Annotated in this window: 52 protein-coding genes (2 of these 52 cut by a window edge); 26 read left to right on the top strand and 26 right to left on the bottom strand. The window is 62.7% G+C overall.

The genetic code is table 11. From position 1 onward, the window contains the following. Window positions 1-356, top strand: partial view of a DUF1801 domain-containing protein gene (locus NKJ11_RS17665; RefSeq protein ID WP_128303955.1) — the 3' portion only. It extends 46 nt beyond the left edge of the window; the window shows 356 of its 402 coding nt (coding positions 47-402); its start codon lies beyond the left edge, outside the window; the stop codon is at window positions 354-356. A gap of 2 nt (window positions 357-358) precedes the next feature. On the opposite strand, the gene NKJ11_RS17670 is transcribed toward NKJ11_RS17665, so the two are convergent. Continuing rightward, entirely contained in the window at window positions 359-1537 is a 1179-nt protein-coding gene (locus tag NKJ11_RS17670; RefSeq protein ID WP_352609538.1) for a BaiN/RdsA family NAD(P)/FAD-dependent oxidoreductase, read from the bottom strand. 82 nt (window positions 1538-1619) lie between these two features. Further along, complete coding sequence (locus NKJ11_RS17675; protein ID WP_352609536.1) at window positions 1620-2207, bottom strand: TetR/AcrR family transcriptional regulator; 588 nt, start codon at window positions 2205-2207, stop codon at window positions 1620-1622. Between the two features lie 139 nt (window positions 2208-2346). Here NKJ11_RS17675 and NKJ11_RS17680 point away from each other — a divergent pair, with 139 nt between their 5' ends. Further along, window positions 2347-2904, top strand: coding sequence for a DUF308 domain-containing protein (locus NKJ11_RS17680; protein ID WP_352609534.1), 558 nt, complete (start codon window positions 2347-2349; stop codon window positions 2902-2904). A gap of 139 nt (window positions 2905-3043) precedes the next feature. On the opposite strand, the gene NKJ11_RS17685 is transcribed toward NKJ11_RS17680, so the two are convergent. The 5 genes from NKJ11_RS17685 to NKJ11_RS17705 all read right to left on the bottom strand — a co-directional run bounded on the left by NKJ11_RS17685 (window position 3044) and on the right by NKJ11_RS17705 (window position 8314). Further along, window positions 3044-3781, bottom strand: coding sequence for a dienelactone hydrolase family protein (locus NKJ11_RS17685; protein WP_352793853.1), 738 nt, complete (start codon window positions 3779-3781; stop codon window positions 3044-3046). Between the two features lie 104 nt (window positions 3782-3885). After that, a complete protein-coding gene (locus NKJ11_RS17690; RefSeq protein WP_352793854.1) occupies window positions 3886-5181 on the bottom strand; it encodes a CynX/NimT family MFS transporter in 1296 nt (431 codons plus the stop codon). Further along, the gene (locus NKJ11_RS17695; RefSeq protein WP_352793855.1) at window positions 5178-5855 is read right to left on the bottom strand and encodes a FadR/GntR family transcriptional regulator; all 678 of its coding nucleotides are present in this window, start codon (window positions 5853-5855) and stop codon (window positions 5178-5180) included. The genes NKJ11_RS17690 and NKJ11_RS17695 overlap by 4 nt, the downstream gene beginning before the upstream one ends. A 99-nt stretch (window positions 5856-5954) precedes the next feature. Beyond that, window positions 5955-6650 (bottom strand): hypothetical protein, encoded by a 696-nt coding sequence (locus tag NKJ11_RS17700; RefSeq protein WP_352552483.1) that lies wholly within the window; start codon window positions 6648-6650, stop codon window positions 5955-5957. Window positions 6651-6739: 89 nt separating this feature from the next. Beyond that, on the bottom strand, window positions 6740-8314 hold the full coding sequence (locus NKJ11_RS17705; protein ID WP_023812310.1) for a trimethylamine methyltransferase family protein: 1575 nt from the start codon (window positions 8312-8314) through the stop codon (window positions 6740-6742). Window positions 8315-8590: 276 nt separating this feature from the next. On the opposite strand from NKJ11_RS17705, the gene NKJ11_RS17710 reads away from it, so the two are divergent. Beyond that, on the top strand, window positions 8591-9289 hold the full coding sequence (locus NKJ11_RS17710; protein WP_023812311.1) for a cobalamin B12-binding domain-containing protein: 699 nt from the start codon (window positions 8591-8593) through the stop codon (window positions 9287-9289). 85 nt (window positions 9290-9374) lie between these two features. Here NKJ11_RS17710 and NKJ11_RS17715 read toward each other — a convergent pair whose 3' ends face one another. Beyond that, window positions 9375-9515 carry an entericidin A/B family lipoprotein gene (locus NKJ11_RS17715; RefSeq protein WP_023812312.1) on the bottom strand — a complete coding sequence of 47 codons (141 nt, stop codon included), beginning with the start codon at window positions 9513-9515 and terminating at the stop codon, window positions 9375-9377. Between the two features lie 64 nt (window positions 9516-9579). Here NKJ11_RS17715 and NKJ11_RS17720 point away from each other — a divergent pair, with 64 nt between their 5' ends. From NKJ11_RS17720 to NKJ11_RS17765, 10 genes are all read left to right on the top strand, one after another. Then, a complete protein-coding gene (locus NKJ11_RS17720; RefSeq protein WP_352439868.1) occupies window positions 9580-10209 on the top strand; it encodes a DUF1638 domain-containing protein in 630 nt (209 codons plus the stop codon). A 113-nt stretch (window positions 10210-10322) separates the two neighbouring features. Further along, complete coding sequence (locus tag NKJ11_RS17725) at window positions 10323-10898, top strand: DUF4893 domain-containing protein (RefSeq protein WP_352439867.1); 576 nt, start codon at window positions 10323-10325, stop codon at window positions 10896-10898. A 93-nt stretch (window positions 10899-10991) separates the two neighbouring features. Continuing rightward, window positions 10992-11774 (top strand): formyl transferase, encoded by a 783-nt coding sequence (locus NKJ11_RS17730; protein ID WP_352439866.1) that lies wholly within the window; start codon window positions 10992-10994, stop codon window positions 11772-11774. Between the two features lie 203 nt (window positions 11775-11977). Next, the gene (locus NKJ11_RS17735) at window positions 11978-12280 is read left to right on the top strand and encodes a virulence factor (RefSeq protein WP_027034742.1); all 303 of its coding nucleotides are present in this window, start codon (window positions 11978-11980) and stop codon (window positions 12278-12280) included. Further along, complete coding sequence (locus NKJ11_RS17740) at window positions 12273-12911, top strand: methylenetetrahydrofolate reductase C-terminal domain-containing protein (protein ID WP_352439865.1); 639 nt, start codon at window positions 12273-12275, stop codon at window positions 12909-12911. The genes NKJ11_RS17735 and NKJ11_RS17740 overlap by 8 nt, the downstream gene beginning before the upstream one ends. Next, window positions 12908-13999, top strand: a complete 1092-nt coding sequence (locus NKJ11_RS17745) for a methylenetetrahydrofolate reductase (protein WP_352793856.1) — start codon at window positions 12908-12910, stop codon at window positions 13997-13999. The genes NKJ11_RS17740 and NKJ11_RS17745 overlap by 4 nt, the downstream gene beginning before the upstream one ends. Window positions 14000-14140: 141 nt before the next feature. After that, window positions 14141-15115, top strand: coding sequence for a methyltetrahydrofolate cobalamin methyltransferase (locus tag NKJ11_RS17750; protein ID WP_128304384.1), 975 nt, complete (start codon window positions 14141-14143; stop codon window positions 15113-15115). Next, window positions 15066-17216: an ASKHA domain-containing protein gene (locus tag NKJ11_RS17755; RefSeq protein WP_128304385.1), complete on the top strand. Its 2151-nt coding sequence runs from the start codon at window positions 15066-15068 to the stop codon at window positions 17214-17216. The genes NKJ11_RS17750 and NKJ11_RS17755 overlap by 50 nt, the downstream gene beginning before the upstream one ends. A gap of 188 nt (window positions 17217-17404) precedes the next feature. Next, entirely contained in the window at window positions 17405-17584 is a 180-nt protein-coding gene (locus NKJ11_RS17760; protein ID WP_348629751.1) for a hypothetical protein, read from the top strand. A gap of 233 nt (window positions 17585-17817) precedes the next feature. Continuing rightward, a complete protein-coding gene (locus NKJ11_RS17765) occupies window positions 17818-18765 on the top strand; it encodes an alpha/beta hydrolase (protein WP_128304386.1) in 948 nt (315 codons plus the stop codon). 27 nt (window positions 18766-18792) lie between these two features. Here the strand turns inward: NKJ11_RS17765 and NKJ11_RS17770 are convergent, their stop codons facing one another. Continuing rightward, the gene (locus tag NKJ11_RS17770; protein WP_127291815.1) at window positions 18793-19692 is read right to left on the bottom strand and encodes a LysR substrate-binding domain-containing protein; all 900 of its coding nucleotides are present in this window, start codon (window positions 19690-19692) and stop codon (window positions 18793-18795) included. Between the two features lie 218 nt (window positions 19693-19910). Between NKJ11_RS17770 and NKJ11_RS17775 the strand changes: the two genes are divergently transcribed. The 3 genes from NKJ11_RS17775 (at window position 19911) to NKJ11_RS17785 (ending at window position 21860) form a co-directional block, all read left to right on the top strand. Then, window positions 19911-20096, top strand: a complete 186-nt coding sequence (locus tag NKJ11_RS17775) for a hypothetical protein (RefSeq protein WP_013531162.1) — start codon at window positions 19911-19913, stop codon at window positions 20094-20096. A gap of 345 nt (window positions 20097-20441) precedes the next feature. Further along, on the top strand, window positions 20442-20576 hold the full coding sequence (locus tag NKJ11_RS17780) for a hypothetical protein (RefSeq protein ID WP_023812324.1): 135 nt from the start codon (window positions 20442-20444) through the stop codon (window positions 20574-20576). A 345-nt stretch (window positions 20577-20921) separates the two neighbouring features. Continuing rightward, the gene (locus NKJ11_RS17785; RefSeq protein WP_348625597.1) at window positions 20922-21860 is read left to right on the top strand and encodes a GlxA family transcriptional regulator; all 939 of its coding nucleotides are present in this window, start codon (window positions 20922-20924) and stop codon (window positions 21858-21860) included. A 76-nt stretch (window positions 21861-21936) separates the two neighbouring features. Here NKJ11_RS17785 and NKJ11_RS17790 read toward each other — a convergent pair whose 3' ends face one another. The 12 genes from NKJ11_RS17790 to NKJ11_RS17845 all read right to left on the bottom strand — a co-directional run bounded on the left by NKJ11_RS17790 (window position 21937) and on the right by NKJ11_RS17845 (window position 37115). Then, window positions 21937-22278: a peptidase inhibitor family I36 protein gene (locus tag NKJ11_RS17790; RefSeq protein ID WP_023812325.1), complete on the bottom strand. Its 342-nt coding sequence runs from the start codon at window positions 22276-22278 to the stop codon at window positions 21937-21939. Window positions 22279-22444: 166 nt separating this feature from the next. Next, window positions 22445-23293 carry a DUF1194 domain-containing protein gene (locus NKJ11_RS17795; protein ID WP_352439861.1) on the bottom strand — a complete coding sequence of 283 codons (849 nt, stop codon included), beginning with the start codon at window positions 23291-23293 and terminating at the stop codon, window positions 22445-22447. A gap of 84 nt (window positions 23294-23377) precedes the next feature. Then, window positions 23378-25939 carry a GcvT family protein gene (locus NKJ11_RS17800; RefSeq protein ID WP_352793857.1) on the bottom strand — a complete coding sequence of 854 codons (2562 nt, stop codon included), beginning with the start codon at window positions 25937-25939 and terminating at the stop codon, window positions 23378-23380. A gap of 158 nt (window positions 25940-26097) precedes the next feature. Beyond that, window positions 26098-26856, bottom strand: a complete 759-nt coding sequence (locus tag NKJ11_RS17805) for an FkbM family methyltransferase (protein ID WP_352793859.1) — start codon at window positions 26854-26856, stop codon at window positions 26098-26100. Beyond that, the gene (locus NKJ11_RS17810) at window positions 26853-28082 is read right to left on the bottom strand and encodes a hypothetical protein (RefSeq protein WP_352793861.1); all 1230 of its coding nucleotides are present in this window, start codon (window positions 28080-28082) and stop codon (window positions 26853-26855) included. Before NKJ11_RS17810 ends, NKJ11_RS17805 begins: the two co-directional genes overlap by 4 nt. A 24-nt stretch (window positions 28083-28106) precedes the next feature. After that, a complete protein-coding gene (locus NKJ11_RS17815; protein ID WP_352793862.1) occupies window positions 28107-29579 on the bottom strand; it encodes an aspartate aminotransferase family protein in 1473 nt (490 codons plus the stop codon). 62 nt (window positions 29580-29641) lie between these two features. After that, window positions 29642-30649 carry an NAD-dependent epimerase/dehydratase family protein gene (locus tag NKJ11_RS17820; protein ID WP_352793863.1) on the bottom strand — a complete coding sequence of 336 codons (1008 nt, stop codon included), beginning with the start codon at window positions 30647-30649 and terminating at the stop codon, window positions 29642-29644. Then, a complete protein-coding gene (locus NKJ11_RS17825) occupies window positions 30646-31095 on the bottom strand; it encodes an EamA family transporter (RefSeq protein ID WP_352793864.1) in 450 nt (149 codons plus the stop codon). The genes NKJ11_RS17820 and NKJ11_RS17825 overlap by 4 nt, the downstream gene beginning before the upstream one ends. A gap of 124 nt (window positions 31096-31219) precedes the next feature. Further along, a complete protein-coding gene (locus NKJ11_RS17830) occupies window positions 31220-32572 on the bottom strand; it encodes an FAD-binding oxidoreductase (protein WP_352793866.1) in 1353 nt (450 codons plus the stop codon). Between the two features lie 2 nt (window positions 32573-32574). Next, entirely contained in the window at window positions 32575-34008 is a 1434-nt protein-coding gene (locus NKJ11_RS17835; protein WP_352793867.1) for a UbiA family prenyltransferase, read from the bottom strand. 202 nt (window positions 34009-34210) lie between these two features. Further along, complete coding sequence (locus NKJ11_RS17840; protein WP_023812335.1) at window positions 34211-34474, bottom strand: hypothetical protein; 264 nt, start codon at window positions 34472-34474, stop codon at window positions 34211-34213. A 154-nt stretch (window positions 34475-34628) separates the two neighbouring features. Then, complete coding sequence (locus tag NKJ11_RS17845) at window positions 34629-37115, bottom strand: mechanosensitive ion channel domain-containing protein (RefSeq protein WP_352793868.1); 2487 nt, start codon at window positions 37113-37115, stop codon at window positions 34629-34631. A 256-nt stretch (window positions 37116-37371) separates the two neighbouring features. Here NKJ11_RS17845 and NKJ11_RS17850 point away from each other — a divergent pair, with 256 nt between their 5' ends. From NKJ11_RS17850 to NKJ11_RS17870, 5 genes are all read left to right on the top strand, one after another. Then, window positions 37372-38631, top strand: a complete 1260-nt coding sequence (locus tag NKJ11_RS17850; protein WP_023812337.1) for a sarcosine oxidase subunit beta — start codon at window positions 37372-37374, stop codon at window positions 38629-38631. 17 nt (window positions 38632-38648) lie between these two features. After that, window positions 38649-38963, top strand: a complete 315-nt coding sequence (locus NKJ11_RS17855; RefSeq protein WP_352793869.1) for a sarcosine oxidase subunit delta — start codon at window positions 38649-38651, stop codon at window positions 38961-38963. Beyond that, entirely contained in the window at window positions 38960-41953 is a 2994-nt protein-coding gene (locus NKJ11_RS17860; protein WP_352793871.1) for a sarcosine oxidase subunit alpha, read from the top strand. Before NKJ11_RS17855 ends, NKJ11_RS17860 begins: the two co-directional genes overlap by 4 nt. Next, window positions 41946-42548 carry a sarcosine oxidase subunit gamma gene (locus tag NKJ11_RS17865; RefSeq protein WP_352609505.1) on the top strand — a complete coding sequence of 201 codons (603 nt, stop codon included), beginning with the start codon at window positions 41946-41948 and terminating at the stop codon, window positions 42546-42548. Before NKJ11_RS17860 ends, NKJ11_RS17865 begins: the two co-directional genes overlap by 8 nt. Before the next feature lie 176 nt (window positions 42549-42724). Continuing rightward, complete coding sequence (locus tag NKJ11_RS17870; protein WP_352439855.1) at window positions 42725-44167, top strand: MFS transporter; 1443 nt, start codon at window positions 42725-42727, stop codon at window positions 44165-44167. Window positions 44168-44178: 11 nt separating this feature from the next. On the opposite strand, the gene NKJ11_RS17875 is transcribed toward NKJ11_RS17870, so the two are convergent. Beyond that, on the bottom strand, window positions 44179-44883 hold the full coding sequence (locus NKJ11_RS17875) for a nitroreductase (RefSeq protein ID WP_352609502.1): 705 nt from the start codon (window positions 44881-44883) through the stop codon (window positions 44179-44181). Between the two features lie 180 nt (window positions 44884-45063). Between NKJ11_RS17875 and NKJ11_RS17880 the strand changes: the two genes are divergently transcribed. The 5 genes from NKJ11_RS17880 to NKJ11_RS17900 are packed head-to-tail and all read left to right on the top strand — an operon-like array spanning window position 45064 to window position 52648. Then, window positions 45064-45651 carry a helix-turn-helix domain-containing protein gene (locus tag NKJ11_RS17880; RefSeq protein ID WP_502895795.1) on the top strand — a complete coding sequence of 196 codons (588 nt, stop codon included), beginning with the start codon at window positions 45064-45066 and terminating at the stop codon, window positions 45649-45651. Window positions 45652-45671: 20 nt separating this feature from the next. After that, a complete protein-coding gene (locus tag NKJ11_RS17885; RefSeq protein ID WP_352629334.1) occupies window positions 45672-48125 on the top strand; it encodes a GcvT family protein in 2454 nt (817 codons plus the stop codon). Then, window positions 48122-49027: a homocysteine S-methyltransferase family protein gene (locus NKJ11_RS17890; RefSeq protein WP_352609498.1), complete on the top strand. Its 906-nt coding sequence runs from the start codon at window positions 48122-48124 to the stop codon at window positions 49025-49027. Before NKJ11_RS17885 ends, NKJ11_RS17890 begins: the two co-directional genes overlap by 4 nt. Continuing rightward, window positions 49020-50201, top strand: coding sequence for a pyridoxal phosphate-dependent aminotransferase (locus tag NKJ11_RS17895; RefSeq protein WP_352793872.1), 1182 nt, complete (start codon window positions 49020-49022; stop codon window positions 50199-50201). The genes NKJ11_RS17890 and NKJ11_RS17895 overlap by 8 nt, the downstream gene beginning before the upstream one ends. Beyond that, window positions 50198-52648, top strand: coding sequence for a GcvT family protein (locus NKJ11_RS17900; protein WP_352439851.1), 2451 nt, complete (start codon window positions 50198-50200; stop codon window positions 52646-52648). Before NKJ11_RS17895 ends, NKJ11_RS17900 begins: the two co-directional genes overlap by 4 nt. 101 nt (window positions 52649-52749) lie before the next feature. On the opposite strand, the gene NKJ11_RS17905 is transcribed toward NKJ11_RS17900, so the two are convergent. The 4 genes from NKJ11_RS17905 to NKJ11_RS17920 all read right to left on the bottom strand — a co-directional run. After that, window positions 52750-53337 (bottom strand): NAD(P)H-dependent oxidoreductase, encoded by a 588-nt coding sequence (locus NKJ11_RS17905; protein WP_352439850.1) that lies wholly within the window; start codon window positions 53335-53337, stop codon window positions 52750-52752. Then, window positions 53337-53918 (bottom strand): NAD(P)H-dependent oxidoreductase, encoded by a 582-nt coding sequence (locus tag NKJ11_RS17910; RefSeq protein WP_352439849.1) that lies wholly within the window; start codon window positions 53916-53918, stop codon window positions 53337-53339. The genes NKJ11_RS17905 and NKJ11_RS17910 overlap by 1 nt, the downstream gene beginning before the upstream one ends. A 205-nt stretch (window positions 53919-54123) precedes the next feature. Then, window positions 54124-55527, bottom strand: a complete 1404-nt coding sequence (locus tag NKJ11_RS17915; RefSeq protein ID WP_031213523.1) for an FAD-binding oxidoreductase — start codon at window positions 55525-55527, stop codon at window positions 54124-54126. Continuing rightward, a protein-coding gene (locus tag NKJ11_RS17920; protein ID WP_352439848.1) for a cytosine deaminase crosses the window boundary here: on the bottom strand, window positions 55527-56531 show its 3' portion. It continues 294 nt past the right edge of the window; the window shows 1005 of its 1299 coding nt (coding positions 295-1299); its start codon lies off the right edge, out of view — the gene reads right to left on this strand; the stop codon is at window positions 55527-55529. Before NKJ11_RS17920 ends, NKJ11_RS17915 begins: the two co-directional genes overlap by 1 nt.

Consider the following 56531-nt stretch of genomic DNA (forward strand, 5'->3'; position numbering starts at 1 on the left):
ACTGGCGCGGCGAGACGCTCGCCCGCATCCGCAAGACCATCCTTGCAGCCGACCCGGACATCGTAGAGGAGTGGAAGTGGATGGGCAGCCCGGTATGGTGTCTCGACGGCAACATCGTGGTCGGCAACGCCCACAAGGACAAGGTGAAGCTGACCTTTTCCCATGGCGCCAGCCTGCCGGACCCCGACAAGCTGTTCAACAACGGTTTCGGCGGCAAGGTGTGGCGGGCAATCGATATCCTTGAGGGCGATAGGCTCGATGAGCGTGCTTTGAAAGACCTCGTCCGCGCAGCGATCGATTACAACCAGGCCAAAAAGAAGAAGAAGGCGACTGCTGGGACGAAGCCACGGACGTAAGTCTAGGCCGCCTGCCCCGCCGCCCAGCCCGATGACCATGCCCACTGGAAATTATAGCCGCCCAGCCAACCCGTGACATCGACGACTTCGCCGATGAAAAACAGGCCCGGCACGGATTTCGCCTGCATCGTCTTCTGGTCCAGCCCGTTGGTGTCGACTCCGCCCAGCGTCACTTCGGCGGTGCGGTAGCCCTCCGAGCCGGCAGGCTTGATGCGCCAGTCATTGACTGCGGCAGTTATGGTTTTCATCTGGGCGTAGGAAAGATCGGCAAGGTTGCCGTCGATCCCGGTGCGCTCGGCGATCGACTGCGCAAGCCGCTTCGGCAGATGATTTGCCAGCACCGTCTGTACCGCTTGCCGCCCATTGCTTCGCTTGGCCACCCGAATGAGGTCCGCCACGTCAACTCCCGGCAGCATGGCGATGCGGATTTCATCGCCCTCGCGCCAATAGGAAGAGATCTGCAGGATGGACGGTCCGCTGACGCCGCGATGCGTAAACAGCATCGCTTCGGAAAACCGCGTCTTGCCGCAGGCGACTTCCGCGTCGACGGCGTTGCCGGCCAGCGGCGCCAGCCGTTCGAGCGTGTTTGCGTCGAAGGTCAGCGGAACCAGCGCCGGCCGCGTTTCGACAACAGCAAGGCCGAACCGCTCGGCAAGCTCATAGCCGAAGCCGGTCGCCCCCATCTTGGGGATCGACTTGCCGCCGCAGGCCACGACCAGCGACTGGCAAGTGACCAAGCCTGTGGAGAGGGTGAGCGCAAACCCCTCCACGGTTTTGCGGACATCCTCAACGCTGGCCGAGAGCGCCAGCTCCACGCCCCTGCCCTGCATTTCCGAGACCAGCATGTCGATGATCTGGCGTGCGGAGCCATCGCAGAACAGCTGCCCAAGTGTCTTCTCGTGATAGGCAATGCGGTGGCGTTCGACGAGGGCGATGAAATCGCGCTGCGTGTAGCGGCTGAGCGCCGAAATGCAGAAATGCGGATTGCCCGACAGAAAATTCTTCGGGCTGGCATGGATGTTGGTGAAATTGCACCGGCCGCCGCCGGAGATGCGGATCTTTTCGCCAGGCATTGCCGCATGATCGAGGATCAGCACCGAACGGCCGCGCTTGGCCGCCTCCACGGCGCACATCATTCCAGCGGCACCCGCGCCGATGATCACGACATCATAGGATTGCATCAGGCTATTCGTTCCCGCTCGACCCACTCACATGGGGCCGCGCCACTTGCGCTGCCTGGTACCACTTTGGCCCGATAGTTTTCTAGCAATTCCGTCCCAGCAGCCTGGTGATCTGGAGGGTGACGATTGTGGTGAACAGCCCGGGATCACTGAAAGCCCTCGCGGACAGCATTGCCCCATGAACCGATGCCATCAGCATCTGGGCCTCCTCCTCCGGCCGGTTGTTCAAGCGGAACAAGTCCTGCTCCATTCCAGCCCGCAGCACCGACGTAAGCCATCCCGCGAGATTTTGGAAATGGGCACGAACGCGTGATGCGACCTCTTCCGGCAGCATCTGCATCTCGCCGGCGAGCATCGCGCAGACGCAGAAGGACGGCGAGGCATCGCGAATGCATGTCCGCCAATAGTTCAGATAGGACTGAAGTTGTTCAGCAGGGCTTGAGAGTTCTCCTCGGAGAGATTCCAAGCCCGCTTCGGCCTGCCGCCTGTAACGATCCACCAGCACCGAAACCAGCTCGGCCTTCGTCGGAAAGTGATGGTGGATGCTCGCCTTCCGGATGCCGATGGCAGCCGAGATATCAGCATAGCTGAACCCGTTGTAGCCTCCCGCGACGATGAGGGATTGCGCGACATCGAGAATCTTTTCTGAGGTCGAAGCCATTGATTTCATATCGCTGCCTACCTTCTGGTAGGCGAACTGTCAAGGTTATGCATCGTTCCCGATTCTCACAGGGAGGTGTCCGGACATCGGGTTGACTTAGAGGTTTTGGCTACCTACTAATAGGTAGATAGCAATAAGGAATCTGCCGATGCAAAACCAATCTTTCATCCAGTCCGGATGGCTACGATCCTATTATTTCGCACGCGCCATATTTTCTATCGCCTGGGTTGCTGCCGCCATCCTATTCAACGGGCAACCCGGTCCCACCGCGCTTCTGCTCGTGATCTACCCCGCATGGGACGCGCTCGCCAATCTGGTTGACGCCAGGGTAAATGGCGGCCTGAAAGCCAACTCGTCCCAGGCATTGAATGTCGTGGTCAGCACGATAACGGCGCTCGCCGTCATCGTGGCGGTCAGCAACAGCATGTATGCCGTTCTGGCCGTGTTTGGGGTTTGGGCGATCCTGTCGGGTCTGCTGCAGCTCAACACGGGAGCAAGGCGTTGGCGCTACCAAGGCGCGCAGTGGCCGATGATCCTCAGTGGCGTGCAATCGGCCCTCGCCGGCGGCTTCATGATCAGCCGATCCCTCGGCACGGCTGCGCCGACGATTCTGGACATCGCCCCTTATGCCGGGTTCGGCGCGTTTTACTTTCTGCTTTCCGCAATTTGGCTTGTCGTCGCAGCCTATCGCAAGGCAAACGCCTAGGCGCAGCCCGATCCGGCGGCGGCAAGGTGAACGATCATCTGCCGCCGTCGAAAGGGCAAGCATCGCTCACTCTTTGCCGCATGGGCTGCCGTTCTGGTTCAAAGACGCGTAGCGTCCTGCTCAGGGTCGACCGCTGACCTTAGATCAGCGTCTCGGCGAACAACGTCGTCAGCCGCTTCCAGTGGCGTTCGGCGCCGGCGGCATTGAAAACGCTATGATCGGGTACGCACCAGCCATGCGCCATCCCGGCATAGTTCTCGATGACATGATCGACTTCAGCGACCCGCAGCGCTTCGGCCAGCCGCGCCGACTGTTCCGGCGGGAAACTCCTGTCGACGCCGGATGTGCCGACATAGACGCGCCCCCTGATGGAGGCTGCCTTGCGATGCGGGCTGTCGGCGGCGTCGCTGGCCAGATTGCCGCCATGGAAGCTTGCGGCCGCTTTTATCCGTTCGGGATAGGTTGCAGCCGCATTCAATGATCGACCGCCGCCCATGCAATAGCCGACGGTGCCGATCGGCCCGGTAATGCCCTCGGCAGCAAGCGCATCGAGGAACGCATCGCTGTCGCTGATGGTCATGTCCTGTGTCGTGCCGGTGACCAGCGCCATCAGCGGGATTTTGGTCTTTTCCTCGGCGAAGGCGGTCTTGGCGTCGAACGGCCCGTAGGGCGCATTGCGGTAGAACAGGTCGGGCACCAGCACCGCATAGCCTTCATTCGCCAGCCGCTCGGCCATACTGTCGAGTGCCGGCCGCGGACCGAAGGCGTCCTGATAGAGAATGACGCCGGCCTTGGCAGGAGATGCGTTTGCCGAGCGGAAAAGCCCGGCATTGGCAACACCATCCCTGGTCTTGATCTGAAGGTCGTGTTTCGTCATCGCCCGCTCCGTTCGACTGATGCGCGATACATAGCCGCGCAAGCCTATACGGCAAGGCGTTCCCTGAACCCGGCAGTCAACATTTCGTGCAGGATTGCGTGACGCTATTGCTCGCCTTCTCGCACGGTCCGGGCGCCGACATGCAGCGCCCGGCCGGCACCGAGCCCCATGATGGCTACGCCAAGCCCGAGCGCGACGAACAGGAACGCCGTCCCCGAAAAACTGCCGGTCCAATCGCGGATCAGGCCCACCAGCAGCGGGCCGAATGCCGCCAGTACATAGCCGACGCCTTGCGCCATGCCTGAAAGATGCGCGGCGACATGCGAATCCGGCGAACGCAGCACGATCAAGCTCATGGCAGCCGCGATAAGGCCCCCCTGCCCAATGCCTTGCAGGACCGCCCAGAACAGCACCGTCGAGGTCGGCGCAAAGAGAATGCCGAGCAGCGCGATCACCGCTATGGCAACGAGCGCCACATTGATGCCGCGCTGGTCCTTCAGCCGCACCGCAAAGGATGGCACGGCGAGGCACGTGATGACCTGCGCCATCACCGACACCGAAACCATCGCGCCGGCGGTGGCCGCGTCAAAGCCGCGCTCGCGCAGGATCGGCGCCAGCCAGCCGAAGATGCAATAGGCAAGCGCCGACTGCAGCCCCATGAACAGCGTCACCTGCCAAGCCAGGCGATCGCGCCAAAGCCCGACGACGTGAAAGCCGCGATGACTGACCTGCCGACGGCTGCCCAGCGCCTGCGGAATCCAGATCAAAAGGACGACCAATGTAGGCACCGCCCAGGCAGCGAGTGCCCCGGACCATGAACCGGTGACAAAATGCTCGATCGGCAGCGTGAAGCCGGCGGCAGCGGCCGAACCAGCGCAAAGAGCCATGGTGTAGAGCCCCGTCATGACGGCGGCCCTGTCGGCAAAATCGCGTTTCACCAGGCCCGGCAGCAGCACATTGCCGATGGCAATGGCGCCGCCGGCAAGGAAGGTCGCGACAAACAGCAAGGGGACTGATTCGAACCAGCGCAGACCGGTTCCCAGCACCAGCAATGCGAGTGCGCCGAGCAGTGTGCGTTCAGCCCCATAGCGTTGGGCGAGTTTTGGTGCAAAGGGCGCAAACAGACCCAGGCACAAAACGGGAAGCGTCGTCAGCAGGCTGGCGCCGGTCGTCGAAAGCCCGGTTGCCTGCATCACCTCGGGCAACAGCACCGAAAGGCTGGAAAACAGCGGCCGCAGGCTGAAGGCGATCAGCACAAGGCTTGCGCCAAGCACGATGCGCGCCGCACGGCTGCGCAGTTCAGGCGGCTGCGGCATGGGCAGGCTGTCGGCCTCGGCATCGATGAGTTCCAGACCCTCGACCTCGGCCTTCGGATCAGGCTGACGAAAACTCTGGTTCATTGCGAAAGCAGTCTTTCAAGTTGGGCAAGCACCGGCGCCATGAAGGCTCGGACGGCGGCAACGGCGCGCTCGGGATCGCTCGCGGCAATGGCGTCGACGATTGCCGCATGCGCCTGGTGGTCCGGTTCGGGCAGATCGCCGTCGATGGTGGCATGGATGGTCTCGGTGATGGCGGCGGTGAAGAAGTCATAGAGCTCCATCATCGCGCTGTTGCCGGACGCCGCGACGACGGATTTGTGGAAAGCGAGATCGCGCCGGATGAAGGCATCGCTTCCGCCGTCGGCGACGGTGCCGCGTTCGGCAAGCAATTGCCGCATCCGCTCGAGGTCGGCTGGCGTGTGACGCAAGGCGGCGAGCCTCGCGGCCTCGAGGTCAAGCGCCGCCCGCGCCTCCCACTGATCGCGCAAGCCGCTGCGTTTGATCCGGTCAAGCGCGGCAGAAGTATCGACGGCGGAGCGCACATAGGTGCCCGAGCCCTGGCGCGTATTCAGCAACCCCTGCGAGACCAGCACCCGCACCGCCTCGCGGACGGTGCCCCGACTGACTGACAGAAGGTCGGTCAGAGCTGCCTCGTTGGGGATACGCTCGCCGACACCCCAGCGGCCGCTGACGATTTCAGCCCGCAGGCTCTCGGTGGCGCTGTCGGTGAGATTGGTTCGGAGAGCAGGTTGCATCGGCCTATTCATCAAGTCATCAGATGACTTGATGAATAGGCTTGCTTCTAACTGCCGTCAAGATGCTTGAAGCGAAGAGCACCACGCAATGGGAATGGATCAGTTGGTGGCTCGTGCGAAGCTCGCCATGTGGAAGGCCTGAACCTCCGGCGGATAGCGATACTCCGTGCCATAGGGGCACGCATTGCGATCAAGGCAGCCGCCGCTGCGGCAAGGCGAGCCGCCGGCTCCACGCACATGCGTCAGGCAGGATTGATAAGCAAATCCTTGCGCGGAATAGGCGTCGGCCGGACAAGATTTCAGGCAAGGTTTCTCGACGCAGCTATCGCAAAGGTGAGGCGCCGTTTCGCCGGCTTGAATCGGAAGCTCGTCCTCGAACAGCAGCGCACCGCGATAGGCATGCCATAGCCCGTATTGCGGATGCATGAGGATGCCGAGCGGCGACGGCTTCAGTCCCTCCGCCCGCATCGCCCATTGCTGAAACGGCAGATAAGGTCTGTCGGAAGGGGAAACGGCTCGCGCCCCGAATGCCTCGGCCACGGCTCCGATCACTTCGCGCGACCACGTGTCGAGCGGATTGGCGATGGTCTGCGATTGCTTGTCGATCCAGCGCAGGAAATGCGGCCAAGGCGCTGCACCCGCCTGCCCGACCAGCAGGACGGATTTGACGGGAGCACCTGAGAGGTCGGCAAACGGGGTTTCGCTCGCTCCGCACTTGAAGCCGCCGCGCAGGATGAGGCCATGGGCCGAAAGCACGGTCGCGATGTCCTCAACCCGGCGCCCCGCGGCAATCATTCCTTCTTGACCGGATCGGAGAACGCGCTCCGCCAGACTTCCTTGTGGATGATGTTGGCGACTTTAGCCCCGCCTGACTCGGGCTCCTTTCAAGTGAAGGCGTCGGGCATCGACCCCTTCTTCTTGGCGATGAAGTCCTGCAACGCTTCGTCGATGCTCGGATCGAGATACGGCGCCTCGTAGCTTTCCAGCCAGCGGCGGGCAAGTTCGTTGGCACGCTGCGGCGCGGTCTTCTCGCCTTCGGCCAGCCACTGCTCGTAGGAATTGTTGTCGGCGATGTTGGAGCGGTAGAAGGCGGTCTGGAAATTGGCCTGGGTGTGGTCGCAGCCGAGATAGTGGCTGCCCGGGCCGACCTGGCGGATGGCGTCCATCGCCTGGCCGTTTTCCGACAGGTCGACGCCCTCGGAAAACTTCTGCGTCATGCCGAGCTGATCGATGTCCATCATGAACTTCTCATAACAGGACGCGAGCCCGCCCTCGAGCCAGCCGGCAGAGTGCAGCACGAAGTTGGTGCCGGCCAGGATGGTCGAGTTCAGCGTGTTGGCGCTTTCATAGGCCGCCTGAGCATCCGGAACCTTGGACGCGCAGAGCGAGCCGCCGGTGCGGAACGGCAGGCCCAGCCGACGCGCCAGCTGTGCGGCGCCATAAGACACCAGCGACGGCTCCGGCGTGCCGAAGGTCGGCGCTCCCGACTGCATCGAAATCGACGAGGCGAAGGTGCCGAACAGCACCGGCGCGCCGGGACGGATCAACTGCGTGAACGAGGCGCCGGCCAGCACTTCGGCCAGGACCTGCGTTAGCGTGCCGGCCACCGTCACCGGGCTCATCGCGCCCGCAAGGATGAACGGCGTGACGATGCAGGCCTGGTTGTGGCGCGCATAGACTTTCAGCGCGCCGAGCATGGTCTCGTCGAACACCATCGGCGAGTTGGCGTTGATCAGGCTGGTCAGCACCGTGTTGTTCTCGACGAAATCGTCGCCGAAGACGATCTTGGCCATGGCGACGGTGTCTTCGGCGCGTTCCGGCGCGGTCACCGAGCCCATGAACGGCTTGTCGGAATATTTGATGTGGCTGTAGATCATGTCGAGGTGGCGCTTGTTGACCGGCACGTCGACGGGCTCACACACCGTGCCGCCCGAATGGTGGATCGACGGCGCCATATAGGCGAGCTTCACGAAATTCTGGAAATCCTCGATCGTCGCATAACGCCTGACGCCATCGAGGTCACGCACGAAGGGCGGACCGTAGACCGGCGCAAAGACGGTGGCATTGCCGCCGATCTGCACCGAACGCTCGGAATTGCGCGCATGCTGGGTGTAGACGGACGGCGCGGTCTTGAGCAGCGAACGGCACAGCCCCTTCGGAAAGTGCACGCGCTCGCCCTTGACGTCGGCGCCGGCCTCTTTCCACAGTTGCAGCGCTTCCGCGTCATCACGGAAGATGATGCCGATCTCCTCGAGCACCGTGTCGGTGTTCTTCTCGATCAGCGCCAGGCCTTCCTCGTCCAGCACCTCGTAAACGTTGATCTTGCGCTTGATGTAGGTGAGCTGCGTACCCGGGCCACCGCCCGAACGTGCTGCCCGCCGGGCTGCAGCCCCGCCACTGGCGCCACGCCCACGTCGCGCGTTTGACGCTTCCTGATCGACTGCCGCGTGTTCGCTCATGGTGGTTCTTCCCCGAATCTGTTCTTGTCTGGAATCCATAGCGGCTGCATCTCGCCGCTTCTTGCCAGATCGTAGCCATGCACCCTATTCGAAACGGCCCGCCAGCGCCAACGCCTGTCGCAAAATCGACAAGAATTCCAAGAGAGTTACGGTCGCTTTCCTTTTGCGGGAAGTCGCAAATCAGCTATGGATACCTGCCCCCAGCGGGTTAGGTATGAACGCGAATATTTTGTGCCTTGCGACGCACGTCGCGATGCCGGCAGGAGCTCGATACAAATGGCCGACGACGAGATCATCCTTTCCGAACTTTCCGACGACGAGTTGGTGCAGCAGATGCACGACGATCTCTATGACGGGCTGAAGGAAGAGATCGAGGAAGGCACCAACATCCTGCTCGAGCGCGGCTGGGTGCCCTACAAGGTGCTGACCGAGGCGCTGGTCGAAGGCATGCGCATCGTCGGCGAGGATTTTCGCGACGGCATCCTGTTCGTGCCCGAAGTGCTGTTGTCGGCCAATGCGATGAAGGCCGGCATGTTCATCCTGCGTCCGCTGCTCGCCGCCACCGGCGCGCCGAAGCAGGGCAAGATGGTCATCGGCACCGTCAAGGGCGACATCCACGACATCGGCAAGAACCTCGTCGGCATGATGATGGAAGGTGCTGGCTTCGACGTCATCGATCTCGGCATCAACAATGCGGTCGAGAAATATCTCGATGCGATCGAACAGCACCAGCCCGACATCATCGGCATGTCGGCCCTGCTGACCACGACCATGCCCTATATGAAGGTCGTCATCGACACGATGAAGGAAAAGGGCATCCGCGACGACTATGTCGTGCTGGTCGGCGGCGCGCCGCTGAACGAGGAATTCGGCAAGGCCGTCGGCGCCGATGCCTATTGCCGAGACGCGGCGGTGGCGGTCGAGACCGCCAAGGACTACATGAAGCGCAAGCACAATGTGCGCGCTTCGGCCTGATTGGCCAATTCGGCCGGAGAACAGGAAAAGCCGCGCCTTGCAGCGCGGCTTTTTTGTTCCCAGATGAAGAAAGGCCGGGTGCGGATCAGGGATTGTTGACGGTGTCCTCGACCGCATTGGCGGTTGATTTGACGTCCTTGCCGACGCCTCGGACGGTGTTCGCACAAGCCGTGAGGGCCAGGGCGCAGGTCAAGATGGCAATTGGCGTGATGCGTAGCAGTTTCATGGACGGTGTCTCCCTCAATAGATAAATTAGCGCTACAGCAACGAAGGCCGGCTCGACGGGTTCCATGGCCAAGACGCAAAAAACGAAACCGAATCAAGACGACAGGCTGCTCGTTATCGCCTGTGGGATGATTGCGCGCGAAATTCTGGCCGTCAAGGAACAGCTCGGACTGGATCACCTCGACCTGACCTGCCTGCCGGCGGAATTCCATTTCTACCCGGACCGCATCGCTCCGGCCATGGACAAGGCAATCGAAAAGGCCAAGGCCGAAGGCTACAGCAACATCTTCGTCGGCTATGCCGATTGCGGCACCGGCGGCCTGCTCGACAGGGTCTGCGAGAAGCATGGCGTCGAGCGCATGGCCGGCCCGCATTGCTTCGCCTTCTACCAGGGCATGGAGGCCTACGCGAAGGTCGCAGACGACGACATGATGTCGTTCTACATGACCGACTTCCTCTGCCGGCAGTTCGACGCCTTCTTCATGAAGCCGCTCGGCCTCGACAAGCACCCGGAACTGATCAAGGACTATTTCGGCAACTACGAGAAGCTGATCTATCTGGCCCAGACCAATGATCCGGAACTCGACAAGGTCGCCGAAAAGGCCGCCAAAATGCTCGGTCTCGTTTATGAACGCCGCGCCACTGGCTATGGCGACCTGACGGTCGGAATGGCGCAGGCGGCTGCACACGCCTGAAGCAATTCTTGACCCGCTATGCTCCAACCCTGGATGACAGGCCATCGAGAACGGGTAAGTTGTGCGCCACAAGGCAACAGGCCCTCCAGCCATTCGAACGTGGAAACGCACCGATGACACCTCGCCTCTTGATAGCCGCACTCGGTCTCCTCTGTTTCGCCCTGCCCGCTCATGCCGATGGCGAGATACAGAAACTCATCACCCCAGCCGACAAGGCACGGCTCGACAAATATGGCGAGACCCGCAAGGTGGCACTCGCCGAGGCGAAAGCGGGCGACCCCGCCGAGGTCAAGCAACTCGACGCCTTGCTGGCAAAACCGCTGGTGGCCTTCTCCGACAAGGACCTGACCGGCAGCTGGCGGTGCCGCACCATCAAGGCCGGCGGATCTCTGCCGCTCGTCATCTATGGCTGGTTCAAATGCAAGGTGACTGATGACGGTTCCGGCTGGCGGCTGGAAAAGATCAGCGGCTCGCAACGCACCAAGGGCCGTTTCTTCGACGATGGCGAGAAACGCGCGATCTATCTCGGCTCCTTCTATGTCAACGACGATCCGGCAAAGCCCTATGGCAGCGGCCCGCAAACCGACCAGGTCGGCTATGCCTTCCGTAACAGCGCCAAGGAATGGCGCATCGAATTCCCGGCGCCCTACTATGAATCGAAGCTCGATATCATCGAATTCAAGCGCTGACCGGGCATCGAAGAGCTGATCACCAAGGATTAACCCGGACGCCCTAGCATCCGCCCATTGTCGAGAACGGGTTGCTTGGAGGGGGCAAGATCCATGGCAGCATCAGAATCCAGTACGCGTCCGATCTTGGTCGTCACCGGCGGCGGCCAGCATGTCTGGGCTATGATCAATGCAATCGCCGATCGCGTCGGTCCTGTCAGCGTTGTCCTCGAAACACCTGAATCCAAAAAGCAATTGCTGCGTGGCCGGGCTCGCCGCCAGGGCTGGATCTCCGCCATGGGCCAGCTTGGCACGATGGTGCTGAGCAGGTTGGGCAAGCGATTCCTGGCCGGCCATAGCGCGCGATTGATTGCCGAGGAGAAGCTGGAGGTTGAGCCGCGACCAGGCCAGGAGATCATCCAAGTAGCCTCGGCCAATGGGCTTGAGTGCCTGCAGGCGATCCAGAAGATCCGGCCAGGCGTTGTGCTGCTCAACGGTTGCCGACTAATCTCGGCTGAGATGCTGAGCAAAATGCCCTGCCCGGTGCTCAACTACCATGCGGGCATCACGCCGAAATATCGCGGCATGAATGGCGGCTATTGGGCTCTGGTATCAGGCGATGCGCAGAATTTCGGCACGACTGTCCACCTCGTCGACGCTGGCGTCGACACTGGTGGCGTGCTGAAGCAGGCGCGCGGCAGATCGAAAAAAGGCGACACCATCTCAAGTCACGCGCTACGCCAGACGGCGTTCTCGCGCGACATCTGCGTCGAGGCCGTCAGCGATGCACTGGCTGGAAAACTCACGACGATCAATCCCGGCCTGCCTTCGAAGCTGTGGTATCATCCGACGATCTGGTTCTACGTCTGGACCGGCCTCAGAACCGGCATCTGGTAGCGAGTTCCTCGCCCGTATCCGCATGCCGCACGCTGGCTCTTCCGGCGCGTCGAACCTGCCGCCAGCACACGCCGCAAACGAATAAACCCACCTTTCATTTTACGACATCCAAATGCGTCGCTTTTGAATGCGCGCGCGTCGTCCCATAACAAGCGGCCCCACTGCGCTTCCGGCAATGCTCGCAGATCGAGGAGTGAGAATTCATGGCCGATCTGATCGTCGTCTACTGGCGCGACATCCCTGCCCAGATCATCGTCAAGAAGGGCAGGCAGAACGCCAAGCGTGAACTGCCGCTGCGCTTCACCGAGGCGATCGACATGTGCGCCATGCGCACCGGCGCCGGCGGCACCGACGACTATCTGGCCGAATGGCGCAAGGCCGATCCAATTCCGGTCGGCGACGACCTCGAAGCCGAAGTCGAGAAGGCATTCAACGATATCGACACGAAATACGACCGCGAGCGGCTGGTCGCCCTGGTCAAGGCAGGCGGCAAAGAAAATGTCTGAAACCATTCCTGCCAAGGATGGCCAAAGGGTTGTCCAGCCGGTTACCCAAGCCACTCTGGTCAAGAAGGCAGCGCCGAAATCCGACTACAAGCCGGCCGACGTATCGCCGCAGCGGCGCGTGCAGCGCTCCTTCGCGGTCCGGCTGTGGTCGATCAGGCACTCGCGCCTGCTCGAATGGTTCTACGGCAAGTTCGCCGACATGTTCCTGACGCTCCATCCCCTGTGGAAAGGCATCGGCTACGGCCGCGTCGAAGGGCCGATCAAATTCGTCGAGAAGCGCGTCAAGGGCTTCATGTTCGACTGTCGCATGTGCGGCCAGTGCATCTTGTCGTCGACCGGCATGTCGTGCCCGATGAACTGCCCCAAGCAACTGCGCAACGGCCCTTGCGGCGGCGTCCGCGCCAACGGCAATTGCGAGGTCGAGCCCGATATGCCCTGCGTCTGGGTCAAGGCCTGGGAAGGCTCGCAGAACATGGTGCATGGCGACAGGATCCTGACCGTGCAGAAGCCCGTCGACCAGTCGTTGCGCGAAACCTCGGCCTGGCTGCGGGTGACCGCGCAGGCGGCCACCGCGCGCGAAGCAGCCGCCGCCGCCAAGAATGGGGCGGCAAACACCGGGGCATCGGCATGATCGGACGCCAGCTTGACGAGAACCCGGCCGGCATCCACCTGCCGCTCGACCCCCTGCCCGGCCACACCTCGCGCGGCCGGCTGGAGCGCGTGCTTCGGCGCGGCGAGTTCGCGGTGACGACGGAGCTCAATCCGCCTGACAGCGCCGATCCGGAAGACGTCTACAACAGGGCAAAAATCTTCGATGGCTGGGTCGACGCCATCAACGCCGTCGACGCATCCGGCGCCAACTGCCACATGTCCTCGGTCGGCATCTGCGCACTTCTGACCCGCATGGGCTATGCGCCGATCATGCAGATCGCCTGCCGCGACAAGAACCGCATCGCCATCCAGGGCGACGTACTGGGCGGTGCCGCGATGGGCGTCGCCAACATGCTGTGCCTCACCGGCGACGGCGTGCAGGCCGGCGACCAGCCCGGCGCCAAGCCGGTGTTCGACCTCGATTGCATGTCATTGCTCGAGACCTGCCGCATCATGCGGGACAACGGCAAGTTCTTGTCCGGCCGCAAGCTGACGACGCCGCCGCAGCTTTTCCTCGGTGCTGCGATCAATCCGTTCGCGCCACCGATCGATTTCCGCCCGCATCGGCTGGGCAAAAAGATCGCCGCCGGCGCGCAATTCGTGCAGAGCCAATATTGCTTCGACGTGCCGATGTTCCGCACTTACATGCAGAAGGTGCGCGACCTCGGTTACACCGAAAAATGCTTCATCCTGGTTGGCGTCGGCCCGCTCGCCTCGGCCAAGACGGCCAAATGGATCCGCTCGAACGTGCCGGGCATCCATATTCCCGATTCAGTCATCAAGCGGCTGGAAGGCGCCCAGGACCAGAAGAAGGAAGGCAAGCAGCTCTGCATCGACATCATCAATGAGGTGAAGGAAATATCAGGCGTTTCCGGCGTTCACGTAATGGCCTACCGGCAGGAGGAATATGTCGCCGAGATCGTCGATGAATCGGGCGTTCTGAGGGGCCGCCAGCCGTGGAAACGTGAGATCCGTCGCGACGACCAGATGGTCGCCGACCGGCTCGACAGCATCTTGCACGACGACATTACCGAAACGCAGGTGGACATGGTGAAGACCGCGCACTGATGTATGTCGCCCAAAAGTGGGAACCGGTTTTGGGACAACGACATACTTTAACTCAAGGCGAAGCGCGGACGGCCACCCATTCGCTTGAACGAAAACAGACAACGATATAAAGAAATCTTTATATCACGGCGGAGAGAATTCATGACCCGTACCATCGTCGCTTCGGCGACACGAGAAATCATCATCGGCTTCGACCAGCCGTTCTGCGTGATCGGTGAACGCATCAACCCGACCGGCCGCAAGAAGCTGGCCGCCGAGATGATCGCGGGCAATTTCGAGACCGTCATCAGGGACGCATTGGAGCAGGCAGCGTGCGGCGCCACCATGCTCGACGTCAACGCCGGTGTCACCTCGGTTAACCCGAACGAGACCGAACCCGGCCTCTTGGTGCAGACGCTGGAGATCGTGCAAGGGCTGGTCGACCTGCCGCTGTCGATCGACAGTTCCGTCACCGCAGCGATCGAAGCCGCACTCAAAGTTGCCAAGGGCCGTCCGCTGGTCAACTCCGTCACCGGCGAGGAAGAAAAGCTCGAAGCCATCCTGCCGCTGGTGAAGAAGTACAATGTGCCTGTCGTCGCCATCTCCAACGACGAGACCGGCATTTCGATGGACCCGGATGTCCGTTTCGCCGTCGCCAAGAAGATCGTGCAGCGTTGCGCCGATTTCGGCATTCCGGCGCATGACGTCGTCGTCGACCCGCTGGTCATGCCGATCGGCGCGCTCGGCGACGCCGGCCGCCAGGTGTTCGCGCTGCTGCGTCGCCTGCGCGAGGAGCTCAAGGTCAACACCACCTGCGGCCTGTCCAACATCTCCTTCGGCCTGCCGCATCGCCACGGCATCAACGCCGCTTTCATCCCGATGGTGATCGGCGCCGGCATGACATCAGCCATCATGAACCCGGTACGCCCGCAGGAAATGGAAGCCGTGCGCGGCGCCAATGTGCTGAACGGCACCGACGAGAACTGCACCAACTGGATCAGAACCTACAAGGATTACAAGCCGGCCGAAGGCGGCCAGGCGGTCGCCACCCCGACGCAGGTCAATGCGCCGGGCGACGGCGCCGGCAATGGCGGCCGCCGCCGTGGCGGCCGTGAAGCCCGGATGGGCCGAGGATAAGCGCGCAATCGTGAACTCACCTGCAAACATCACCGATCCGCTCGTGCTTTTCATGCCGTCCGGCAAGCGCGGGCGGTTTCCTGTCGGCACACCGGTGCTTGATGCCGCGCGCCAGCTTGGTGTCTATGTCGAAAGTGTGTGCGGCGGACGCGCCACCTGCGGGCGCTGCCAGATCGAAGTGCAGGAAGGCAATTTCGCCAAGCACAAGATCACCTCTTCCAACGACCACATCACGCCCAAGGGCGCCAAGGAAGAGCGCTATGAGCGCGTCCGCGGCCTGCCCGAACGGCGCCGCCTCTCCTGCTCGGCGCAAATCCTCGGCGACCTCGTCATCGACGTGCCGCAGGACACCGTGATCAACGCGCAGACCATCCGCAAGGATGCCGACACCAGGGTCATCGCCCGCGATTCGGCGATCCGCATGTGCTATGTCGAGATCGAAGAGCCCGACATGCACAAGCCGCTTGGCGACCTCGACCGCCTGAAGATCGCGCTGATGCACGACTGGGGCCTGAAAAGCCTCGATTTCGATTTTCATCTGCTGCCGCAGGTGCAAGGTATCCTGCGCAAGGGCAACTGGACCGCGACCGCCGCCATCTACAAGGATGCCGACTCAGAGACAGCGCGCGTCGTGGCGCTGTGGCCCGGCCTCAAGAACGAAGCCTATGGGCTGGCTTGCGACATCGGCTCGACCACCATCGCCATGCATCTGGTATCGCTGCTATCGGGCCGCGTCGCCGCCTCGTCGGGCACCTCGAACCCGCAGATCCGCTTCGGCGAGGACCTGATGAGCCGCGTCTCCTATGTGATGATGAATCCTGACGGGCGCGAAGGCATGACGGTCGCCGTGCGCGAGGCGATCTCGGGTCTCGTCGACAAGGTCTGTGCCGAAGGCAATGTCCAGCGCAACGACATCCTGGACAGCGTCTTCGTCGGCAATCCGATCATGCACCATCTGTTCCTCGGCATCGATCCGACCGAGCTTGGCGGCGCGCCCTTTGCGCTGGCCGTTTCGGGCGCCGTGCATATCAAGGCATCCGACATCGGCCTGAAGCTTAACCAGGGCGCCAGGCTCTATATGCTGCCTTGCATCGCCGGCCATGTCGGCGCGGACGCGGCGGCGGTGACGCTGTCGGAAGGCCCGCACCGCCAGGACGAAATGATGCTGATTGTCGACGTCGGCACCAATGCCGAGATCGTGCTCGGCAATCGCTCGCGCGTGGTTGCCGCCTCCTCGCCCACCGGCCCGGCCTTCGAGGGTGCTGAAATCTCCGGCGGCCAGCGCGCCGCACCGGGCGCGATCGAGCGCGTGCGCATCGACCCAGACACGCTGGAGCCGAAATACCGCGTCATCGGCTCGGAACTGTGGTCCGACGAACCGGGCTTCCTGGAAAGCGTCCAGGCAACCGGCGTCACCGGCATCTGCGGTTCCGGCATCATCGAAGTGGTGGCGGAGATGTATCTCGCCGGCATCATTTCCGAGGACGGCGTCATCGACGGCGGGCTTTCGGCCCGTTCGCCGCGCGTCACCGCCAACGGCCGCACCTTCTCCTATGTGCTGAAGGAAGGCTCCGCCGCATTGACGGAAGATGGGCCGAAGATCACCATCACCCAGACCGATGTGCGCGCCATTCAGCTTGCCAAGGCAGCGCTTTATGCCGGGACCAAGCTGTTGATGGAAAAGCAGAACACCGAGCATGTCGACCGCATCCATTTCGCCGGCGCCTTCGGCTCCTTCATCGATCCGAAATACGCCATGGTGCTCGGGCTGATCCCGGATTGCGACCTCGACAAGGTCTCGGCCGTCGGCAACGCCGCAGGTGCCGGCGCCCGCATGGCGCTGCTCAATCGCGGCTACCGCCGCGAGATCGAGGACACGGTCAGCAAGATCGAGAAGATCGAGACGGCGCTGGAACCGAAATTCCAGGAGCATTTCGTCTACGCCATGGCGCTGCCCAACAAGGTCGATCCGTTCCCAAAACTGTCGGCAGCGGTGAAACTGCCGCCGCGCAAGACGGTCAGCGAGGACGGTGTTGCCGGCGACGCTGCTCCGCGACGGCGTTCGCGCGAAGGCCACGCCGCCAGGCGTGGACGGGAATAAGCGGCCGCGCCCACCGCCTTTCCAAACTCATTTGCATGCAAATGTTTCCGGATCGCTTGATCCGGAAACCAAAACGCTGTTTTCGTGAAATTCGCCAGATACATGGCAGGCGCATTCAACCGGCATCGAATGGCAGGCTGGAGATATCTTTCAGCCGTCGCAACGCTCCAGAGGAGACAACGATGTCAATGCTCGAAAGCCTCGGCCGCTATGGCACGGCCATCAAGAATGCTCACGACCGCAGCAAGGCGCGGCGCTTGTTGAACAGTCTGCCGCCTGAGATTCAGAAGGACATCGGCTGGCCGGTGTCGCCGCGATCCAGCGAAAAGGCAGCACTCATCAACACCATCTGGAGCGCCGCGCGCTGATGACCTTCGCCGACAAATGCAAATTGCTCGGCATGCGCCGGGGATCACGCATGTCCCCGGCGACCACCAGCAACCGGCTGCGTGCCGCACTTTTGCCGCGCCGCTGAGCATCGCGGCGCGGATCACACCAGCGTGTAGATACGGCGCGAATCTTGACATTTTCGGCCACGGCACGATCTTCGAAGATAGTGGGGGTTCTCTTAGTCGGCTTTGGCCGAAGTTCGCGTATCCGCATGCCAAGTTTGAAAAGCCATGTCGTGTCTTTTGTCCTGCGGCACAGCCGCAAGCAGGCATTTGCCAGTCCGGAAAATCTGCAGCGCTGGATCGCGGCCGCGCGCAAGACCGAGAACCACCGGCCGCCCGCCTCGCTGCACCAGCGTCTCGACATCGAGATGCATACGGTCGATGGCTTCCCCGTCTACGAAATCGCACCCAGGACCGGCGAGCAGAAGCGGATTCTCTACTTGCACGGTGGTGCATATGTCTTTGAAATCACACCCTATCATTGGCACCTAATCGCCGAGATGGCGGATCGGCTGGGCTACGGGATCACGGTGCCGATCTATCCAATCGCTCCCGAACACGATTTCCATGCCATGTTCGGAATGGTTGGCGATGTCTACCGGCAGATGCTCGCCGAGACGGAAGCCGAAGACATCGTCTTCATGGGCGATTCCGCCGGCGGCAATATGGCTGTGGTGCTGACCATGATGGCCGCCGAAGAAGGACTGCCCCTGCCGTCGCGGCATGTGCTCATTTCGCCGGGTCTCGACGTGTCGCTCACCAATCCCGCAGTGTTCGAGGCGGAACGCAACGACCCTTGGCTGGGCATAGCTGGCGGACGAGAGGCAATTCGCCTGTACAGTGCCGGCATCGATCCCAGCGATTGGCACATCAGCCCGGTCTATGGAGATTTGTCCGTGCTGCCAAGAACGCTGCTTTTGACCGGCTCGCGCGATCTTTTGACTCCCGACAATCTGATCTTCGCCGAAAAAGCCCGCGCAGCCGGCGTTGAAATCGATCTTGTCTATGAGGAAGGCATGTTCCACGTCTGGCCGCTGATCGACATGCCGGAAGCCCGGCGCGCCCGCGAGCGCATCGTCGCCTTTCTCGGGGAGAGCCGGATCGTGCACGATACGAGAGTAAGGCATGAACAGCGCCCCGCCGAAGCGGCGGAGTAGCTCTATACTATCGTCCTTGCCAGCCGGTCAGAACTTGCCGGTTTCCCGGAAGACTTCGAAAGTCGCGCGGATGTGGTCGGCAACGGCCTTGACCGGGGCACTGGCATCCGGCGCCACCACCATTGCCAGATTGTAGGTCCCGATGTCGGGCATGCCGTCCTTCGGGCAGAGTTCGACCATGTCGTTGCCGAGGAACGACTTCGGCAATGGCGCCACGGCGAGATCGGACATGATCGCGGCGCGCTGGCCGGCCGTGTGCGCGCTCATATAGGCGATGCGGTAGTTGCGGCCCTCGCGGCCAAGCGCGTCGAGCGCCCCGGCACGCCAGGCGCAGCCCTCTTCCCACAGCGATACCGGCAAGGGCTCGCGCAGATGCGCACAGCCGCCCTTGGCGCCGGCCCAGACGATCGGCTCGGTCAGCAGCACCTCGGCGCCGAGCGCGCTGGTCTTGTAGGAATTGGTCAACAGCGTGATGTCGAGCGCCCGGTCGTCCATGCGCCGGCGCAGATTGCTGCTCTGGTCTATGGTGACGTCGACGGCGATCGACGGATGCGACTGCGCGAAACGCTTCAGCACATGCGGCAGCACGCGCTCACCGTAATCGTCCGGCGAGCCAAGCCGCACCACACCGACAATGTCGGGAATGATGAACTTCGACACCACCTCGCGATTAATGGACAGCAGCCGGCGGGCATAGCCGAGCAGCATCTCGCCGTCCGTGGTCAGCGACACCGAGCGAGCGTCGCGCGCGAACACGGAGCGGCCGAGAATGTCCTCGAGCTTCTTGATCTGCATGGAAACGGCCGACGGCGTGCGGAACACGGCATTGGCGGCGGTGGTGAAGCTGCCGGTCTCGGCAATCGCCACGAACGTGCGCAAAACATCGAGATCGAGCAGTGGCAGCGGATGATTGAGCGGGGCGTTCATGGCAACCGACCTTCAATTTTTCTGATACAAAACATCATTCCATTTCGTTTGATTGAACATCAGATTGGGAGGATAGTCAACTCCATCGAAGCAGTAGCTGCCACGAGCAGCCATGAAACGACCTCGACACAGACCTGCATTCGACACGAAATGAAGTTGAAACAAACCCGCAGTAGCCAACTCGCTGTCTGGCACTAGCCAACCCAAAGGAGAAAGAGATGTCTATCCTGTCGTCCCTTGGTCGCATCGCGACCGAATTCAGCGCGGCACGCGCCCGCTACCAGACCGAGCGCGCTATCCGCTCCCTGCCGATCGAACTGCAGAAGGATATCGGCTGGCCTGAAGCTTCCGACACCAAGACCGGTACTCGCAATGGCATCGGATCCTGGGCTGGAGCAAAGTAGATCGTGTGTACCATGTGCTGAAGGCCTGCCGCGCAGCCCGCCCGGCAGGCCTTCTCTGTTTTATTTGTATTCAACAGAGCTTTGGAGCCATGTCGCCGGCGCATGACGCATGACGCATATGAGAAAGCCGCATAGCAGCTCCTGTTTCCAATTAATGCCTTGTAAATAATCGTAAATTTTGGGCACCTTGCTCAAATCTGTCGCAATCGATGTCGCATTTCATATCAAGCGCTTCGCTTTTGCGATTTAGTTTCTGCTTACACAAGCCTATATCAGCGCCAGCAAACGAGCTGCCCCACTCCATCAAGCGAAGGCGACCCGTCTAAGCAACAAATGGAGATGATTATGAAGCTTTTTGCACGCCTCTTTGCCCGCCGCGAAATGAACCTGACCACCGCTCTCGAGCGTCAGCGTCTTGCCAACACCATGCCCGGCCAGACCGGCGCCATGAATGCGGCGCGCCTCGGCTTCATCGCCTGAAGATTTCTAGAGGCAGCGCATCCCTGCCGCTGCTTTAAAATTGCAACACCGCCTGGCTCCAGCCAGAGCGGCGTTTTGTTCTGTGCGCAGGCCGTACGTTGCCCGTCCCTTGAACAGTTCGTGCCACTTCCAGGGCTCGCTGCACGCCGATTGCCCATTTGCGACCCATGTCGCAAATTTAATCTTGTCGTAGCGGCGTAGCCGATTGACAGACATGGTTTTTCCTGATGTCGCTATGCTATTCGCGACATCCTGTTCGCGCCATGGCTGTGTGAGGTTCCCTTGAACGCGGTAAAGCATCCGATCAAGCGATCGTTTGTATTCTTCCTTATTCCCGATTTCACCATGATCGCTTTTGCGACCGCGCTCGACCCGCTGCGCTCGGCCAATCGCATGCTCGGCTACGAGGCCTATCGCTGGCGCCTCGCCAGCATCGACGGCAAGCCGGTGCGCGCCTCGAACGGGGTCGAATGCGCGGTCAACACCTCGCTCGAGGATGAGCGCAAGAAGATGGCCGGCCCCGACCGGCCGAACATGGCCATCGTCTGCAGCGGCATCAATGTCGAGCGTTATCAGAACAAGTCCGCCTTCGCCTGGCTGCGCGAGGAATACAATCGCGGCGTCGCCGTCGGCGGCCTGTGCACCGGCGCGCATATCCTCGCCGCCGCCGGCCTGTTGTCCAACAAGCGCTGCGCCATCCACTGGGAGAACCTGCCGGGCTTTTCCGAGGCGTTTCCGAAGGCCAATGTCTTTGCCGACCTCTTCGAGATCGACCAGAATATCTACACCTGCGCCGGCGGCACTGCCGCGCTCGACATGATGCTGAAGCTGATCGGCGACGACTTTGACGAGAACCTCGTCAACCGCGTCTGCGAGCAAGTGCTGACCGACCGCGTACGCAGCCCCACCGACCGCCAGCGCCTGCCACTACGCGCCCGCCTCGGCGTCCAGAACTCGAAGGTGCTGACCATCATCGAACTGATGGAGGGCAATCTGTCGGAGCCGCTGTCACTGATCGAGATCGCCGACCATGTCGATCTGTCGCGCCGCCAGATCGAGCGGCTGTTCCGCACCGAGATGGGCCGCTCCCCTGCCCGCTACTATCTGGAAATCCGGCTCGACCGCGCCAGGCATCTCTTGATCCAGTCGTCGATGCCGGTAGTCGAGGTGGCGGTCGCCTGCGGCTTCGTCTCGGCATCGCATTTCTCCAAATGCTACCGAGAACTCTACGCCCGCTCGCCGCAGCAGGAGCGCGTAGACCGCAAGCAGCTGCTGGCGGCCTGATCCGATACGCCCACGGACAAACAGGCTAGTGTCATGATATCGTCAGGCAGCGGCGCCCCGCTGCCTGGAACCAACCTCAGTAATCGTCGCAGGTGCATTCCGCCGAGGAGATACGGTCGTTCCAGTCACTGCCGCCCAAATTGCGGATCCTGCGCGTGATCTCGATCGAGCGGCCGCCCATCCTAGAATCCTCATAGGCCACGAGCGTGCAGCCGCGGCGAACGATCACCGACGACACACGGTCATTCCAGAACTGGCCGCCACGAAAATTTACGGAATCCTCGGCACCCATGCCGATGGACCGCCCGCGAAAATTCCCGTTCTCGAACATGATACAGGCAGCCTGGTTGTATTGGGCGCTGGCGACGTCGGCATACAGCACGGACGCGACTGCGGTCAGGATGGCAAGACGTCTCATCGGTTTTTCCTCGGTTCGGCAGCGCTCCTGGCTGGGTCACGCGGCCTGCCCAGTTTGCCACTGCTTCGGTCGCGGAGGCAAGCCTGGAGCGTAAGCCCGAACAGGTAGGCAGCGGGGCAAGAGCGGGAGCCGGTTCGGCAAAGATCACGCTCAATGGGGAAGAGCTTTAGCGGCTGTCGAACATCCAGCTGCGGTTTCGCCACATTTTCTCGCCGACCAGACAGTCGGTGGTGGATCTCTCCTGTGCCAATATCACCGGCGGATGCGCGGCTTCTTCCGCCGCCCATTGCGGCGAGGCCGGGCCGGCGAGTTCCAACACCAGCTTGCGGCGAATGGCTTCGGGAAACTGCGTCCAGTCATTGACCGGGATCATGAAGGCTCCGGGACCACCAATGACGCAGTCGCTGTAGTAGCGATCGAGATTGCTGACGTCGTAGGCGCCGGTGAAGCCGCCTCGCGTCATCAGCGGCAGGCCGTTGATGACGATGCCTTGCTTGATCAGCTCGTCGCGGGTCAGGTTGACCGGCGCGCCCTGATTGTTGGGGCCGTCGCCCGAAATGTCGATGACCCGCTTCGTGCCTCGGTAGCCGCTTTCGGCGAACAGGTCGTTGCCGAACTCCAGCGCTCCGGAGATCGAGGTGCGCCGCGCGCTGTTGGGCGGCTGCGCCGACAACTGCGCAACCACGCGCTCGGCGTCGGTGCGGCTGGCGATCACCGTCCACGGCACGATGACGCGCTGCCAGGTGGTACCGGCCCATTCGACATAGGTGACGGCGATCTTGCCATGGGCGCCGTCGGCAATGGCCTGCAGCACATTGTCGTGCGTCAGCGCGGCTGCGTAGCCATGACGCTGGATCTCGAGCTCGTCCGGTGACATCGACAGCGAGACATCGACGGCCAGCACCAGCTCGACATCGACGGGCTCGTCAGCAAGGGACGCCGGCGCCAACCAAAACGTCAGCGCGAACGCGGCACAGCCCGAAAGCAAATGTCTAGCACAGGCAAAAGCAGACATTCCGCAAGGGTAAGCGAAAGCAGCCCGTTTAAAAAGGGAAAAGCCCGACCAAGGCCGGGCTTTGCGTTCTCAAATTCTGCTGCTTCAACTGCGCGGCTTCAAATTCTCCGGATCATAAAGCGGCTTGTAACCGACAGCGGCGACTTCAACCGGATAGGTCTCGCCGAAATACTCGATAATGAGCTTGCGGCCTTCCTGGGCGTAGGCCCATGGCAGATAGGCGAGGCCGATGTTCTTGCCGATGGTCGGGCCATAGGCCATCGACGTGGTGAACGACCGGCGGCCGAGTTCGTCGACCAGCGTCTCGCCGGTCTTCGGGTCCATCACCGGCATCGTGCCGACAGGATAGCGGGCAACGCCTTTGGAATCGACATTACTGGTCATCACCAGCGTGCACAGCATGGCCGGTTGGCGCTCGCGGGCGCGGTATTCGACATGCTTGGCCTTGCCGCAAAAGTCGTTCTCCTTGACCTTCGGACGCGCAAGATCGGCTTCGAGCAGATTGTACTCGGTCAAAAGGTCGGCGTTCTGCAGGCGCAGGCTCTTTTCCATGCGGCGGGTGTTGGCATAGGTCTCGACGCCGAAGGGCATCACGCCGGTCGAGCGCAGCGCGTCCCAGACAGCGAGACCGTCCTCGTAGCGCATATGCAGTTCCCAGCCCTGCTCGCCTACATAGGAGATGCGGAAAGCGGTGACATCCTTGCCGCCGATCCGGACCGGCTTGATCGCCGCGAATGGGAAGTTCTCAACAGAGAGCCCGTCCGGACTTTCGACCACCTTCTGCAAGGTCGCCCGGGCATTCGGCCCCCAGATGCCGATGGTGACATACTTCTCGGTCACGTCGGTGATGGTGACATCGAAACCTTTGTCCTGTGCCGTGCGGCGCATGTACTGGAAGTCGCGCGGACCGGCGTCGGCGCCATCGATCAAACGGCAGCGGTCGGCCATGCGGATGACGGTAAAGTCGGCGCGCACCATGCCTTCCTCGTCGAGGAAGTGGGTGTAGATACCCTTGCCGATGTTGTTGTCGCCGCCGATCTTGGCCGCGCAGAGCCATTCCAGCAGCGCGACATGGTCGGGACCCTCGATGTCGTACATGGCAAAATGCGACAGGTTGACGATGCCGCAATCCTCGCTCATGGCGAGGTGTTCGGCATTGGAGACGCGCCAGAAATGGCGGTTGTCCCACTCGTTCTCACGCACCGGCACCCGGTTGCCGTATTTCTCCAGCAGATGCTCGTTGGCGGCGTAGCCATGGGCGCGCTCCCAGCCGCCAAGCTCCATGAAATAGCCGCCGAGTTCCTTCTCGCGTTCCCAGAACGGCGAGCGCCTGATGTTGCGGGCCTTGGAGAACGGCTCGCGCGGATGCACTGCCGGATTGTAGACCTTCATCGCCGTCTCGGTGCAGCGATCCCAGATGAACTGCTCCTTTGTCTGGTGCGGATAGAAGCGCGCATAGTCGACGGCGTGGTGATCGATCGCGGTTCGGCCGTCGGTCATCCAATCGGCGATCAGCTTGCCCATGCCGGGGCCGTCCTTGACCCAGATGGCGACGGCATACCAAAGGCCCCGCACCTTCTGGCTTTCGCCCATCGACGGGCCGCCATCCGCGGTCACCTGCAAGAGACCGTTGAAGGAATGGCTTTCGTTATAGCCGAGTTCGCCGAGAATCGGCGTCAGCTCCATGGCGCGTTCGAGCGGCGCCAGGATCTGTTCCATGTCGAGATCGCGCTGCGAGGGTGAAAGCCGCGCCTGGTCCTTCTCCAGCAGGTCGCGCGGATGGCAAAGGCGCGGGTTGGTCTCTTCGTAATAACCCCATTCGACCTGCCCGCCCTCGGCGGTCCTGGGATCGCCTGTGTCACGCATATAGGCCGAGTTGCCCTGGTCGCGCAGCAGCGGCCAGCCGATCTCCTTGCCGGTGCCGGCGAACTCGTTGTACGGGCCGAAGAAGGTCAGCGGATGGTCGATCGGCATCACCGGCAGGTCTTCGCCGACCATTTCGGCAATTAGCCGGCCCCAGATGCCGGCGCAGACGATGACGTAATCGGCCTCGATGGTGCCGCGATCGGTCACCACGCCTGATATGCGCCCGTCCTTGACGACAAGCGATCGGGCCGGCGTGTTGGCGAAGGATTTCAGCTTGCCCGACGCTTCCGCCTGATCGACCAGCTTGCCGGCGACGGTCTGCGAGCGCGGAATGACGAGACCGGCGTCCGGGTCCCACAGGCCGCCCTGCACCATCGCCTCCTCGATAAGCGGAAATTTTTCCTTGATCTCGGCCGGTTCGATCAGCCGGGCGCGCGTGCCAAACGCCTTGGCCGACGCGATCTTGCGCTTGATTTCTTCCATGCGGCTGTCGTCGCCGACACGTGCGACCTCAAGCCCGCCGATGCGCGCATAATGGCCCATCTTCTCGTAGAAATCGATGGAGTAGAGTGTCGTCCAGCACGACAGGAAATCGTGGCTGGTCGTGTAGCAGAAGTCGGAGGCGTGCGCGGTCGAGCCGATATCGGTCGGGATGCCTGACTTGTCGATGCCGACAATATCATCCCAGCCGCGTTCGATCAGGTGGTGGGCGATCGATGCTCCGACAATACCGCCCATGCCGACGATGACGACCTTCGCCTTTTTCGGAAACTCTGCCATTGCCCGCGACTCCAAAGTGATAAAGCGGGCGGACTATAGGGCGGAGCGATGGGCCTGATGAAGCCTGTTTGCGACATTAGCAAAAAGCCGAGCGACCATCGGGTGAAATGGTTCACGTCGGGCGCCTTGGGCGGTTCGTTTTCCGAGATGGAGCTAACTCACGCAAACGCCCAGACATCCTCGGCCTGGAACCCGACCTGGTAGCCCGCCGTCTTGAGCTTGACTACGACTTGGCCGATCTCCGCCGCCGGCAGCGCGCCGACCTCGACCTTGATCATGCCGGGGCGGTAGCGCTTGAGGTCGAGCTGTTCGAAGACGATCCAGTCGGCGCCCTCGCAATCGACCAGGAAGGCGTCGATATGGCTAATGCCGTTGCGGTCGAGCAATGTCTGCAGCGTTTCCGACGGCACCTCGATATCCCTGAGATGCGGTGCGAACTTGTTGAAGTTGGCGTCGGCCTCGCCCCAGGCATTCTTGCCCGACATCAAATTGGTGTCGGTGACCGACGAGCAGCCGATGAATTCGATGGGCAGCGTGCCGGCCTCGAGCGCGGCGGCATCGAAGGTATGGACGGTGATCGTGCCCTTGGCCTTCGTCACCGCCACCGGCTCGATGACGAAACGGTCCGTGTCGGGGTAGTTGGCGCGCAGCCGTTTCTGGTTGTACGGGATCGGCTCGACCAGCATCGCGCGTGCGCCGGCAATCCGGTGCAGCCACGGCGTCACATCGTCGAACAGCGCGCCGTCGCAGGCGCCGACATTGACCATCTGGAACGGCCGCCCCGCCCCACCAAACCGCGCCTTCAGCGCTGCCTTGGCCAGGAATTTCGTGCCGCGCAGCGACGGCCCGCGATCGAGAACACCACTGGGAAGACCGAGCGACAGGGCAACGCGCGCCAGGCTGGATAGCGAACTCATGACTTGTCTCCGGGAATTTGCAAGGCGGCGGGATGCTTGCCGCGAGCCGCGGCTGCCCACCACGCCATGAACGGCGTCGACAGCAGCAGGAAGGGCGGGATCAAATGCGGGAAATAGATGCGCGTGTCGTGGATCGGGAAGACGGTGAACTTCGCCAGCGCACCGAGCACCAGTGCCGCAAACAGGATGCCCGCGCGGCGATCGAGGCGGAAGCCGGCGCGGGCGACCGCAAACCAGCCGGCCAGTGCCAGCACCGACACGCCGACCCAGCTGTTCAGGCTGACGGCGCGCAACAGCGAGGTGGCAAACGCCCTGAGATAGGCGACCACCGAGAATGGCGGCTCGAACCCGTCCATATTGTAGTGCTGCTCGATGCTGGAGAACCACAGATGCGGCCACCAGCCGGGATGATGCGCCCAGTGCGAGATGGCGAAGTAGGCAACGAAGGACGCGGCAAAACCGGCCAGCGCACCCCGTGCCTTCTGCCGGAACGCAACCAGCAGCACAGCGAAAATCGCAAGGAAAACAATATTGTCCGGCCGCACCATGAAGGCGAGGAAGAGCAGGATCGCCGTTGCCATCTCGCGACCGCGGACATAGGCGTAGAGCCCGCCGAGCAACAGCGCCGAACACAACAAATCCGGCGTCGAGGCGCGCGCCGCATCGCCGAAATCAGCCATGATCAGCACCGCGCCGACCAAAGGCGCCAAGGCCAGCGCCCCCTCGGAGCGCAGCCACATCAGGGCGATAGCGCCAAACAGCAGTACGGAGAACACCTGTAACAGGCGCATCGCCTCGACCGGCGACATCACTGCGCTCAGCGTCGACAGGATCTCGGCGTAGAGGAACTTGATCCGGTACATGCCGAGCAGAGAATGGAAATCGGCGGCATTCTCCGCCATATGGCTGCGGAAGCCGCCGCCATCATCTGTCAGCGCCTTGTAGTCACCAGCTGAAACGCCTGATTTGACGGTGTTGTAGGCATAGTCGTGCAGGGCCTGGGCATCGGGATAGGTGCCTTCCTCTGATATGGCGAGATAGGTCAGCATGTCCCAGTTGGCGTCGGGCATCACCCACGCCGTGAACGCCGTAAAAAGAATGTAGAGCGCGAAAGCCGCCGCGCCGATCGGTGCTGCCAGCCGCGCATAAGTCCCCTCGCCCCACGCCAGACCGGCCTCGGTGAGCCGGTCAAGCAGGTTGTTCGGTGCGGGCGACCTGGTCAGCATTGTCGAACTCAGCGAGCTTCGTTTCTAACGAACCTGGCTTTTGACGAAATCCTTGACGATCGACACGATGCCGCGCGACAGCAGGCTGTCGAAGGCGTCGACGAAGCGGTCGACATGCTCGCGCTGGCAGATCAGCGGCGGCTCGAGCCGGATGACGTTGCGGTTGTATTCGGTGAAGGCGACCAGCACATCGTAGTCGCGCAACAGCAGCGCCCCGACGAAGCCCGACAGCGAGCCCTTCAGCTTGTCGTCGAGCACGCTGACGATCGGCCGCAACACCATCGGCAAGGTCTGCGAGAAGTCGTGGAACTCCAGGCCGATCATAAAACCCCTGCCGCGCACCTCCTTGATGATCTTCGGGTACTTTTCCCTGAGCGTCTGCAGGCGCTGCAGCAAATAGTCGCCGGTGATGGCGGCATTGTCGATCAGCCCTTCATCATAGAGTACATTGAGCCCCTCGATCGAGGTGACGCAGGCCTCGCCCATGCCGCCGAAGGTCGCCATGGCATGGATCATCGCCGTTTTCGGCGTGCCATAGGCCTTCATGTAGACCTCGCGCCGCGCGATCATCGCGCCGACCGCCGCCTTGCCGGCGCCAAGCGATTTGGCCAGCGCCGTCACATCGGGAATGACGCCGTAATGCTCGAAGGCATAGAAGCGGCCTGACCGGCCATAGCCGCACTGCACTTCGTCGGCGACCCACAACACGCCATACTGGTCGCACAGCGCCCTTAGCTTCTGCCAATATTCAGCAGGCGCCTGGATGATGCCGCCGCCGCCCTGGATGGTTTCCAGCACGATGACGCCGACCTCCGGGTCGGAACGGAACAGGCGCTCGACCGCCTCGATGTCGGCAAACGGGATGCGGACCGTGTTTTCGGCCACCTTGAAGTCGGCGCGGTAGAGCTGGCCGTCGGTGATGCCCAGCACGCCCTTGGTCTTGCCGTGGAAGGAATTCTCGGCATAGACGATCTTCGGTCGCTTCGGACCGGCGGCGCGCTCGGCGAGCTTAACCGCCGCTTCCATCGCCTCCGAGCCGGACGAACCCAGAAACACCATGTCGAGATCGCCGGGCGAGCATTTGGCGATGTTGTGCGCAAGTGCCGCCGCATATTGCGACATGAAGGCGATGGCGATTTCCTGGCGCTTCTCCTCCTGGAATTTCTTGCGTGCTTCCAGGATGCGCGGATGATTGTGGCCAAAGGCCAGCGAACCGAAGCCGCCGAAGAAGTCGAGGATCTTGCGGCCGTTCTGGTCGATGTAGAACATGCCTTCGGCACGCTCGATCTTGATCTTGTGGAAGCCGAGCAGCTTCATGAAGTGCAGCTGGCCGGGGTTGAGATGCGCCTTGAACAGGTCGGTCATGCGGGCGACATCCATCGCCTTGGCCTGCTCGACGCTGATCAGATCGGGCTTGGCGATGGTGGCGGGCGACAGCGACGGCGCGCTGACCACGGTGCGGACGTTCGTCTGTTCTGGCTTGGCCATGACGGTCATTTCAATCTCCTGTCTGCACGCACGACCAGGGTCGAGCGCAACGAAAGCTGTTTTGCGAGCCGCTATTCGGCGGGCACATGTTTGGTGGCGACTGCGTGACCGGCTTTCTTGGCGCGGTACTCGCTGTAGGCGGCGATCAGCATGTCCTCGTCGCGATATTGCGGCACCCAGTTGAGCTGACGCCCGGCCTTGGACACGTCGAGCACGCAGTCCTCGTCGGCGATCAGATACTGTTCCGGGTCCATGATCGGCATGTTCAAGAGGTCGAGCAGGTCGAGCGTGCGCTTGACCGCCCAGCCCGGTGTCGGGATCAGGATCGATTTCGAGCCGGCATGCCGGATCAAATCGCCGAGCAATTTCTTGACCGGCGGCGGGTTGAGCGAACCCAGATTATAGGCCTCATTAGGCACACCGGCCTTCCAGGCCGCGCGCGCGGCCTCGGCGCAGTCGAACACCGAGATGAACTGATAGGGGTTCCTGCCCGAACCGATCATCGGCACGGGAAGGTTCCAGTCGATCAGCTTGAACAGCTTTTCCAGGATGCCGAGCCGGCCTGGGCCGATGATCAGGCGCGGGCGAAACAGCGAGATCGACATGCCGCGCTTGCGCCATTCGGCCGCCAACTCCTCTGTCTTCTGCTTCGACCAGCCATATTCGCCCAGCGGCGCCACCGGGTGCTCCTCGGTCATCGGCTGCGTGACCGTGTGGCCGTAGATCATGTCGGTCGTGTAGTGGACGAGTTTTGACGCACCGGCTCCGTCCATGGCCTGCATGATGTGCTCGGTGCCATGGAAATTCACAGGGAAGAAGAAGTCGTGCCGCTTGGCGCGCACCTGGATCGGCGACAGCATCTTTGCCGACAGATTGTAGACCATGTCGTCGGCCGTGAGCCCGACCGCAGCGACCGACGCCGGATCGGTGACGTCGCACTGGATAAAGCGGACGGTGCGGTAATGCGGCAGGTCGCTCTTGACGATGTCGGCGACGACAACCTCTTCACCATCGGCCACAAGCTTCGGGGCAAGATGGCGGCCGACGAAACCGTCACCGCCGAAAATCACATGTCTCATCGAATGATCTCGTTTGCTTGGATCTTGTCGGGCGTGATGGAAGCGGTCTGGTCCTCATGCTCTCGACCACCCAAATCTCGGCCACTTTGCGCGATCAGCACCGTGCCGACGCAGATGAAGGCGATGCCGGCGATGCGCCAGCCATTGAGGTCCTCGCGGAAGACGAAATAAGCAAAGATGGCGACGGCAACGTATGCGAGGCTGAGGAACGGATAAGCAAAGGAGAGCTCGACCTTCGACAGCACATAGAGATGCGAGGCCATCGAGATGACGAAGGTGCAGAGGCCCAGGAACACCCACGGGCTGAAGACGATCTGCAACAGCTTGACGAACGGATTGACGCCCTCGAACGAGATCGGCCCGAGCGACATCATGCCTTGCTTCAGCATCAGCTGTGCGGCGGCATTGGTCATGACCGTAAAGAGAATGAAGACGATGTATTTCATGTGTTCCAAGCCACCCCTTCACACTTCCTATTACAAACCCGCAAACATTTGGTGAAGTCCCAACGATATTTTGAGTGAATCTCGTTATTAATCATGAATTAACCAGGGATTATTCCAATTTTATCTATTCGGCGGCCTCGACCGAGCCTCGTCGCGCATCCAATCTATTCGCAGTGCGCGCCCAGAAGTCAGACATGAAGGCGTGGTCGCGGAGCGCTTCCAGCCGCTGCCATTCGGGAAAGGACGAAGCGAAGATTTCGGCCCCCATGCGAGCGTCCTTGTACGGATTGACCGCGCCGCCGGCCTCGACCGTGATGCGGTCGAGCTCCCGCAGCAGCGCCAGCGTCGCAGCCCCCCTGTTGGGGAAATCCAGCGTCAGCGTGTAGCCGGGACGCGGGAACGACAGCAACGCCGGCGAACGGATGGAGCCGAAGCGTTTCAATACGGTGAGGAACGAGCCCTGCCCGGCTTGCCTTGCAGCCGCAAGCAATGCCGGCACGGCCCTGCGCGCCGCCGCTTCCGGCACCACGCTCTGGTGTTGGAAAAGCCCTTTCGGTCCATAAAGCCGGTTCCAGTCGCGCACGCCGTCGAGCGGGAAGAAGAAGCCCTGGTAGCCGGTCTGGCTCGGCGCCGTCGAGCGCCCTTTCTTCCACCTGTAGGCGGCGTTGAAGGCGGTCAGGAACGGCCGGTTGAGCACATTGAACGGCGGCTGGACCGGCACCGAGAAATTGCCGCCGGCGCGCGAGGCGGCATGCGAGCCGTGCTCGGCGTGATTGCCTGTAAACAGCAACCCGCGACCGCTGTTGCGGCCGCCGGCAAGTTGGTCGATCCAGGCGACCGCATATTCGTTGGCCTGATCGGCAGTCTCGGCCAGGTCGAAGAATTCGCAGAGATCGCGAAACGGCGTCGCCTTTTCGACGATGTCGAGCGAATGCACCCGCATCAGCCGGATCGAGGCCGACAGGATGAGACCGGTCAACCCCATGCCGCCGATCGTCGCCGCAAACAGCCGCGCATTGTCTATTGCCGAGCAGCGGTGGGTCTTGCCGTCGGACCTGAGCAGCGTGAAGCTCTCGACATGGCAGCCGAAGGTGCCGCGCCGGTGATGGTTCTTGCCATGCACGTCATTGGCGATGGCGCCGCCGAGCGTGACGAATTGCGTGCCTGGCACAACCGCCGGAAAGAAGCCGTAAGGGGCGGCGTGGGCGATGATGTCGGACAACAGCACGCCGGCATCCGCCTCGAGAACACCGGTTTCGGCGTTGAAGGCGTGGATGCGGTTCAGCGATCGCATATCGACGACCGCTCCGGCCTCGTTCTGGCAGGAATCGCCGTAGGAGCGGCCATTGCCATAGGCAAGCAGCGACGCCGGCTTGGCCCGACCGCCCTTCAGCAGCGCGATCGCCTCATCGGCCCCGATGGCGCGCGGCGCCGGCGGTGTGGCAAGGCCAAAGCTTGGGAAACGTCCGGCGGCCATGCCTACCAGCCCCCGATGACCAGCATCACCGCACCGATCAGCACCACGATCTGGCTGCGCCAGTCGCGGATGATGAACACGACCGGATCGTCATGCATCTCGTTGCGGCGCGCCAGGATCCAGACGCGCATGGTGAGATAAAGCACGATCGGCGCCAGCGGCCAGATCAGCCATGGATGCGGATAGAGCTCCCGCACCGCGACACTGTCCATGTAGAGCGCCAGCACCAGCGCCGAGGAGAAGGCCGAGGCCATGCCGGCCTGGGCGACGATCTCCTGGTCTTCGGTGCGATAGCCGCGGCCGGCAATGCGCTCGCCGGGCGGAATGGCTGTGGTGCGCAGTTCGACGAAGCGCTTCACCAGCGCCAGCGACAGGAAGAAGAAGATCGAGAAGGCGAGCAGCCAGAACGAGACATCGACGCCGGTCGCCGCCGCACCGGCCAGGACACGGATCGTGTAGAGGCCGGCGAGCGTCAGTACGTCGACCAGCAGCATGCGCTTGAACGACATTGAATAGGCCGTGGTGACGACCATGTAGCCGCCAAGCACAGCCAGAAATTCGTGCGACAAGAACAGCCCGGTGCCGATGCCGATCGCCAAAAGCACCGCGATCGCGCCAAGGCCGAACGGGATCGACAGCGCACCGCTGGCGAACGGCCTGTTGCGCTTGGTGAGGTGTTTGCGGTCGAGCGCGAGGTCGAAGAAATCGTTGAGGATATAGATGGCCGATGCCACCGCACTGAACGAGACGAATGCCAGCAGGCATTCCCAGATCATGTCGGTGTTGAAATATTCATGCGAGAGCACCATCGGCACTGCGATCAGCGAATTCTTCAGCCACTGATGGACACGCAGCATCTTGACGATGGTCCGCAAAGTCGGCTTTGGCGCCGGCATCGTCTCGGCGCCATGTGCCGCCTGCCAGCGCGCGGCATGGCGGTCGGGCGCGACGACGATCGCGTTGCGCGCTGCATCGAAGACCTGGAGATCGTGACGGCTGTTGCCGGCATAGTCGAAACCGCCATCGCCATAGGCTGCGATCAGCGAAGCGCGCTTCCTGCCCGAGGTGAGATTGGCGAGACCATCGGTGGCCAGCACCTGGTCGAAAATGCCGAGATGGACCGCGATGGCATCGGCGAACTTGCGCGGCGTGCCGGTCGCCAGCACGATCTTGCGGCCTTCGGCATGCTCGGTCCGGAGGCGGCAAAGCAGCACCTCGCGATAGGGCAGCGATGCCGGATCGATGTCGATGCGCTGCGCGATTGCCTGCTTCAGCCGCACCGGTCCGCCGGCGGCCCAGAAAGGCACGAGGAAGATATAGAGCGGGTTCTTCTTGAGAAGGATGAACAGCCCTTCCCACAACAGGTCGGTCGCGATCAGCGTGCCGTCGAGATCGACCGCAAGCGGTATTGCGTTCCTGTCCGACCGCGCATCCATGTCCTACCCTGCCCGCGTAGAGTTGCGCGCCGCTTTTCGGCGTCTTGAGGCTGGTATAGCGGGCGATGACGTAGCGAACGTTAAAACGCACGGTTGCAGACGGCTGCCATGGGGGTATTTCCGGCGTCATTGTTAAACAACCGCTACCGGAAACGATAAAAGGCCGGGCAAATTCCCGGCCTCCGCAATCGTGACGCCAGGATTACTTGATGCGGGCGACACCGCCCGAAATCTCGACGGTTTCCGAACCGGTCAGGGCTTCGAGGTCGCCATTGGGCAAGGTGACGAAGCAGCCATTCGGGCAGAACTCAACCGTTTCGCCACCGGCCAACGCAAGGTCGGTCTTGCTGCCGCCCTCGGTGACGACCAGCGTTCGGGTCTCGGCGTCCTTGTTGACCGCGCTCGCGGCATGGACCGAGCCGATAGCGGCGACCAGGGCGACGGCAGCGACGAGAGACTTCCACATGGTGCAATATCGGTGTTCCCACCGCCTCTGTTGCATTTCGCAAGGCATTTTCGCCTTTGCATGGAGCTTATATGAGATGGAAGCTGAACCGCAACTGAATGCCCCATTCATGCCGCAATCGGCTTTCGATGGTTGAGACCCACCGATTCCCAGCCTAGTCCGGATCTGGCTTCCTGGTTTTGCGGGACTTGACCAGTCGCTTCTTCTCCGCCTCGGCTTCGGCCTTCACCTGCTCCTGTTCGGCGAAGTCGGCCTCGATCTTGTCGTCGTCTGTCGGCCAGGCCTTGGGCTTGTGGGCCTCGACCACGGCGCGTGGCGTCGAGGGCATCTCGATGTGTTCGCTGCTGAATTTTTCAAGCACGGCAAAACGGATGTCGTTCTGCGCGATGTTGCCGTTCATCACATCGGCCAGGAACACGCGGATCTCGAATTCCAGGGCGGCAGGGCCGAAATTGGAAAACAGCACGAAGGGTTCGGGGTTCTTCAGCACCATCGGGTGGCTGCGGGCGATCTCCAGCAGGACGGCATGAACCTGCTTGACGTCGCTGCCATAGGCGACGCCGACCTTGATGTCGATGCGGCCGAGCTTGTTGCGGTGCGTCCAGTTGCCGACGGCATTGTTGATCAGGTTCGAGTTGGGCAGGATCACCGATTGCCGCTGGAAGGTTTCGATCTCGGTGGCGCGCACGCTGATCTTCTTGACTGTGCCGCTGACATCGCCGGCAACGATCCAGTCGCCCACCTTGAACGGCCGTTCGGCCAACAGGATCAGGCCGGAAACGAAATTAGACACCACGTTCTGCAGGCCAAAGCCGATACCGAGGGAAAGAGCGCCGGCGACCAGCGCCAGGCTGGACAGGTCGATACCCGCCGCCGAGATGCCGACCAGTGCCGCGAGCGCGACGCCGGCATAGCCGACCGCCAGCCGGATCGAGTTGCGCACGCCGGTATCGACCTTGCCACGCGCCATCACGGAACCGTCGAGCCAGCCCTGGAACCAGCGTGTCAGGAAATAGCCTATGACGAAGACGACGATGCCGGAGAGGATGCCGGTGACCGAGATCGTCACCGAGCCGATGTTGATCCCGGTTGCGAGCTTGTAGGCCCAGGCCTGGATATCGCCGGGCTGGAAACCCCACATCAGCAGGATCAACGGCAGGAACACCAGCACGATCATCACATTGATGGCAACGCTGACGACAAGGCCGAGCTGGTCGAGGGCTGTATCCTCGTAGCTGGATTTGGCCGACAGCCAGCGCCCGACGGTCGTGTTGGCGAAAGCACCCTCCTCGCCGATCGCCTGCGCCGACAGGAAGCCGATATAGGCGGTGATCAGCACGGTGCCGGTAACGACGACCTGCAACGAAACGAACAGAGCAAGGCCGATGTAACCGAGCAGCGCCGCGACGATGGTGAAAAGACCGAGCGCAAGCGCCGTATAGCGCAGCCATGCCGGCCAAGGCCGCCAGCTTCCGTCACGCGCCTTGAACGGCCTCAGCATCGCCATCAGGATCAGGATGACGCCGACGATGATGGTGGCGCCGAAACTGCGGGCGATGGTCAGCGACAGCGGCGAGCCCATTTTGTCGTTGATGACCGACAGGAAATAATTGACGCAGATGACCACGGCCATGGCGGTCGTCAGCCGCACCAGCCAGCGCGCCGGACCTGTCTCGACGGGGATAAGGCGCCAATTCGGCAGCCGCGGCTCGAGCGCCGCATTGGTCAATCGGTTGACGCAGAACACCACCCCGATGACGGCCGCGAGCGCATTCAGGAAGAGGCCGATGTCGCCACGCAACACATGGTAATAGTTGAAAAAGAACACCGTGGAGGCCAAGAACACGCCAACCGCCAGCGTCGGCAGCAAGGTCGACCAGAAGGCCACCGACAAGCGGCTGAGATAGGATGGATCCTCATTGGCAGGGTCGGCTTCGAACACGCGCCCGAACAGGCGCCGGCCACCGACCAGCAGCACCAGCGCCAGCCCGAGCGCCACGAAGGTTGCCGCCAGAATGGCCTGGAACTTGAACTTGAAAGCGAAGCTTAGCCATGACGACACCGCTTTGTAGAAATTGCCGAATTCGTCCCTGGCGTCCGAAAAGACCTGCGGGCTGAGCGCGTCGGACAGCACATAGCGCTTGGTGAGCACATTGCGGAACAGCTCGCTGCGCATGTTGCCGATCTTGTCGATCAGCCCGCTGATGCGGATCGAAAGCGATTGGGCTTGCGCAATGACGGCATTGATCTCCGCCTTTTCCGACACCAGCGCCTCGCGTTCGCCGCTGACGATGTCGGGCTCCGGCGGCTGACCCGCGGCAGGTGCCGCGCCAAGCTGCTCAAGACGGCTGTTGATCTCGCCAAGACGCGTACGGAAGGCCAGTGCGCTGTTCAGCGATTGCCGCGACAGCTCCTCGAGTTGCAAGCGGATATCGACAAGGCTGCTATCCTCCTCGCCGTCCTGCTGTATCTGCTTCTCGAAATTGTCGGTCTTGGTCGTCAGCGCCTGGATGATCTTCTGCTGGTCGGCGACCAGTCCGGCAGGCGCCTGGCCAAGCCCCTGTGCCACCGCATCGAACGACAGCGGCGCCGAGACGACAAGCGTGAGGATCAAAATGAGACGAAGCAATCGGAAAAGCATGATTTGTTGGCGACTCATCGGCGGCGAAGGCAATTTGAAAGCCTGTCCTTGATAAAGACGGCCCTATCATGGGGCAAGCCGTCGCATCGCGGACTCATCCGATCATTGACCTCACTGATCCTGACTCTCATTGAGCCCAGACCCCATTGATCCCCTGACCGATGCGTCGGCCAGTCGAAAGGCGATGGCGCAATATTGGCTTTGCCGGTGCGGCCTGCTCTATAGTCTGCCGCATCGCCCGAACCGGATGACATCAATGGCAGAGTACTCGGCCTTTTCGCTGCTCGCGAACGCGCTCAAGGGAAACAAGGATTGGAAGCCGGCATGGCGCAAGCCGGACCCGAAGGCGTCCTATGACGTCATCATCATCGGCGGCGGCGGTCATGGGCTGGCGACCGCCTATTATCTTGCCAAGGAACACGGCATCACCAATGTCGCCGTTGTGGAAAAGGGCTGGCTCGGCTCCGGCAATGTCGGCCGCAACACAACGGCGGTGCGCTCGAACTATCTGCTGCCGGCCAACACCCGCTTCTACGAACACTCGATGAAGCTGTGGGAAAACCTTTCGCACGAGCTCAACTACAATGTCATGTTCTCGCAGCGCGGCTGCCTGAACCTGGCGCACACGCCGGCCCAGTTCGACGACTATGCAAGACGCGGCAATGCCATGCGCCATCTCGGCGTCGATGCCGAACTGATGACGAAGGCTGAGATCAAACGTCTGATTCCGGCGCTCGACATCTCCGACAGCGCGCGCTTTCCGGTGGTTGGCGGCCTGATGCAGCGACGCGCCGGCACCGCCCGCCATGATGCGGTGGCCTGGGGCTATGCGCGCGGCGCCGACCGTCGCGGCGTCGACATCATCGAAAACTGCGAGGTCACCGGCTTCCTGCGCGACGGCGACCGCATTTCAGGCGTGACGACGTCCCGTGGCGACATCCGCGCCAGGAAGGTGGCCGTTGCGGTCGCCGGCAGCACCGGGCGTGTCATGCAGCTTGCCGGTATCGAGACAATGCCGATCGAGAGCCATGTGCTGCAGGCCTTCGTCACCGAATCGCTGAAACCCTTCATCGACACGGTCGTCACCTTCGGCATGGGCCATTTCTACATGTCGCAGTCGGACAAGGGCGGCCTCATCTATGGCGGCGACATCGACGGCTACAACAGCTACGCCCAGCGCGGCAATTTGCCCGTCGTCGACGAGGTGATGAGCGAAATGCTGGCGCTGTTTCCGGGCCTTGCGCGCGTGCGCATGCTGCGCTCCTGGGGCGGTGTTTGCGACATGTCGATGGACGGCTCGCCGATCATCACCACCGGCCCCCTGCCCGGCATGTATCTCAACTGCGGCTGGTGCTATGGCGGCTTCAAGGCGACGCCGGCTTCCGGCTGGTGCTTCGCCTGGACCATCGCCAAGGACCAGCCGCACGATCTCAACGCCCCCTTCACCCTCGACCGCTTCCACCGCGGCCTGGTGATCGACGACAAGGGCCAGGGTGCAAACCCGCGGCTGCATTAGGCATTAGGTAGAGTTCAATGTTGATCACTTGCCCCTATTGCGGCCCGCGCGACGTCATCGAGTTCACCTATCAGGGTGACGGCAACCGCGAGCGTCCCGATCCTGCCTCTCAGAATTTCGAGGCGTGGAATGCCTATGTCTATGACAGGCTGAACCCGGCCGGGGATCACAACGAGATCTGGCAGCATTCCGGCGGTTGCCGCACGCATCTGCGCGTCGTGCGCAACACGCTGACGCATGAGATTTCCAGCGTTGCTTTTGTGGGCGGTGATCATCAAGGGCGCGGCGATCATGGCTCCGCCGCGCGCCGCAAGGCGGAGGACAAGTCATGAGCCCGCGCCGCACCGACACCGGCGGCCGCATCGACCGGCTGAAAACCATCCGCTTCACCTTCGATGGCGCGGCCTACACCGGCCATGCCGGCGACACGCTGGCGTCAGCCCTGCTGGCCAAGGGCGTCACGCTTTACGGACGTTCGTTCAAATACCACCGCCCGCGCGGCCTGCTCACAGCCGGCGTCGAGGAACCCAACGCGCTGGTGACGGTGCTGAAGGGCGAGGTTCGTGAACCCAACATCCCGGCGACCATGGTCGAGATCCATGACGGACTGGTTGCCATCAGCCAGAACCGCTTTCCCTCGCTTGCCTGGGACATCAACGCCGTCAACCAGCTCGGCGGCAAGATCCTGTCGGCCGGGTTCTACTACAAGACCTTCATGGGACCGGTGTTCGGTCCGCTCAAAGGCACGCGCTTCTGGATGTTCTGCGAACACTTCATCCGCCGCGCCGCCGGCCTCGGCAGCGCCGGATCGGCAAAGGACCCGGCCCGCTACGAACGCATGAACGCCTTTTGCGACGTGCTGGTGGTCGGCTCCGGCCCCGCCGGCCTGATGGCCGCCAAGGCTGCCGCCGATCAGGGCGCCCGCGTCATGCTGGCCGATCTCGAGCCGCGTTTCGGCGGTTCGGCCAACTGGTCCGATGAAACGATCGACGGCGCGCCTGCCGCCGATTGGGCCCGTCGCACGGTCGCCCAGCTCGAAGGCCGAGACAATGTCCGCCTTTTGCCGCGCACCACGGTCTGGGGTTACTACGACAACAACACGCTTGCCGCGCTCGAACGGGTCAGCGACCATAAGGATCAGCCAGGCAAGGGCGAGCCGCGCCATCGCTATTGGGCGATCCGCGCCAAATCCGTGGTCCTGGCCACTGGTGCGTTCGAGCGGCCGCTGGTCTTCCCCGGCAATGACAGGCCCGGTGTGATGCTGGCGCATGCCGCCGAGCGCTACGCCAACGAATTCGGCGTGCTGCCGGGCGAGCGGATCGCACTGTTCACCAACAATGACAGCGCCTATCGGGCGGCGGTCGCCTTGAAGAAGGCCGGTGCCGCGGTCGTCGCCATCGCCGATGTCAGGCCGGAACTTTCGCCGGAGATGCGCAAGCTGGCCGCGGAAGCGGAGGCCGAGATCTTCGCCGGCCATGCCGTCGTCGCCACCGAAGGCGGCAAGGCGCTGTCCGGCCTCAAACTGCAGCGCTTCGACATGACCAATGGCACGCTCATCGGTGATGCCCGCAGCATCCACGCCGATTGCCTGCTGATGTCGGGCGGCTGGTCGCCGACCATCCATCTGGCCAGCCAGGCCGGTGCCAAGGCGGAATGGAACGCCGCGCGGCAAGCTTTCCTGCCGCCAAAGCCGACACAGAGCTGGATTGGCGCCGGCGCTTTCACTGGCAGTTTTTCCACCGCCGAGGCCATCGCCGAAGGCCGCGCCGCCGGCCTCGCCGCCGCCGGTGGAACGAGCACGCCGGCCGTGCTGCCGACGGTCGAAGCAGCACCTGGCGATCCCGATCCGGCACCGGTGTTCGAGATCAGGGCCAAGGGCAAGAGCTTTGTCGATTTCCAGCACGACGTCACGGCAGAAGACGTGCGACTTGCACACCGCGAAGGCTTCGTCTCGGTCGAGCATCTCAAGCGCTACACCACGCTCGGCATGGCGACCGACCAGGGCAAGAGCTCCAACGTGCCTGGCTTGGCCATCATCGCCGAAGCGCTGGGCAAGCCGATCCCCGAGGTTGGCACGACACGCTTCCGGCCGCCTTTTGCGCCGGTGTCGATCGGCTCGCTGGCGGCGGAACGCTTCGGCGACCTGAAGCCCGAGCGACTGACGCCGATGCATGACTGGCATCTGGCCAATGGCGCGACGATGTATTCCGCCGGCCTCTGGTATCGCCCTATGATCTACGGGCTTTCAGGCGAAACGGTCGAGCAGGCCTATGTGCGCGAAGCCAAGGCGACACGCGAAAGCGCCGGCATCGTCGATGTCTCGACATTGGGCAAGATCGCCGTGCAGGGCCCCGACGCCGCCGCATTCCTCGACCGTGTCTACACCAACATGTTTTCGACGCTGGCCGTCGGCAAGGCACGTTACGGCCTGATGCTGCGCGAGGACGGCCTTGCCTTCGACGACGGCACCACATGGCGGCTCGGCGAGCAGGATTTTCTGATGACCACCACCACGGCCAATGCTGGCAAGGTGATGCAGCATTTGGAATATTTCCTCGACGTGATCTGGCCGGAGCTGAAAGTCCACGTCACCTCGGTGACCGACGAATGGGCAGGTGCCGCGATCGGCGGGCCGAGGGCCAGGCAGATCCTTGCCGCTTGCGTCACCGGCACCGGGGTCGACAATGCCACCTTGCCCTTCATGGGCATCGTGCGTGGCGATATAGCAGGCGTGCCGGTGATGATATGCCGGCTGTCCTTCTCCGGTGAAATGGCCTTCGAGGTCTATTCCGGCGCCGGCTTCGGCACCCATGTCTGGGAAGCGCTTGTTGAAGCCGGCAAGCCGTTCGGGCTGGTCACCTACGGGCTCGAGGCACTGGGCACCATGCGCATCGAAAAGGGCCATGTCACCGGCGCCGAGATCGATGGCCGCACCACGGCACGCGACCTGCATCTCGACTGGATGCTGTCGAAGAAGAAGCCTTTCATCGGCTCGGCGATGATGGACCGCGAAGGCTTGATCGCATCGGACCGCCTAGAACTGGTCGGCCTGATCGCCCTCGATAACCGGCCGCTCAACGGTGGCGCCCACATCGTCGAGGAGGTTGACGAAGCCAATCCGCACGACTCCATCGGCCATATTACCGCCTGCTGCTATTCGCCGGCGCTCGGCAAGCATATCGCGCTGGCGCTGGTCAAGGGCGGCAAGGCACGGCAGGGCACGCGCGCCCATGTCTCCGACCCCTTGCGCAACCGCTTCGGACCGGTCGAGATCGTCTCCAATCACTTCTTCGATCCGGACGGGAGCCGCATGCATGGTTGAGCGCCAATCACCCGAGCCCTTGTCGCCGCTTGAGCCCGAATTCCACGTCGGCTCGCACGGCAATTTCGAGCATGGCGTCGAGATCATCCTGACCGAGACGAGGCCGGGGTCGATCGTGCAGCTCGCCGCCTGGCCCGGCGAGGAGAAGAAGCTGATCGCGGCCATCCGCACCGTCACCGGGCTTGCCCTGCCCGATGGCGCCGGCGGCGGCCTGAGCGACGGCGTGAAGTCGGTTTTCGGCTTCGCGCCGGGAAAGTTCACGGTCGCCGACGAGGCCGAAGGGCTGGCAGCAGCCTTTGCCAAGGCGGTGCCCCCGGCCATCGGCACGGTGACCGACCTCTCGCACGGCCGCACCGCCATCCGCATTGCCGGGCCGAAGGCCGAATGGGTACTGGCGAAATTCTTCGCCATCGACTTTTCGCTGCCGGCCTTTCCCATCGGCGCCGGCCGTTCGACCACCCATCACGATGTCTTCGCCCAGATCCAACGCACCGGCGCCGACCAGTTCGACACCTATGTCTTCCGCTCGTTTGCACGCTCGTTCTGGAAGGCGCTCTGCCACGCCAGCGAGGAAGTCGGCTACGAGGTGCAGTAGGCGGCGGCGCCGAACGGTCGCATCGCTCCTGCTTCTGGCATCAAGGCCAGCCGGTTCTGCCGCTAGAGAATCTGGCCGCAGGCGCCCATGGTGCGAAAACGTGGCCGCCCAACCGGCCCAGGGATATGAAATCCCTTCTTCAAGAGTCGGCACATTCGTTTGGTTCGAACATCTCCATGACCGCAGAACTATCCGCCGGCGCCACGGATCGCGCCGATGTGCCGGCCAGAGCCTTGCTCCTGCTGCCGCTAACGGTCGCCTGCGGCGTGTTCATGACCAGCCTCGACCAGAATGTCGTGGTGACCGCGCTGCCGGGCATCAGCGAAAGCCTCGGGCGTCCGCCCAGCCAGCTCGGCCTCTTGATTACCGTCTATGTCGCCAGCCTGATCATCTCGATGCCGCTTGGCGGCTGGGCCGCCGACCGCTTCGGACTGCGCAACGTCTACTGCTTTGCCTTGCTGGTGTTCGCCGCCTCGTCGGCGCTCTGCGGGCTGTCCGACAACATCTGGACGCTGGTCGGCGCCCGCGCGCTGCAAGGCTTTGGCGGCGCCTTGATGGGCACGCTCGGCCAGGTCGTCATCCTGTCGACCTTTCCGCGCAGCCGAACGCTGAAGATCAACATGTACATCTCGCTGGCCGGCCAGTCCGGACCGTTGGTCGGTCCGCTCGTCGGCGGCGCGCTGACCACCTACATTTCCTGGCGCTGGATCTTCTTCATCAACGTGCCGTTCGCGCTGGCTGCGGCAATTCTTGCCGCCTCGCTGTTTCCGACGATGACCAAGCCGGTGCGCACGCCGTTCGATTTTCCGGGCTTCCTGCTGGTCGGCAGCGGCATGGTCCTGCTGGTCTTCGGCATGGATTCGCTTGCCGCCAAGGATGCCGCGGGCGGCATCATCGCCGCCGAACTGGCGCTGGCGCTCGTTATCCTGACCATCGCCTCGTTCTACTGCCTGCGCGTGCGCAATCCGCTGCTCGATCTCAAGCTGTTGCGCATCCGTACCTTCCGCATTTCGTTCCTCACCGGTGGCGGGCTGGACACGATCGGCCTCAGCTCCGTCGTCTTCCTGCTGCCGCTGATGTTCCAGCTCGGCTTCGGCATGAGCGCGGTTCAGGCGGGATCGCTGACCTTCGTCGCCGCGGTCGGCTCCGTGGCCATGCGGTTCTTCATGCCGCGTGTCCTCAACCGTTTCGGCTTTCGCCGCGTGCTGGTCTACAACACGCCCATCGTCGCCGCCCTGGTTGCCGGCTTCGCGCTGATGCAGGCGACGACGCCGGTATGGATCGTGCTCACCTACATCTTCGTCTTCGGCGTCTTCCGCTCCGCGCAATGGGCCTCGACCGGCAACCTCGCCTATTCCGACATCGCGCCCGAGCAGCTCGCCCGTTTCAGCGCGCTCTATTACATATTATGGCAGCTGGCAGTGGCGATCAGCGTTGGCCTGGCCGCCGCGGCACTGTCGTTTCTGGCGGGCGGCGGCCCTGCCGTCGCCGACGACTTTCGCATCCTGTTCGTGATCGAGGGCGTCATCACGCTCTGCGCGCTGCTTGCCTACCTCAAGCTGACGCCGCAAGACGGCGTCCATGTCAGCGGCCACGGCGCACAGATGAACACGGAATGAAGCTGGCTGGCTTACTCGCTGAACGTCACCCACTCTTCCAGCGGCACGCGGTCGGTGCGGAAGGCGTTTTCAGGTTTTGACGTATCTTCGTAACCAACCGCCATGCCGCAGACGACGATCTCTTCGTCCGGAATGTCGAGCACCGGCCTGATCTGCCGGTGATAGGGCGCGAAGGCCGCCTGCGGACAGGTGTGCAGACCCCTGCCTCTAGCTGCGACCATGATGTTCTGCAGGAACATGCCGTAGTCAATCCACGAGCCCTGGTTGAGGCGGCGGTCGATGGTGAAGATCATGCCGACCGGAGCGTCGAAGAAGACGAAGTTGCGGTCGTGCTGGGCGCGCATCTTGTCGACCTCGCGGCGACCAATGCCGAGCGCGCCATAGAGGCCGAAACCGTTGGCGCGGCGGCGGGTCAGATACGGCTCGAAGAACTGGGTGGGATAATACCGGTACTCGTCCCAATCGGCTTTTTCGGCGCGAATGCCGGAATTGAGAATGGCGTCTGATATCCGCTGCTTGCTCTCGCCCTTGGTGACATAGACTTTCCATGGCTGCATGTTGGTGCCGGATGGGGCGCGCGCCGCAACCGCCAGAATGGCGCGGATGGTGTCGTCGTCGACCATGTCGGGCAGGAATGCGCGCACCGAACGGCGCGACAGGATCGCCTCGTCGACAATCTCGGCAGCGCCCGCAATTCGGGGGTTATTTTCCAGCATGGGCCGTCCCTTACCCTTTGTCTCGATCGGACGTCCCCACTCGCCGCTCTCGGCGGAGCCTTTGCATGAACCATCAAAATCGCGCAAGCAAATCTTGTGCATCCGTGAAAATCTACTTGATTTTTTCATGAGCTTGATTTCTCATGAAATTTGAGCGGATTTTTTCATGAAGAGAGCGTTTTGCCTTCGACTACCGCAAGAACATTGCAGGGACCTGACGAACGCGTGCTGGCCGGCGACATCAGGGCCCTGCGCAAGGCGCGCGGGCTGACACTCGCCGAGATTGGCCTGAATCTTGGCCGTTCCGTCGGCTGGGTCAGCCAGGTCGAACGCGGCCTGTCGACGCCATCGCTCGGTGACCTCAGGGCCTTCGCCGAACTGTTCGGCGTGCCGATCAGCCTGTTCTTCAGCCATGACGTACCTGTCGAAAGCGAGCGCGGCGTGGTCGTGCGCGCCGGCAGGCGCCGCACGCTTGGCACAAGCGAATCCGGCCTGGTGGAGGAGCTTCTGTCGCCCGATCTCGGCGGTAGCTTCGAGATGGTGCGTTCGGTCTTCGCGCCAGGCGCGGAACTGAAGGCCGAGGCGCAGCGACCGACCGAGGAAGCCGGATACGTCGCGTCCGGACTGTTCGACATCGAGATCGGAGGTGTCTGGCATCGGCTTGGCGAGGGCGACTCCTTTCGCTTCGAAGGCAAGCCCTACCGCTGGCGCAATCCGGGTGCCGAGCCGGCAATTGTCATCTGGGTGGTTTCACCACCCGTCTATTGAGTTCAAGTTTGGAGAAGAACATGGCGGGTTTGCCGAGCACGGCGCGCGTGGTGATCATCGGAGGCGGTGCCGTCGGCACCTCCTCGCTCTACCATCTCGCCAAGGCGGGCTGGACCGACTGCGTGCTCTTGGAAAAGAACGAGCTGACTTCGGGCTCGACCTGGCATGCCGCTGGCAACGTGCCGACTTTCTCCTCGTCCTGGTCGCTGATGAACATGCAGCGCTATTCGACCGAGCTTTATCGCGGGCTGGCCGACGCGGTCGACTATCCCATGAACTATCACGTCACCGGCTCGCTGCGCCTTGCCCACACGAAAGAGCGCATGCAGGAATTTCAGCGCGCCAAGGGCATGGGCCTCTACCAGGGCATGGACATCGACATTGTCGGTGTCGACGAGATCCAGCGTCGCTATCCCTTCATCGAGACGCATGACCTGAAAGGCGCGCTCTACGACCCGAGCGACGGCGACATCGATCCGGCGCAGCTCACCCAGGCGCTGGCCAAGGGTGCGCGCGACATGGGCGCGAAGATCATCCGCTTCTGCCCGGTCACAGGCGTGCGCCGTGAGAACGACGAATGGGTGGTCGAGACGGCACAAGGTGAGATCCGCTGCGAGATCGTCGTCAATGCCGCCGGCTACCGCGCCGCCGAAGTCGGCCGGATGTTCGGCCGCGACGTGCCGATGATGGTGATGAGCCATCAGTACATTTTGTTCGAGGAGATTCCCGAACTGGCGGCATGGTCGAAGGAACAGGGGAAGAAACTGCCGCTGCTGCGCGACGTCGACACCTCCTACTATCTTCGCCAGGAGAAGAACGGCATGAATCTCGGCCCCTATGAGCGCAATTGCCGCGCGCATTGGGCCACCCACAACGACCCGATGCCGGAGGATTTTTCCTTCCAGCTGTTCCCCGACGATCTCGACCGGCTCGAACATTATCTGGCCGACGCCGTCGCCCGCGTGCCGATCCTGGGCACCGCCGGCCTGTCCAAGGTCATCAATGGCCCGATCCCCTACACGCCGGACGGCAATCCGCTGATCGGCCCGATGCCCGGCGTTCCCAATGCCTTCGAGGCCTGCGTCTTCACCTTCGGCATCGCCCAGGGCGGCGGCGCCGGCAAGGTGCTGGCCGAATGGGTGACAGAGGGCCAGACCGAATGGGACATGTGGTCATGCGACCCGCGCCGCTTCACCTCCTTTGCCGCGGCGCCGGACTATTGCGTCGCCAAGGGCATGGAGATCTACGGCAACGAATACGCCATCCAGTTCCCGCGCCATGCCTGGCCGGAAGGCCGCGACCGCAAGCTGTCGCCGATCCACGATCGCATCAAGGCGCTCGGCGGCCGCTTCGACGCCTATAATGGCTGGGAGCGCGCCACCTGGTATGCGCAAGAGGGCGATGATATTTCAGAGGAAGCGACGCTGACCTTCCGCCGCGAAGGACCCTGGCACCATCGTGTGCGTGAAGAATGCCTGGCCGTGCGCGATGCCGCCGGCATTTTGGACCTGCCGGGCTTCTCGCGCTTCAACCTCGAAGGCCCGGGTGCCGCCGAATGGCTGAGCCTGCAGGTCACTGGGCTGGTGCCGAAGCCAGGCCGCATCGGCCTGGCCTATTTCGCCGACGACAAGGGCCGTATCGTCACCGAAATGTCCGTGGTGCGCCACGACGACAACCTGATGACGCTGATCACCGCGGCGGTCGCGCAATGGCATGATTTCGAGTGGCTGAAATCGCGCATGCCTGAAGATGCGACCTTCAAGCTGATCGATCGGACCGAGGAATTCTCGACCCAGATCCTGGCAGGCCCGAACTCGCGAAAAATCCTCGCTGATGTCTGCGAAGCCGACCTCACTCTGCCATGGCTGACGCATCAGGAGACAAAGATCGCCGGTCGCTGGGCCAAACTCGTGCGCGTCTCCTTCGCCGGCGAACTCGGCTGGGAAATCCACACCAGGATCGACGACACCGCCGCCATCTTCGATGCCATCTGCGCGGCGGGACAACAGCATGGGCTGAAGCCGTTCGGCATGTATGCGCTGGATTCGCTCAGGCTCGAAAAAGGCTACCGCACCTGGAAGGGCGACCTGTCGACCGACTATTCGATCCTGCAGGGCGGGTTGGAGCGCTTCGTCAAATGGGACAAGCCCGACTTCCGCGGCAAGGCGGCACTCCAGAACGAAAAGCAGCAAGGCGTGAAGAAGCGCTTCGTCACGCTGGTGGTGGAAAACCCCGGCGATTGCGACGCTCCGTCAGTTTCTACACTCTGGCATGACGGCAAGATCGTCGGCGAGACGACGTCGGGCGGCTGGGGTCATCGCATCGACAAGTCGATCGCACTCGGCATGCTGCGCGCCGACCTGGCCGAACCAGGTACATCAGTCGAGGTCGAAATCTTCGGTGACCGCTTTCAGGCGATCGTGCAGAAGGATGAACCGCTGTGGGATCCGAAGAACGAAAGGCTGCGCGCATGAAGAAAATCATCCTCACCGATGGCGGGATGGGCCAGGAACTGGTCCGCCGCAGCAAATCCGAGCCGACACCGCTTTGGTCGGCCAGGGTGCTGATCGACGAACCCGATTTGGTGCGCGACCTGCACGCGGAATTCATCCGTGCCGGCGCACGTGTCATCACCATCAACACCTATTCTGCGACACCCGAACGCCTGGCGCGCGAGGGCGCGGAAGACCTCTTCAAGCCATTGCAGAAGCGCGGCATCGAATTGGCCAGGCAGGCCCGCGACGAGGCCGGCGATGCAGCCATCGCCGGCTGCCTGTCGCCGCTTTTCGGCAGCTATGCACCGGCACTGACCATTTCCTTCGAGGACACGCTCGATATTTACCGCCACATCGTTGCCGAGCAGGCCGATGGCGTCGACCTGTTCCTGTGTGAAACCATGGCGTCGGCGGACGAAGCCCGCGCGGCGGTCACCGCGGCATCGGAAAGCGGCAAGCCGGTATGGGTGTCGTGGACGCTGGCCGACCACGGCAAGCCACGGCTGCGCAGCGGCGAGACAATAGCCGCCGCGGCAGGCGCGCTCGATGGCCTGGCAGTCGCCGCGCGGCTGGTCAATTGCTGCCGGCCGGAAGCAATCGCCGCGGCTTTGCCTGAACTGATCGACCTCGGCGGCCCGGTCGGCGCCTACGCCAATGGCTTCACTTCAACCGAAGCACTCAAGCACGGCGGCACCGTCGATGTGCTGCACGCCCGTCACGACCTTGGCCCGGATGCCTATGCCGACCAGGCGATCGGCTGGGTCGAGGCTGGGGCAAGCATCGTTGGCGGCTGCTGCGAAGTCGGACCGCCGCACATCGCCGCCCTGCGCGACCGGCTCGAACAGGCCGGCTACGAAATTTCGGGAGTTTTGCATGCCTAGACCATCATCGCGTATTTCCGGCATCGTGCCTTCGGGCAAGGACGGCTGGGAAGTCCATTTCGCCGCCTGGACGCGCAAGGAGGCCGGCGAAGACATCATCATGCTGTCGGTCGGCGACCATGATTTCGACACGCCTTCGCAGACCATCGAAGCCTGTGTGACCGCGGTTCGCGGCAGCAATCATCACTATACCCCGCTTCCCGGCTTGCCGCGCCTGCGCAGGGCGATGGCGGCGGCCTCGACCGCCTGCACCGGCGTCGAGACGTCGCCGGATCAGGTGATCGCCACACCGGGTGGCCAGGCCGCACTCTACGCCGCCGTGCAGGGCGTGCTCGACCAGGGCGATCACGCCATCGTCGTGGCGCCCTATTATGCCACCTATCCCAACACGTTCAGCGCCGCAGGCGCTGATTTCACCGTCGTTGAGACACCGGCCGAGGATGGCTTCCAGCCGCGTGCCGACATGATCCGCGCGGCAATCCGGCCGAACACGCGCGCCGTCCTGATCAACACGCCGAACAATCCGACAGGAGCTGTCTATTCGCGCGAGCGGCTGGAGCAGTTGGCAGAAGTCTGCCGGGAGCACGACCTCTGGCTTCTGTCGGACGAAGTCTACTGGACGCTCGGCGGCGGCGAGCACGTCTCGCCGCGCTCGCTGCCAGGGATGGCCGAGCGGACGCTGGTCATCAATTCGATGTCCAAGAGCCACGGCATGACCGGCTGGCGCATGGGCTGGCTGACGGGACCGGAGGAGATGATCACGCTCATGATCAATCTCAATCTGGTGACGACCTACGGCCTGCCGGCCTTCATCTCGATTGCTTGTTCCGAGGCGCTGGAGAACCGTTACGGTGTCAAGGAGATCGCCGAACGTTACGCGGCACGCCGCACCGTCTTGCTCGACGCCGTGCGGGGCATGAACGATGTCACCGTGCGCGGTTCGGAGGGCGGCATGTATGTCATGCTCGACATCTCGGCCGTCGAACCGGACGACGAGAAATTCGCCTGGGCCCTGCTCGACAGCGAAAAGGTTGGCGTCATGCCCGGCTCCAGCTTCGGCGAAGCGGCCGCCGGCCACATTCGCATCAGCCTCTGCCAGCCCGAACCCGTGCTGCAGGAAGCTGCACTTCGTCTGCGCCGCTTTGCTTCCAGCTACCGTCGCGAGGCAGCATGACCGCCAAGGCAATTCCCGCCAAAGCAAGAGCGGTCATCATCGGCGGCGGCGTTTCCGGCTGTTCGGTCGCCTATCACCTGGCCAAGCTCGGCTGGACTGACATCGTGCTTCTCGAACGCAAACAGCTGACGTCGGGCACGACATGGCACGCCGCCGGCCTGATCGGCCAGTTGCGCGGTTCGCAGAACATGACACGGCTGGCCAAATATTCCGCCGATCTCTACGTCAAGCTGGAAGCCGAGACCGAGGTCGGCACCGGCATGCGCCAGGTCGGTTCGATTACCGTGGCGCTGACCGAGGAGCGCAAGCACGAGATCTACAGGCAAGCGTCGCTGGCGCGTGCCTTCGATGTCGACGTGCGTGAGATTTCGCCCAGGGAAGTCAGCGAGATGTACCCGCATCTCAATGTTTCCGATGTCGTCGGTGCCGTGCATCTGCCGCTCGACGGCCAATGCGACCCCGCCAACATCGCCATGGCCCTGGCCAAGGGCGCGCGCCAGCGCGGCGCCACCATCGTCGAGAATGTGAAGGTCACCAAGGTCCATACCAAGGCCGGCCGCGTCAGCGGCGTGTCCTGGGCACAGGGCGAAGACCAAGGCACGATCGAAGCCGACATCGTCGTCAACTGCGCCGGCATGTGGGCGCGCGAACTGGGAGCGCAGAACGGCGTCACCATCCCGCTGCATGCCTGCGAGCATTTTTACCTCGTCACCGAACCGATCCCCGGCCTCACCCGTCTGCCGGTGCTGCGGGTGCCGGACGAGTGCGCCTACTACAAGGAGGACGCCGGCAAGATGATGCTGGGCGCCTTCGAGCCGGTGGCAAAACCCTGGGGCATGGACGGCATAAGCGAGGATTTCTGCTTCGACCAGTTGCCGGAGGACATGGAGCATTTCGAGCCGATCCTCGAAATGGGCGTCAACCGCATGCCGATGCTGGCAACCGCCGGCATCCACACCTTCTTCAACGGTCCTGAGAGTTTTACGCCCGACGACCGCTACTATCTCGGCGAGGCGCCGGAGCTGTCCGGCTACTGGATGGCGACCGGCTACAACTCGATCGGCATCGTCTCCTCCGGCGGCGCCGGCATGGCGCTGGCGCAGTGGATCAATGACGGCGAAGCCCCGTTCGACCTGTGGGAAGTCGACATCCGCCGCGCCCAGCCGTTCCAGAAGAACCGCCGCTATTTGAAGGAACGCGTCTCGGAAACGCTCGGCCTGCTCTATGCCGACCATTTCCCTTATCGGCAGATGGCGACCTCGAGGAATGTCAGGCGTTCGCCGCTGCACGAGCATCTGAAGGTGCGCGGCGCCGTGTTCGGCGAAGTCGCCGGCTGGGAGCGCGCCAACTGGTTCGCCCGCGAGGGCCAGGAGCGCGAATACCGCTATTCCTGGAAGCGCCAGAACTGGTTCGACAACCAGCGCGAAGAACACCTCGCGGTCAGGAATGGCGTCGGCCTGTTCGACATGACCTCCTTCGGCAAAATCCGTGTCGAGGGCCGCGACGCCAGCGCTTTCCTGCAAAGACTGTGCGCCAACCACATGGACGTCGCGCCGGGCAAGATCGTCTACACCCAGATGCTCAACCAGCGCGGCGGCATCGAGAGCGACCTGACGGTTTCGCGGCTGTCGGAAACGGCTTTCTTCCTCGTCGTCCCCGGCGCCACGCTGCAGCGCGACCTGGCTTGGCTGCGCAAGCACGTCGCCGACGAGTTCGTCGTCGTCACCGACGTGACGGCGGCCGAAAGCGTGCTCTGCCTGATGGGCCCGGACGCAAGAAAGCTGATCCAGAAGGTCAGCCCCAACGATTTTTCCAATGATAAAAATCCGTTCGGCACGTTCCAGGAAATCGAGATCGGCATGGGCCTGGCCCGCGCCCACCGCGTCACCTATGTCGGCGAACTCGGCTGGGAACTCTATGTCTCGACCGACCAGGCGGCTCATGTCTTCGAGGCGATCGATGAGGCCGGCGCCGAAGGCGGCCTGAAGCTCTGCGGCCTGCACACGCTGGATTCCTGCCGCATCGAAAAGGCCTTCAGGCATTTCGGCCACGACATCACCGATGAAGACAATGTGCTGGAAGCCGGCCTTGGCTTTGCGGTGAAGACCGCCAAGGGCGACTTCATCGGCCGCGATGCCGTGCTGCGCAAGAAGGAAGCCGGCCTGTCACGCCGGCTCGTCCAGTTCCGCCTGAAGGATCCAGAGCCCCTGCTCTTCCACAACGAAGCGATCCTGCGCGACGGCAAGATCGTCGGCCCGATCACTTCAGGCAATTACGGCCATCATCTCGGCGGCGCGGTCGGGCTAGGCTATGTGCCATCCGAGGGCGAGAGCGAAGCGGATGTGCTGGCTTCATCCTACGAAATCGAGATCGCCGGCGAGCGCTTTGCGGCGGAAGCCTCGCTGAAGCCGATGTATGATCCGAAGGCCGAGCGGGTGAAGATGTAGCGCCTCTTACCCTCCCCCTTGTGGGGAGGGTCGGCTCGCGGTCGGAGCAGAGCGGAGATTGCGGGACGGGGTGGGGATAGCGCCCTACGAGACCCCGCTTCTCAAAACCGCTCCAGCTTTGCCCGCACCTTCGCCAGAAACGCCGCCCTTGTTGCCGGCGTCGAGGCATCCATCAAATAGTGCGCCAGGAAAAACGTCCGGCAGCGCGCCGCGCATAGCGCCCGCATGCCGCGCAGCAGGGTCTTGCGCCCCGGCTGGCCGACGACGACGCTCCACCAGGTCGGCGCGCCGCAGGTGGTGATGACGCCAACCTTGGTTACATGCGTCATCAGCGACTTGATCCGCCCCTTGCCGGCCGGCAACTTGAAGGCGACGTCCGTCGCCCACACCCGGTCGAGCCAGCCCTTCAGCATCGCCGGCAGCCCGTACCACCAGGTCGGATAGACAAACAGGATCGCTTCGGCCCAGTTGAGCAGCTCGAAATGCGGCTTCAGCGCCGGGTCCTGCGGCGCCTGGTCATTGTAGGAGCGTCGCTCGTCGCAACCCATCACCGGGTCGAATTTATCGGCGTAGAGGTCGAGCAGCCGCACCTCCCAGCCTCGTCGCATCAGCACGTCGATGGCGGTGTCGCGAATTGCCGCACAGAAGCTGTCCGGCACCGGATGGCAGTAGACCACCAGCGCGCGCATCAGAAGGCATCCATGCTGGCCGCGACCTTGGCCATGAAGGTCTTGCGCGTGCTGTCGGTCGACAGATTCATCGAATAATGCGCAAGATAGGTCACCGGCGCGCCCGGTTTGACGGTGGCGCGCAGCATGCGCTTGATCAGTTTGCGCGGCGGATCGCCCATCAGCATGGCGCGGAACCGGCTGCCGCCATAAGTGGTCACCGCCGCAACCTTGCGTATGTTGTGCAGCGACGGCTGCGCCTTGCCGTCGACCAGCTTGAACGACACGCCGGGAAGGAAGACGCGATCGAAAAAGCCTTTCAGTATCGCTGGAAAGCCATAGTTCCAGACTGGATAGGAAAGCACCAGCGCATCGGCTCGCAGCAGGCGTTCGACATAAGGTGCGGCAGCGTCAGCGGCGCCGCGCGGATTGTGGTAGTCCAGCCTTTCCTGCCGCGTCATCCGCGGATCGAAATCCTCCGCGTAGAGGTCGCAGTCATCGACCGTATGGCCCGCCGCCGTCAACCGCTCTACGATCATGCGGTGCAGGCCGGCATTGAAGCTGGTCTCGACCGGATGGGCGTAAAGGACGAGGATGTTCACAGGGGAATATCCCCTAGGTCAGTGCGAGGCACCCCCCTCTGCCCTGCCGGGCATCTCCCCCGCAAGGGGGGAGATCGGACTGCCGTATCGCTTTCGCTAACTGTCGACGCCGCAGAATGGTCGCGACTCAAAGGCTGCCAATCTCCCCCCTTGCGGGGGAGATGTCCGGCAGGACAGAGGGGGGTACTCAAGCGCAAACCTCTCCTCATCCCACTCTCTGCAGCCCCTTGAACAAAAAAGTCCGACCCGAACGGTAGTCGTAGTCCGGGTTCTCCCAGGCGATCATCTTGCCGGGGTTGAGCAGGCCTTGCGGATCGGTCTCGCGCTTGAAGGCGAGCTGCACCGCGTCGGTCTGCTTCATGCCGCCCTCTTCCAGCGTGTAGCGATGCGGGTTGAAGATCGGGCAGCCATTCTCCTCATGCAGGCGCACGATCTCGTCGAGCCGAGCCTCGCTGGTGAACTTGACCAGCGGCAGGCCGAAGCAGGTGATGTTGCCGTCCAGCCGCACGAATTCCAGATGCGAGAAAACCTCGCCCGGAAACATCTTGTCCATCTTTTCGACCAACGCGAGCTGGTTGGGAAAGGGATAGAGCGACTGCAGATAGGTAATCGAAGGATCGACGCGCAGCGCCCTCAGCGTCGTGTGGTTCCAGGCCAGCTCATAGGCCGGCGGCAGCCCCTTCTTTTCGTCCAGCGTTGCGGTTGCGGCATTGTAGATCACCTCGCCACCGGCCCGGCCGGTGAAGGCCAGTAAAGCGTCCAGCCCATGCCGCGCCACCATGACGACGCAGATGCTCTGCCCCTGCTGCAGGAATTTCTGGTGCCGCTTGAAATAAAGCTGTGGCACGGGTGCCGCTATCGGCGTGATCAGCTTGGTCAGGATACCGTCCTGGCACGCCAGTGCATTTCCATAGCGGGCCGCATCCATGAAAGCGTCGAAGCCGACGATGACGTCGATCCATTCATAAGCCGCGGTCAGCGGCATCTCGACCTCCGATATGATGCCGTTGGTGCCGTAGGCATGGGTCACCTTGTGCAGATCCTCGCCGGTGAGTTCGAGCGCTTTCGGCTCGGCCTCCATGGTCACCACGCGCAGCCGGAGCACATTGCCGAAATCACGCAGGCCACCGAAATTGATCGAGCCGACGCCGCCCGAACCGCCGGCGATGAAGCCGCCGATCGAAGCGGTGTTGTAGGTAGAGGGCGATAGCCGGAGTTCCTGCCCGGAATGCGCTCGCGTTGCCTTGTCGATATCGGCCAGAATGGCCCCCGGTCCGGTCACGACGCGACCCGGGGCGATCGACTTGATCTCGTTCATCTCGGCAAGGTTGAGCACGACGCCGCCGGAGAGCGGCATCGCCTGGCCGTAATTGCCGGTGCCGCTGCCGCGCGGTGTCACCGGCACGCCATGGCGATGACAGGCGGCAAGCACGCGGATCAGTTCGGCCTCGTTCTTCGGCGTCACGATCAGATCGCCGGTGACATGGTCCAGTTGCTGCTTCAGCACCGGGCTGTACCAGTAGAAGTCACGGCTCTTCTGCTGGACGATGGCCGGATTGTCGTCGACCTTGAGCCCGTCAAGATCGCGTTTGAGCGCCGAAACGTCCATCATTCCACCATCAGTTCGTCGAGTTCGGCATAGTCGGGCAATTGCCGGTCGATCGCCTTGCCGCCGCGCACCACGATGCGATCCGATTCGGGCCGCGAGAGCAATTCCGTCCAGCTTCGGCCTTTGAACAGGACAAAATCGGCATCGCCGCCGGCGGCAAGCGTGCCGAAGCCATCAAGCCGCATCACCTTGGCCGGCGTCGCGGTGACCGCTTGCGGCCAGTCGGCGACCGGATGATCGAAGTGCAGGATGCGCGTCGCCATGCGGTAGACCTCCAGCATGTCGAGGTCGCCATAGGCATAAAATGGGTCACGCGTATTGTCGGATGCGACGGCAACCGCAATGCCCCTCGCCTTCATTTCGTGCAGCAGCGTCACACCACGCCAGCGCGGCGTGGTGCCGTCGCCGCGCCGATCCTGCAAATAGAGATTGCACATCGGCAATGAAACGACGGCTAGCCCTGCCTTCGCCACCTTGTCCAGCGTGTCGAGCACGTCGAGGTCCGGCTGGCGCGCAAGCGAGCAGCAATGGCCGACGAGGATCTTTCCTTCGAAACCGTTCCAAAGAGCGGCCTCGGCGATCTTCTTCAGCGATATGGCGGAGATGTCATCGGTCTCGTCGGCATGGAAATCGAGATCGAGGCCATGCTTGATCGCTTGCGCGAAGACATGGTCGAGCAGTTCTTCGAGGTCCGGCACCATATAGGTGACGACACCGAGCACGCCCTTTGCCGCGGCAACCCTCTTTGCCAGCCTGTCGAACCACTTTTTGTCGCGTACGCCTTCGATGCCGAGCAAACAGGCGCCCTGCAACTCGATGCGGCCGCGCCATGCCTCGCGCATCGCCTCGAACACCGGCCAGGAGATTTCCTCCTGCGGCGCGACGCTGTCGAGATGCGTGCGCAGCGCCCTGGTGCCATGGGCGTAGGCTGAGCGCAGCGAGAAATCCATCCGTTTCGCAACGTCCTCGGCGCTCCAGCGTGCCACACGATCGGCGCCGGCGGC

The organism is Mesorhizobium sp. M0243 (assembly GCF_040321775.1).
GTDB lineage: Bacteria > Pseudomonadota > Alphaproteobacteria > Rhizobiales > Rhizobiaceae > Mesorhizobium.

Coding starts and splice junctions, on each gene's coding strand:
- NKJ11_RS17670 (WP_352609538.1), bottom strand. CDS start 1,537: ATGCAATCCTATGATGTCGTGATCATCGGCGCGGGTGCCGCTGGAATG.
- NKJ11_RS17675 (WP_352609536.1), bottom strand. CDS start 2,207: ATGAAATCAATGGCTTCGACCTCAGAAAAGATTCTCGATGTCGCGCAA.
- NKJ11_RS17680 (WP_352609534.1), top strand. CDS start 2,347: ATGCAAAACCAATCTTTCATCCAGTCCGGATGGCTACGATCCTATTAT.
- NKJ11_RS17685 (WP_352793853.1), bottom strand. CDS start 3,781: ATGACGAAACACGACCTTCAGATCAAGACCAGGGATGGTGTTGCCAAT.
- NKJ11_RS17690 (WP_352793854.1), bottom strand. CDS start 5,181: ATGAACCAGAGTTTTCGTCAGCCTGATCCGAAGGCCGAGGTCGAGGGT.
- NKJ11_RS17695 (WP_352793855.1), bottom strand. CDS start 5,855: ATGCAACCTGCTCTCCGAACCAATCTCACCGACAGCGCCACCGAGAGC.
- NKJ11_RS17700 (WP_352552483.1), bottom strand. CDS start 6,650: ATGATTGCCGCGGGGCGCCGGGTTGAGGACATCGCGACCGTGCTTTCG.
- NKJ11_RS17705 (WP_023812310.1), bottom strand. CDS start 8,314: ATGAGCGAACACGCGGCAGTCGATCAGGAAGCGTCAAACGCGCGACGT.
- NKJ11_RS17710 (WP_023812311.1), top strand. CDS start 8,591: ATGGCCGACGACGAGATCATCCTTTCCGAACTTTCCGACGACGAGTTG.
- NKJ11_RS17715 (WP_023812312.1), bottom strand. CDS start 9,515: ATGAAACTGCTACGCATCACGCCAATTGCCATCTTGACCTGCGCCCTG.
- NKJ11_RS17720 (WP_352439868.1), top strand. CDS start 9,580: ATGGCCAAGACGCAAAAAACGAAACCGAATCAAGACGACAGGCTGCTC.
- NKJ11_RS17725 (WP_352439867.1), top strand. CDS start 10,323: ATGACACCTCGCCTCTTGATAGCCGCACTCGGTCTCCTCTGTTTCGCC.
- NKJ11_RS17730 (WP_352439866.1), top strand. CDS start 10,992: ATGGCAGCATCAGAATCCAGTACGCGTCCGATCTTGGTCGTCACCGGC.
- NKJ11_RS17735 (WP_027034742.1), top strand. CDS start 11,978: ATGGCCGATCTGATCGTCGTCTACTGGCGCGACATCCCTGCCCAGATC.
- NKJ11_RS17740 (WP_352439865.1), top strand. CDS start 12,273: ATGTCTGAAACCATTCCTGCCAAGGATGGCCAAAGGGTTGTCCAGCCG.
- NKJ11_RS17745 (WP_352793856.1), top strand. CDS start 12,908: ATGATCGGACGCCAGCTTGACGAGAACCCGGCCGGCATCCACCTGCCG.
- NKJ11_RS17750 (WP_128304384.1), top strand. CDS start 14,141: ATGACCCGTACCATCGTCGCTTCGGCGACACGAGAAATCATCATCGGC.
- NKJ11_RS17755 (WP_128304385.1), top strand. CDS start 15,066: ATGGCGGCCGCCGCCGTGGCGGCCGTGAAGCCCGGATGGGCCGAGGAT.
- NKJ11_RS17760 (WP_348629751.1), top strand. CDS start 17,405: ATGCTCGAAAGCCTCGGCCGCTATGGCACGGCCATCAAGAATGCTCAC.
- NKJ11_RS17765 (WP_128304386.1), top strand. CDS start 17,818: ATGCCAAGTTTGAAAAGCCATGTCGTGTCTTTTGTCCTGCGGCACAGC.
- NKJ11_RS17770 (WP_127291815.1), bottom strand. CDS start 19,692: ATGAACGCCCCGCTCAATCATCCGCTGCCACTGCTCGATCTCGATGTT.
- NKJ11_RS17775 (WP_013531162.1), top strand. CDS start 19,911: ATGTCTATCCTGTCGTCCCTTGGTCGCATCGCGACCGAATTCAGCGCG.
- NKJ11_RS17780 (WP_023812324.1), top strand. CDS start 20,442: ATGAAGCTTTTTGCACGCCTCTTTGCCCGCCGCGAAATGAACCTGACC.
- NKJ11_RS17785 (WP_348625597.1), top strand. CDS start 20,922: ATGATCGCTTTTGCGACCGCGCTCGACCCGCTGCGCTCGGCCAATCGC.
- NKJ11_RS17790 (WP_023812325.1), bottom strand. CDS start 22,278: ATGAGACGTCTTGCCATCCTGACCGCAGTCGCGTCCGTGCTGTATGCC.
- NKJ11_RS17795 (WP_352439861.1), bottom strand. CDS start 23,293: ATGTCTGCTTTTGCCTGTGCTAGACATTTGCTTTCGGGCTGTGCCGCG.
- NKJ11_RS17800 (WP_352793857.1), bottom strand. CDS start 25,939: ATGGCAGAGTTTCCGAAAAAGGCGAAGGTCGTCATCGTCGGCATGGGC.
- NKJ11_RS17805 (WP_352793859.1), bottom strand. CDS start 26,856: ATGAGTTCGCTATCCAGCCTGGCGCGCGTTGCCCTGTCGCTCGGTCTT.
- NKJ11_RS17810 (WP_352793861.1), bottom strand. CDS start 28,082: ATGCTGACCAGGTCGCCCGCACCGAACAACCTGCTTGACCGGCTCACC.
- NKJ11_RS17815 (WP_352793862.1), bottom strand. CDS start 29,579: ATGACCGTCATGGCCAAGCCAGAACAGACGAACGTCCGCACCGTGGTC.
- NKJ11_RS17820 (WP_352793863.1), bottom strand. CDS start 30,649: ATGAGACATGTGATTTTCGGCGGTGACGGTTTCGTCGGCCGCCATCTT.
- NKJ11_RS17825 (WP_352793864.1), bottom strand. CDS start 31,095: ATGAAATACATCGTCTTCATTCTCTTTACGGTCATGACCAATGCCGCC.
- NKJ11_RS17830 (WP_352793866.1), bottom strand. CDS start 32,572: ATGGCCGCCGGACGTTTCCCAAGCTTTGGCCTTGCCACACCGCCGGCG.
- NKJ11_RS17835 (WP_352793867.1), bottom strand. CDS start 34,008: ATGGATGCGCGGTCGGACAGGAACGCAATACCGCTTGCGGTCGATCTC.
- NKJ11_RS17840 (WP_023812335.1), bottom strand. CDS start 34,474: ATGTGGAAGTCTCTCGTCGCTGCCGTCGCCCTGGTCGCCGCTATCGGC.
- NKJ11_RS17845 (WP_352793868.1), bottom strand. CDS start 37,115: ATGCTTTTCCGATTGCTTCGTCTCATTTTGATCCTCACGCTTGTCGTC.
- NKJ11_RS17850 (WP_023812337.1), top strand. CDS start 37,372: ATGGCAGAGTACTCGGCCTTTTCGCTGCTCGCGAACGCGCTCAAGGGA.
- NKJ11_RS17855 (WP_352793869.1), top strand. CDS start 38,649: ATGTTGATCACTTGCCCCTATTGCGGCCCGCGCGACGTCATCGAGTTC.
- NKJ11_RS17860 (WP_352793871.1), top strand. CDS start 38,960: ATGAGCCCGCGCCGCACCGACACCGGCGGCCGCATCGACCGGCTGAAA.
- NKJ11_RS17865 (WP_352609505.1), top strand. CDS start 41,946: ATGGTTGAGCGCCAATCACCCGAGCCCTTGTCGCCGCTTGAGCCCGAA.
- NKJ11_RS17870 (WP_352439855.1), top strand. CDS start 42,725: ATGACCGCAGAACTATCCGCCGGCGCCACGGATCGCGCCGATGTGCCG.
- NKJ11_RS17875 (WP_352609502.1), bottom strand. CDS start 44,883: ATGCTGGAAAATAACCCCCGAATTGCGGGCGCTGCCGAGATTGTCGAC.
- NKJ11_RS17885 (WP_352629334.1), top strand. CDS start 45,672: ATGGCGGGTTTGCCGAGCACGGCGCGCGTGGTGATCATCGGAGGCGGT.
- NKJ11_RS17890 (WP_352609498.1), top strand. CDS start 48,122: ATGAAGAAAATCATCCTCACCGATGGCGGGATGGGCCAGGAACTGGTC.
- NKJ11_RS17895 (WP_352793872.1), top strand. CDS start 49,020: ATGCCTAGACCATCATCGCGTATTTCCGGCATCGTGCCTTCGGGCAAG.
- NKJ11_RS17900 (WP_352439851.1), top strand. CDS start 50,198: ATGACCGCCAAGGCAATTCCCGCCAAAGCAAGAGCGGTCATCATCGGC.
- NKJ11_RS17905 (WP_352439850.1), bottom strand. CDS start 53,337: ATGCGCGCGCTGGTGGTCTACTGCCATCCGGTGCCGGACAGCTTCTGT.
- NKJ11_RS17915 (WP_031213523.1), bottom strand. CDS start 55,527: ATGGACGTTTCGGCGCTCAAACGCGATCTTGACGGGCTCAAGGTCGAC.